Source organism: Caballeronia sp. SBC1 (assembly GCF_011493005.1).
GTDB lineage: Bacteria > Pseudomonadota > Gammaproteobacteria > Burkholderiales > Burkholderiaceae > Caballeronia.
The window spans coordinates 173,015-230,685 of sequence record NZ_CP049157.1 but is presented as its reverse complement, the minus strand read 5'-3'; the positions used below and the strand labels follow the sequence as shown (position 1 = coordinate 230,685).

The following is a 57,671-nucleotide window of genomic DNA, read 5'->3' as shown; positions in this document are numbered from 1 at the left end:
CGGGCGGTCTCGAATCTTGTCGCCGATATTTTCCGGTGACTTAGGGTGGGCGACGAGGGCGTGGCGCTCACTTGCGCTTGGCCTCGCGGCCTTCAAAGCATGCTGCGGCCGGTTCGTTGAGCACGAAGATTATCCGGTGCTTCGATTTCCATTCAACGAACACGGTTTTCGAATACGGCCAATGAATATCGGGGCATTCTATCTGCGATAATCCCGTCGGTTTCGCTTTGTTCAAAGAACTCGGAAATTCCATGAAATTCAATAATAAATGGCGGCACGGGGTAGTTCTATGGGCAAGCGCGGTGGCCTGCATGGCCGCTTGCGCCGCAACAACAGCATTGGCGGCAACGGCGTCGGCGGCGGCCGCGCAGGATTCGTCGTTAGCGTCGGGGAATGCGCTTGGCGACGCGAGCGCGCGGCGCGGGCTGCTGACCAACGGCGCGGCTGACGAACCGCAGGCGCCGGGTAATGGCACGGATGGCAGCAACGGCAGCATTACCGAGTTGCAGCAGATGATCCGCGACGGCAAGGTGGTGGAAATGCGCACGACCTATAACGGCAGCTATGGCGCGAGCATGTTGTTCTACCCGGACCAGATGACGTACTACATCGCGCTGTTCCAGCAAAAGAAGTTTTGGCGCGTGATCAAGACACAGACCGATACCCGTGCCGAAGCTGTGTATGCGGACTTCGCGAAGTCCACGGCCCAGCTTGCCGATTCGGAAATTCGCCGCGAGAAGCTGCAGGCTGAAAACGCTTTCGCGGATCGGCTGATTGCTTTGCAGCAGAACCGGGCGAACCGCTTGCAAGCGGATGTCGATGTGGCGCGCGCGCAGCAAAGCCAGGTTGCCGATCGTCAGGCACAACAGCAAGACGCTATTGTTACTTTGCGCGCCCAGCAGGACGCGGCTCAAGCTCAATTGCGCGCGCTGCAGACCAAGGTGCGGGATCTTCAGCGTCAGGCTGACGGGGATTTAATGCCGGCGTCGCAGTGACTTTCTTAAGAAGGGTTGGCGGCATCAACGCATCGCGCCGGCAACCCCGCGCAACAACACGCCAAACCCGTTCGCCAGCGCCCAAGCGAAAACCAACTACCCAGCTTCATAGCGTTTAAAACGCCTGTTTGACGGTTGCCCGGCTTACGGCCTTGCCGCCCACCATGCAGACGATCAAGGCGGCTAGCAAAAGAGCACATAACGCGAGCCGCAAACCCAGGAAACCTGCACCCAGCCCGATCAAGGGCGGTCCCACCAGAAAGCCGGCATAACCCGCCGTGGCGGCCATGGAAACACCGACAGCCGGCGTTGTGGTTGAACGGCCCGCAGCGCTAAAGATCACCGGCACGATGTTAGCCAGGCCGATTCCCACAAGCGCAAAGCCCACGCAAGCGGTGACCACGTTTGGATATCCCAGCACCAGCGCTAAGCCAAGCGCTGCAATAAGCCCTCCACTAGCGACCACCACGCTCGCGCCTAAGCGTCGAACCGATACATCGCCGATCACGCGGCACGCCGCCATCGCGAAGGCAAACGAGGAATAGCCGAGCGCTGCCGCGCTTGCTTGTGTGTTGAGTGCCGAGCGCAGGAACACCGCGCTCCAGTCCGCCACCGCGCCTTCGACCAGCATGCAGAGAAAGGCGAGGGCGGCGAGTTTCATGACGCCCGCGCTAGGCAGGGTAAAACCGCTAGCCGACGCCAATACCCTCGGTCCAATATCCCGCAGCGCCAGTACAGCGCTTGTCAAAATGAGCGCGCCGATCACGACGTCAGGCAGCAGCAATCCGCCCATCGTGCCGATACCGTTGGCCTGAAGCGCCGCGCCTCCCGCTGCGCCCAGCAGACCGCCCATGCTCCAGGCCGCATGAAACGACGACATGATCGGCGCCTGCCATTCGGCTTCGATGGCGCTGGCGTGTCCGTTCATCGATACATCCAGTGCACCGTTCGCCGCGCCTAACGCAAAGAGCACGACGCACAACACAGCGTAGTCCGGGGCCAGCGCGGGCAAGGGCAGCGCAATAACAAATGCAATGCCCAGGAATGCGGTGACGCGGCCGCTTCCGAAGCGCGGCGCGAGCCGGCCGGCAAGCGGCATGGCGACAATCGCGCCCAAAGCAAAACAGAACAGCGCGATTCCGAGCGATGCATTGCTTAGCGACAAAGCTTCCTTGATCCGGGGGACTTCGACAGCCCACGCGCCAATGCCCAGCCCGTTAGCGAGAAATACCGCCGTGGTGGCAATACGTTCAGCGACAGGTCTCATGATTTAGCCCCCGCGTGAGCCACGATCACGTTGCCGCAGATTTGTTCGAACTCGCCTAGCCGTTGCGCGGAGATATCCGCCTCCACGATCAGATGCTCGATGCCGGACGCCGCCACCACAAAAAAGGGCGCCGCTGTCATCAGCTTCTCGGACGTCATCGCGATGGCGACCTGACCGCTCGATTTGACCATCGCGCGTTTTAGCTCGGCTTCCTCCGCTTCGAATGCCCCCACGCCCTCGTCCGGGTCGATGGCGCAAGCGCCGAGGAAACACAGATCGGCCTTGATTTGCTGGACCTGCAACAGTGCAGTGGACCCGAGAGACCCCGCTCCTCGCGCGCTCATCCGGCCGCCGATCAGGATGACCTCGAAGCCGGGGCGATCGAGCAAACGCGAGCAGGCATCGGGGGAATTCGTCACGACCGTGAGACCCGCGTTGTCCGGAAGCGCCGCCGCGATAGCGACGTTGGTCGACCCGGCATCGAGCAGGATGATTTGCCGCGGCCGGACGATGGACGCTGCAGCAACGGCCAGCTGGGCCTTTCGATCAGCCGCTTCGCGCAGGCGTGTGGACCCGGCCGGTGCAGCGGGCGCGATCAGCAACGCGCCGCCGTACACACGCTTGCAATGACCGGCGTCCGCCAGATCGCGCAGATGACGGCGAATCGTGTGTTCGGAAGTGTTGAATTCGAGCGCGAGTTCGGCCGCCAGCACGCGACCGTGCGTTCGTAGCCTGTCAAGAATCAGCTTTGCACGTTCGTCGGGAAGCAACCCGTCTACGGCGTCACGCCGGGTTCTTTGCATGTCGTCGGTCTCTGTCTGGATTTGTTCGATCATCGTGAATCGATCATAAGTGAGCATAATGTAGCGTAAACGAGCGAACGCGGGCAAATTTTTTTGGGGGCCGTATTGGTTGGCTGACGTGCTTGAGCCTACTCCGCTCGAACAGGCTGACAGTTAAGGAAGGCTTCGTGTGCCATTACAATCGAGCACTTCGAACCGACAACCGTGATTTGCGCCATGAGACATCTCTTTGCACTGACATTCGTGGCGGTCATCGCGGCCGCAAGCATGACCGCGAAAGCCCAAACATCCGAGCGCAGCGATATACCCAAGGAGCAGTGCGCCATTGGATATGTCACCGGCGTCGGTGGATCGGCACAAAGCGTTCGTGAATACCTTGCGATCCCCGACAGGGACAAATATCGCTTCCTTGCGGACAACCCGATCCAATGCCGGGTTTCCGAAGAGGGCGCCGCGTCTGCGTGTACCGGCATCACCAGCCTTCGGCACGAAAAAGTCAGCGTGTACGACGATATCGACAGCGCGACAATGGCCGTGGTCGCGCGCGTGGAGCTCGACCGGGGGACCTACCCGGCGATCATTGTTGTGCTCAAGACGGATGTGCAATGCGAGCAGTGAATGCTGTCACTTATCTTTCACTTCGCTGTTACTTCGTTCGCAGCTTGCTGGTCGCGAACATCACCCCTGCCAGCACGACGATTCCGGTGAGAATGCCCGATAAGCGCATGAGCGCGGGTACCGGATCGGCCGACCAATGATGGTCCTGCACAAACACCATGATGAACGCGATCGTGAATTGCCGGCCGACGTAGCTCGCTCCTTCTAATCCGGTCTGCACGTGGCATCCTATCCACACGCCGATAGACAGCGCGAGCATGCACAGAATTGCTTGGCCGTGCATCAGGGGGAGTAGCGCCACACCCAGCGCGCCGGCCAGCAAGCAACCGGCCACACGGTGCACCATCTTTTCGAGGACCGGCTGCTGCGTTCCGCCTGCTGGCAAGCTTGCCGGCAATATCAGCACGGCGATCGCCGTGACCATTGCTTGCGCGAAACCAGGCAGATGCAAAACGTAGGTAAGGGCCGCAAGGATCGCGATTGCCAGTGCGCCCTGCAATCCCAGCAGCCTGCGAGTCGGGCGCGATGATTCCAGAGACGGCAACTCAATTGCAGGGGAAGGCGTCCCGAATTTGCCGGCTTCGCGGGCGCCCGCAGGCACCGATGGCGGCCACGTCTTCCTATACCACGTCGGCCCGAAGTGAAACACGCTCGCCACCAGCAGGCAAGCGAGCGTTCCAACGGCGACCTCGGCAACTCGCAGCGCGGCAAATAATGCGGTCGATTGGACTGACACGAGCCCATGCGCTTCGTACGTGACCATCAGTGCGGTCGCTCCGCCCAGAACCCAGGCGTAGCCTGCTCTGGACCCGTTGGCGTGATACACTGCAACGCTGCCGATTACCCCCAATGCGGGCACAAATAGCCACGGCCGGTCGCCAATCAAGGGGCCCGCCAGGGTTCCGAGCGCGGCGCCAATCAGCGTACCGATAATGCGGTGGGCGGCGCGCTGCACGGAGCCGGCGAAACTTGTTTGCATGACGGCGAAGCCGCTGATTGCTGCCCACCACGTGTTTGAAAGATGCAATGCGTTTGCGAGCGCGACCGAAAGTGCGACCGAGAGCATGGCTTGCGTCCCGAATGTCGCTCGCTCCCGGGAAGGCTTCCAGGCCGCCAGTTCCCGTCCAAGCGACAACATGGCGGCCCGGAAGATCTGGACAAGCGTGCCAGCGAGTGTCATCCATGCCTCCGCGGTGGCGTACGGGTAACGCGGGAGCATCGTCCAGCGGATCTGCCAGCCCGGCGTCCTCGCACGACAGTTTATTCCGTGAAGAGGTGAGCGGATGTGGAGCTGAGATGAAAGCACCGCTGACCGTCCGTTTTGGACTCCGCATGCAAGAGGCTGCTGCCGGCCACCGGTATCAGACGCCGATATGGGACGCCGAGGCGACATCTTCTTTCCGTTCAGACTTGTGAAATGCTCTCGGCGCGTTCCGAGCGGCCGAGGAAAAAACCTTGCGCGCTGGTACATCCGCAGGCTCGGACAAAGCTCAGTTGCTCATGCGTTTCGATGCCTTCCGCCGTGGTGGGAATGCCCAGCTCGCGGGCGAGCGCCACGATGCCGCGCACCACCGCCGCCGACTCCCGCCGATGAACGGATTCGCGCACAAACGAGCTGTCGATCTTCAGTGTGTCGAACGAAAAACGACATAGATTCGACAGCGTGGAAAAGCCCGTTCCGAAATCGTCGAGGGCGAGCCCGATACCCATCGCGCGAAGTTTTTCAACGTTGCGCCGGGTCGGGACATCGTCACTCATGAGCACGGTTTCCGTGACCTCGATGTTCAGGCGCGAAGGCGGCAACCGTGAATCCTGCAGGACCGCCGCAACCAGGTCCGCGAACGAATCTTCGCGCAGTTGCACAGGCGACACGTTCACCGCCACGACCACGGGCTCGCACCAGCGGGCGGCTTCGGCGCAAGAGCGCCGGAGCACCCATTCCCCTAGCGGCAGGATCAGGCCCGTTCGCTCTGCAATGGGGACGAAGGTCGAGGGCGGCAATTCGCCTCTCGTGGGATGCGTCCAGCGGACCAGTGCCTCCCGGGCCGTGATGACCCCGCTGGCCAGATTGACGATCGGTTGATATTCCATCCGCAAGCCGTTGCCAAATGATTGAAGCGCGCCTTCCAGGTCGCTTCGCAGCAGGCTCAGGCTGTCGTCGGAGGCGTGCGCCTTGGCATCGAATACGGCAAACGCGCTTTTACCGCTGCGCTTGACCGCGTACAACGCACGGTCGGCGCATATCAGGAGTTGCGGTCCCGTTTCCCCGTGCTCGGGATATTGCGAGATTCCGACACTGGCGCCAATGCGCACCAGCGCCTCGTTAAGTATGAATGGACGCGCAAGGGTTTTCACAATCTGATCCGCCAGCAGCCGAACCTCTTCGCTCATGGAGGCGTCGTTGGAAATGGCGACGAATTCATCGCCCGCCAGACGGCCGACAACATCCCCCTGGCGCAAGACCGCTCGCAAGCGCTTGGCGGATTCCTGAAGCACCAGGTCGCCGGCCGCGTGCCCGAGGCTGTCGTTGATTGCCTTGAAACCGTCAAGGTCGATTAGAAGCACAGCGAACGATCCGGGCCTGATAGCCGGCTCGGCATCGGTACGGTTCAGCAGGAGTTCGCTGATGCGGGCGCGGTTCGGCAGGCCCGTGAGGCTGTCGTGGCGGGCAAGGCGGTTGCTGGTTTCCTGAGCGAGCAGCAGCGCGACGGTGTCCTTGTTGCTGCGGATAGCCACGGTAAAAAAGCCGACAGCGCAAAACGGCGCCTGGAACAGCAGGACGATTTTTCCGGAGGCCGGAGACAGCGCGGCGCCGATACCGAGCAGCGTAAAGATGACGGAGATCTGGATCAGAACAAGCCGGGGGACGCCTGCGTTACGGCCGGCCAGCCCGCCCACCACACCCACGGCGCAAACGTTGCCCAGCAGGAAAAGTGTCTGGTCTCCGCTGATATTGCACAGGAGGGCGCCGAGTCCGAGAAGCGCGCTCCACAGGATGCTGGCAAGCAGGAACAGCGAGGTGGGCGTGGGCTCGTTGCGGGCGCTCCGCTTGCAACAGATGGCGATCAGCGACAGGCGCACGATCAGGAGTGCGATCACGGCGAACGTCCATAACGCGTAGCCGACGCTCGGATGAAGATAATAGGCGGTGGCGCAAACGCTGATCTCGCAAATCGACGCCATCGCGATCGATGCTGTTCTCGTGAACAGGTTTGACAGCAATATCTGTCGATTATCAGCGCTCAGGTCTTGAGCGGATCCTACTAGCCATTTGAAAAATGGCAACCTCGGTTCACTAAACGCCATGGCATGCGCAATATAGGTAGGTACTTGGTTATCGGCGCGATTGGCTTTTTTCTGACCTCAATTATCCCGGTAAATGTGTCCGTTGCTCGAATAAATATGATGTTACGCCGGCGTGACTCGGGCTATACCGGGAATACCAGTGGGCGGAAAAATGGCGGTTTTGTGACTGATACCCTTGCCAAGCAAAGGCTGGAAGCAAGTGAGGAGGGGGTAGCTGGAGGATGACCCGGTTCGCAAGGGCTAATCCTGCCTACGGAAAATAATACGGATTGACGTCTGTTTTGCGCCGCAGCATGACGAGCCAGGACACCGTGAGGACAGACCTTGGCTAAGCCGGTGAACTCGGATCGAGCATCATGCAAGAAAAGTTATCGCGTCTGTCTTGTGCAGAATCTGCAAGGAATGGAGCCGGATCTCGCTGCGCAAGAAGTGGCGGCAGGCTGTCGCCGGGCGAATAGCGGCTGAGTTGGCACTTGCCGATGCATTCCAGACGAGTTCCTATCAAGGTCGCCTATATCAGTCAGACGCGATGCACGGCCTAAGCAGCGCAGCGCGTAACTGCAATATCGCATTCACACAGTACTTTCAGGCGATGCCTCTCGAATCGCCTGAAAAATGATCGGTAATCCTTATAGAATTCCCGCGTAACCGGATTCGGAAGCGCCACATACACCCGGGCGCACCGCAAGCAAATGACCGTCGTGTTCGTTTGCGCCGCTTGCCGGACGAATCGATGTAACAAAGAGCGTGTCGAGTTCTCGGCCGCCAAACGTGCACATCGACGGTTTCGTGACCGGCAGCGCGATGCTCCGGTCCAGCCTGCCATCAGGCGTGAAACGCAGCAGCAGACCCGCGTCGTTTGCGCAGGTCCAATAGCAGCCGTCAGTGTCGACAGCCGCACCATCGGGGCGGCCCGCAAACTGATTCAGGTCGGCAAAGACGCGACGGTTATGCGGTTCGCCGGTATCGACGTCGTAGTCGAAAGCCCACACAAGCCTGCGCGCCGGATGTGAATCGGAGAGATACATTGTCGTGCCTTGCGGCGACCAGGCGAGTCCGTTTTGCACGATGAGCCCGCTAACAATCGGCGCTGACAGGATGCCGTCGGCGTTGTATCGGTACAGCGAGCCTGACGGGTTGGCGGCAGCCATTTCCTGCACCATCGTGCCGGCCCAGAAGCGGCCCTGACGATCACAGCGGCCGTCGTTGAAGCGCATGCCCGGCAGCGGAAAAACCGGCGCGGCGAGCTTGCGTACACTCGCCTCATGCGCAGTCGACAGCGTCACCGCGAAGAGCCCGGTCTCGCATCCGGCGAGCACGGTGCCGTGACGATCGAAGGTGATGCAGGCCACTTTTTCGGGCAGGCGCCACTCGGTGCGCTTGCCTGCGTCGCCTTCCAGGCGAGCGATCGTGCGGGCGGGGATATCGACCCAATACAACGCCTGCTCCTGTTCCCGCCAGACCGGGCTTTCGCCCACTTCGCAAGGTGCCTGACCGGCGGCTTCGAGGCGTTCGACCGCCAGTGTTTCAGGTTGTATGTTGTTCATGACGAAGATCTCAGTGGCCAGTGCAGCCAGCTTATTGGTGCTGGTAATTTCGCGCGAACGTGGTCACGCGAGACGTTCAACGCGGGTGTCGGGCCCTAATGGAGGGACGGCTTGCTGACAACGCGCAACATTCGCAGTGGAACGGGATGCTAGCAGTGCGGATGCATCGTATGTCAGATGACTGATCTCGCGCAATATGCGAAGCATTGGCGTTTACGCTAGTAATAACTTCTGCAGACTTTTGCTTTTGTGGATTGTCGGGATCTTATATGGGCAGAGGCCGCTGCTGTGGCTGGTTTGATAGGACAATTGTCAATTTAATGTTGAGTGACGTCAGACAATTGATTTGATGTGTTGAGGCTTTGAAACGGATATCGGCGGCAGATACAGCCTTGGATTGAGTTATCCAGGACGCCGGCCGAACCCGTTTGCGAAGCCTCTGTCGCCAAAGAAAAATTGTGCCGTGCTACCCAGACCGGAGACCTGAATAGACCTAGACGATGAAAGGAAACTCCGCCTCCGGCAGCGGATCGCCGGAAGCCAGCCGGTCAGCCAGTTCAGGATAGGGCGGAGACGTCTCGCCACCCCGGTCTACGTAGTGCGCGCCATCGCCGAGCCACCGGAACGAAACGACTCGCCGCGATTGCTGACCCCCTACGTTACCCGGCGCTCCATGCACCGTATGAAAATCAAACGCTATGGCATCGCCCGGTTCCAGATCCCAACCGAGGATCCGATAAGCATCGCGGTTCGCATCGATATCCGGCAATTCTTCGAGCCGATCCGACTTGTGGTCATACGCCACGCCGCTGAACTTGCGCGGCCGGAAAAGCTTCCCCCACTTGTGCGACCCGGCCACGAATTCGACGCATGTTTCGCGAGGCACCGGATCGAGTGGAATCCACAGGCTGACGGCTTGCTCGGCGCTGACACAGTAGTAGGGCTCGTCGTGATGCCAGGGCGTGAGCTTGGCTGCACCCGCTTCCTTCACCAGAACATGCTCGTGAAAGATGCGTGCACGCTGCGAGCCCATCAAGGCCTGGGCCACCGACGCAGCCGGACTGTGCTCGACGAAATCCCTGAACGGTTCAATGCGCTGCCAGTTGCAGTAGTCGCCGAAAAAGCGCCCGGTTGTTTTCTCAGGCGTGTAGTTCCTGAACGAGGGTCCCGGATGAGTGGCGTTGTATTCCACGCCTTCACGCAAGGGTTCGACCCAGTCTTTGAACACTCCGCGCAAGACGGCGGCGCCATCGAGCTCGAACGCTTCCCGTTCTGTGGCCAGCATGCTGCTCTCCTTTAACGATTGATCAAGCGGCGCCGCGCGTCTGGTCTCGTGCAAACGCGATTGCCGCTGACGAAGGAACCGAGCCGGCAAAGACAAACGCCGGCTCTCTCAAAGTCTTTAACTACCCGGCAACGCCGCTGCCGCGCTGCGTCCGCGAAGCCAGTTGATGCTGGTGAACAGTGCCACCGCGAACAGGATCAGCATGGTGGCCACGGCGAGAATGGATGGATCGATCGAATCGCGAATGCCGCTCCACATCTGCCGCGGCACAGTCCGCTGATCCGGGCCGCCGATAAAAAGAATCACGATGACTTCATCGAACGAGGTAGCAAACGCAAACACGCTGCCCGTCGCCACGGCCGGCGCGATCAACGGCAGCGTTACCCGTCGAAAGGCGATCCATGGGGTGGCCCCAAGTCCCGACGCCGCGCGAATCAGGCTCTGGTCAAACGAGAGCAGTGAGGCCGTCACGGTGATCACCACGAACGGCGTCCCAAGTGCCGCGTGCGCGAGCACCACGCCCACGTAGGAGTTGACGAGACCGAGCGGCGCGAAGACCAGATAGAACCCGGCGGCAACGACCACAATAGGGATAATCATCGGCGAGATGAGCAGCGGCATGATGACCGCGCGAAACGGAAAGTTCGCGCGGCTCAGGCCCAGCGCCGCGAGCGTGCCGAGGCAGGTGGCAAGCATCGTGGACGCGGCGCCAATGCCGATGCTGTTGAGGAACGCGCGTTGCCAGTCGCTGCTGCCAAGCGCTTTCGCATACCAGTGCAGCGAAAAGCCTTGCATGGGATAAGAAAAATACGAGCCGGTGTTGAACGACAAAGGCACGATGGCCAGGATGGGCGCAATCAGGAAGAACAGGATGAGCGCTGAATGCACGCGCAGCCACTTCGACGCAATGCGTTCCGAGAGCACGAGGTGGCGCTGGCTTTGCATGAGTCTTTCTCCCTAGCCGAAGCGCAGCCGGTCGATGCCGACGAGCCGGTTGAACACGAAATAAAACACGGCCGTGAAGATCACCAGATACGCCGACAATGCGCCAGCAAGCCCCCAGTTGAGTTGTTCATTAGTCTGCGCCGCGATCAACTGGCTGATCATTTCGTCACCGGCGCCGCCTAGCAATGCAGGCGTGATGTAGTAGCCCAGCGCAAGCACGAATACGAGGAAGCAACCTGCGCCCACACCCGGCAGGGTCTGAGGTACATAGATGCGGATGAACGCCGTGACCGGGTGCGCGCCAAGTGATTGCGCCGCGCGCATGTAGACCGGCGACACGCTCTTCATGACCGAATAGATGGCGAGGATCATGTAGGGCAGCAGGATATGCGTCATGCCGATCAGCACGCCGGTTCGATTGAACAAGAGCGGCAAGGGATGGCTGACGAGACCCATTCCCATCAGCAGGCTGTTGATGACCCCGCCCGGTTGCAACAGCACGTACCACGCGGTCGTGCGCACGAGCAGCGACGTCCAGAACGGCACGATCACCAGCAGCATCAGGCGATTGCTCTTGGCTGCCGGCAGGGTGGCAAGCAAATACGCGACCGGATAACCGAGCACGAGGCATAGCAGCGTGACCGACGCACTGATCCATACGGTGCGCGCAAACGCGTTGACGAATACCGAGCTGTCAGCGGGCAGGGCGGTGACGCCACCGTCAGGCGTGACGGTGGCGTCGACGGCGGCTAACAGATAGTCGGGCGTAGGTGACACGGCAGAGCGCTTCAGGATGCGCCAGATGTCATGGGTGCCCCAGCGCGGATCGAGTTCGATCAGCGCCGGCTTCCAGGCGAGTGGCGCCGTTTCGGGCAACTGGCGCGCGGTCCGCATCAGCAAGCTGCGAAACTCCGGCAGGTAGAAATTCAGCCGCCGCGCGACGGTTCCCAATTGCCCTTCCGCCGACGCACGTCGCATATCCGCTGCGAGGATGGCGAAGGTGTGCTCGTCGGGCAGACCTTCGCCGTTCCATGCCTTGAGCGCTTGCGAGAGCGCCGGTAGGTTCACCGGCACCTCGCGATTCTCGACACTCCGTGACAGCAGGATCGCGATGGGCGCAATGAAGGTGGCGAGCAGGAACAACAGCAGCGGCAGCGCAAGCAGGAGCGCCTGGGCCGAAGCCCGGCGGCGGGTCCTCGCGTACGCCGCGCGGCCGTCGGCCCCGGAGCCGGCGGATTCACGTTCAGCCGGTTCCCGCAGATTGCTGGTCACTGTCACGGTCACGGGTCGCCTTACTGTGTCAGCCAGACCTGGAAGCGCTTGTTGATCTGGTCGGCGTTATCCGCCCAGAAGCTCGCGTTGATCTGAAGTGCATGCTTGAAGTTCGCGGGGGCCGTCGGCAAGTCGTTCAGACGATCCTTCGCAATCAGGGGAATTGCGTCCTTGCGCGGCGGCGCGTAAGCAATGTACTTCGTCAGGTCTGCGTAGCTTTTTGCGCTCGAGGCGGAAACGATGAACTTCGCCGCGGCGTCGCCGTTCTTCGCGCCCATCGGAATGCCCCACCATTCGAAGTCATAGACCTGGCCGTCCCACACGGATTCGAACGGCTTGTGGTCCTTGTGCACCGCGTCGTCAATGCGGCCGTTATAGGCCTGCGTCATGACCACCGCGCCGTCGGAGAGCAATTGCGGCGGCTGCGCGCCGGCTTCCCACCAGACAATGCTCGGCTTGATCGTGTCGAGTTTCTTGAACGCCCGGTCGACGCCGGCTGGCGTGCCGAGCACCTTGTACACGTCGGCGGGCTTCACGCCGTCGGCGAGCAACGCCCATTCGAGCGTTACCTTCGGCGATTTGCGCAAGCCGCGTTTTCCGGGGTATTTCTTCAGGTCGAAGAAGTCGTTGATCGTGGTCGGCGGGGTTTTGAGCTTGGTCGTGTCGTAGGCGTACACGGTCGACCACACCATGGCGGCTACCGCACAATCCATGATCGAGCCGGGGATGAATTCGCTGGTGTTGCCCAGCGACTTGCGGTCGATCTTGCGAAGCAGGCCTTCGTCGCAACCGGTGATGGCGTCGTTGGATTCAAGGTCGATAAGATCCCATGTCGGGTTCTTGGCCTGTTCCATCGCGGACAGCTTGGCGAGGCCGCCATCGTACGATTCAGTCGAGAAGCCGATGCCGGTCGCAGCCGTGAACGGCTCGAAGAACGCTTTCTTGGCCGCGGCTTCATAAGCGCCGCCGAAGGTCACGACCGAGATGGTATCGGCTGCATGCGCGGTGGCGGCGAACAGGCTTGCCGCTGCGAGGGTGAGTCCGGCGATGCCCGTCAGACCGGTTCGAACGAGTGTTGCTTTCATGTCAGTGGACTCCTGCGGTGAAGGACGGAGCAGGGCCGCAATTAACAGTAACGGCCGTTGCGAGGATCTTGCAGTCGTCGTGGCGCCATGCCACGGCGGTTGCACTGCCGAGTGACGGAAGATCGTGGTGCTGCGTATTCGGGACTTTGACAATGAGGTTGTCGCCATGGCCAAGCTCCCCGAGTTTCAAGTGAACGCGGTGGTGATCGCCGCAATACACGAGTTCTTCCACGCGCGCGCTCACCACATTGGTGTCCACGGCGTTGTGCGCGGCTTCAGCGGACGCTATGTGCGCGCGCTCGGGGCGCAACGCGAGCATTGCTTCCTCGCCGTTCCTGAGACCCCGCCCGCAGCGGCCGCGAATGACCGCGCCGCCTGGCAGTTCCAGCGTCGCCCAGCTTGTGTCCTGTTCGAGCACCCGACCCGTCAGGCCGTTGTTCTCGCCAACAAAATTCGCCACGAACGCGTTGTGCGCGTTTTCATAAAGTTCAGTGGGGGTTGCCGCCTGCTGGATGCGTCCGTCAGAGAACACGGCTACGCGATCCGACATGGTCAGCGCCTCCGCCTGGTCGTGCGTCACATACACCACCGTCAATCCCAACTCGCGATGCAGCCGCATGATTTCGTATTGCATGGTTTCGCGCAGACGTTTGTCGAGCGCGCCCAAAGGTTCATCCATCAGCACCACGCTTGGTTCGAACACGAGCGCGCGGGCGAGGGCGACACGCTGTTGCTGTCCACCCGACAACTGCGACGGTCGGCGCGAAGCCAGTTGCGGCAACTCCACCATCTCCAGCGCCCGCTTCACGCGCGCCTTTTGTTCTGCTTTGCCAACGCTTCTCACTGACAACGGAAACGCAACGTTCTGTTCAATCGTCAGGTGCGGGAAGAGTGCGTAGTTCTGAAACACCATGCCAATGTCGCGCTGATGCGGCGGTTTATCGTCAAGACGTTTCCCATTCAGGCGGATCTCGCCCTGTGTCGCCGATTCAAACCCGGCGAGCATCATCAACGTGGTTGTCTTGCCTGACCCGGACGGTCCGAGCAGCGAGACGAACTCGCCTTTCGCCACCTCGAGATCGAGCCCTTCCACGACGTAATGAACGCCGTCATACGTCTTGCTCACACCCGCGAAGGAGATGAAGGAATGGGTTGACATCGTGTCGTGCTCTGGTGAGTGAGTTTGTCAGGCAAGCTGCTGTGCGAGGTAATGCGCGAAGTCGTAGTTCGGTCGTTCGAGATGACTGAGATGGCCGGGTTTTGCCAGCGGCGCCTGCACACCGCGGAACACAGCCTGCACCCCACGCCGGTCTTCCTCGTTGACCGCGTCCAGCAACTCCTTGAGCGACGCCATGTATTGGGCGGCTAACGGATCCGCGATGAACTCAGGCGCCAGCCCGCCGCCGAAGCGGATATGGACGCGGCTCGTGCCCAGCGGCTGCAGTACGAGGTACCAGAAGTACCCCGGCGTCAGCGTGACGAGATGAGTCGGGTAGATCGCGAGCAGCGCGGTCGTCTTGCGCCAATGCCCTTGAAGACGCTGGTTATCCGGATGCGCTTGACCGATGGGAAGCGACGCTTCCTTCGTGATCCAGTGGTAATTGAACGCAGCGCTGCCGGGTGGGCATTCCATCTCGTCAAGGCGCGAATGCGGCCCGACGGTTGCCCGGTGCAGCATGGGCAGGTGGTAACTCTCCATGAAGTTTTCGGCGAGGATTTTCCAGTTCGTATCCCAGACGTGCTCTTCGTAGAATGTTTCCTTGTAATCAGTCATGCCGTAGTCGGCGATCAGATCCGTGAGGGCGCCAAGCTGCTCCGCCACCGGCGGTGCATCCGGGTCGAGCGTCACATAGATCCAGCCTTGCCAGGCTTCGCATCGCACCGTGGGCAATCGGTAGTTTTCCTTACAAAATCTGCTTTGGCGCTCCATCATGGGGGCGCCGTGGAGCTGGCCGTCGAGCGTGTAGTTCCATGCGTGGTACGGACATACGATGCGGCGGGTGTTGCCGCGCCCTTCGAGCAGCACCGACATCCTGTGAAGGCACACGTTGGAAAATGCCTTCAATGCCAGATGCTCGTCACGTAACACGACAATCGGCTGACCGTCTATATCCGCTGTGAGATAGTCGCCCGCTTCAGTGAGCGTACTCGCACGGCCAACGCACAGCCACTCGCGACGGAAGATGCGTTCCTGTTCCAGCGCCAGGAAAGCAGGCGAGGTGTAGACGGCAGGCGGCATCGAGCGTGCGTCGCTGAACGGGCGTTCACAGTTGGCCTGCAACTGATGGACGATGTCCAGGCCAGCACCGGATGCTGTCGACGCTGGTATCGACGCTGCCGCCGAGGATGCCGTTGAAGAACCCATCGCGCCTCCCTGTCCCATTCATTGACGGTGGCAACCCTCTCAAGCCTGGCTACTGGTTGCTCGCTGCATGGACATCAATCTATCAAGTCAAATTACCAGCCAAAATATTGTTTTTGCATGTAGAACCAAGCTTTTTCCTATCTAGCGAGATTGTTTCAACGGCCGTGCTGGCGCTTGATTTCCGCCTCGCAGAACGCGGCGAAATGCTGGACGACCTGGCGGGGTTTCATGCTGCTGGACTGCGCGATGCCCAGGGTAGTGGCGTTCACCTCATCCTTGAACTGCTTGATCACGAAATCTTCGCCGTCCACTGTGCGGCTTGATTTGAGCGGGAAGTTGAGGATGCTGTAGCCCAGGCCGTTCGCCACCATGCCGCGTACGACTTCGGGCTGCGACGACTTGAATGCGGGGATTGGCCGCGCGCCGACCGCGTCGAAGAGTCCGGCGAAGTATTCGCGGCTGTGCGGCAGGTCGAGCATCACGTAAGGCTCGTCGCGCAGATCGGCCAGCGCGACGCTGCGCGCGCGTGCCAGCCTGTGGGTCCTGGGCAGGATCACGTAGGGCGGCAGCGTAAGCAGCGGCGTGAAGGCGATGTCGTCGGTCAAGTCGAGGTTGTAAGTGAGCGCGATATCCAGCGAACCGTCGTGCAGGCCACGCAGCAAATCCTCCTGATGCGCTTCGAGCGTGCGGAACGCAATGCCCGCATGGTTCGCGAGGAAGCGGCTCATCATTGCGGGCATGAGCGGCGGCGCGAGCGAGACAAGGCAGCCGAGCGTAATGGCGCCTGACATGCCGCCGTCCATTTCCTTGGCGGCTGTCTGCAGGTCTTCCGCGTTCTTTAGCAGGTCGCGTGCACGTCCGAGCATGTCCCGGCCCGCCTGCGTCAGGGATAACCCGCTTGCGTGATGGCGGATAAAAAGCTGGACGCCGAACGACACCTCCAGGTCCGCCAGCGCCGTGGAGATGGATGGCTGCGAGATATGCAGCAGCTTGGCTGCGGCGGTGAACGACAAGACTTCAGCCGTGACGACGAAGTACCTCAACTGACGCAGCGAATAGCGTAATTGCGCAGGTTCCATGATCCGCCCCGTGGTCTTTTCTAGCGCCTATTGTGCGTGGACATAAATAGGCTTGCATAGGCAAAAGCGATGATTTGCATTTTTGAAATATGTTTTTCGGATGCGGCGCCCGAGCGTAGATTTTGCGAAAGGCTAGCGGAAACGCGAGGGGGACGACATGCAACGAGACAGCGGTTTAACGGAATGCGCAACTGAAAGTGAAGACAAGGGAGCCGGCGAAGTAAGTGCCTTCGAAGTAAGTGCCTTACGCGCTGCGTTTCTGGATTCCATGGCGTCGAACTCCACCTCGGTTCACGTGGTGACGACTGGCACCGGCGACCAGCGCTTCGGCGTCACGGTCAGCGCCTGCAGTTCAGTATGTGCGGACCCGCCCACATTGCTCGTCTGTATCAACACACGCAGCCCGGCGAATGCGGCACTAGCAGAAAATGGTGTGTTCGCGGTGAACCTGCTGAACGTGGCGCAGCGCGGTATAGCGGACACGTTCGCCGGCCGCTCCGCAACGGCCAAGCCCTTCGATTTTTCCTGCTGCACGCATACGGCCGGCACGCTGGGCGTACCGCTTATCGACGGCGCCGTGGCTGCGCTCGAATGTCGCGTGGTGGCGCAGCAGGTTATTGGCACGCACACGGTGTTTTTCGGCGAAGTGACGGCCGTCACCCGTGCGCCGGTGACGCACATGCCCTTGCTCTACTGCAAGCGCGACTATGGCCAATTCCTGGCCTTTTAGACGATCTCGTTCCAGGCGATCCAGAACATGCCGGTGCTGCTGGCAGGACTCCTTTCCCGAACAACATTCCCAACGGACCGAGGCACAGTAAATGATCAGAACCGGCGAGCAGTATCGCGATTCCATTCGTGACGGACGGCAAGTCTGGATCAATGGCGAACGCGTGAACGACGTGACTACCCACCCCATGTTCAAGCCGATCGTCGATATCCGTGCGCGGATCTACGACATGGCGCACGAGAAAGCGACGCAGGGCGTGATGAGCTATGTGGATGAAAAGACCGGCGAGCGCAACGCGATCGGCCTGAAGCTGCCGTACACGCAGCAGGACTGGCACGACAAGCGGCTGGCGGTGGATACCGTGCTCGACGACGTGGGCGGAATCGCAACGCGGGTGGGTGATGAAACCATCGGTGAGATGTGGTCGCTGTATGACGGCAAGGATGTGCTCAACGAAGTGGACCCGCGTTTTGCGGAGAATATCGAGCGCCATATTCGTCGCACGCTGCACGAGGATCCGTTTCATGTATCCGCAAACACAGACCCGAAGGGCGATCGCTCGAAGCCGCCCCAGGAGCAGGACCCGGACATGCTGCTGCACGTGGTGAAGGAAACCGATGCCGGCATTGTGGTGCGTGGCGCCAAGTATGAGACGGCGGCCGCCTATGCGAACCAGGCGTTCGTCAAGCCGACTATCGCGAACTGGGGCGACGCGAAACTCTCCGACTACGCGGTCGGGTTTATCGTCAACATGTCTGCGCCGGGACTCAAGTTTATCTGCCGCACGGGCTTCGCGGGCCGGGCGAATCCGGAGGACTACCCGCTCTCTAACCGCTGCGATGAAATCGATACGCTGCTGATCTTCGACAACGTGCTGATCCCGTGGGAAGACGTGCTGTTCTACCAGCACACGAAGGCCGCCACGTTTATTCGCGCCACGCTGCATCGCTATAGCGCATTTGCATTCGTTCAGCGCAACCTGCGTCTGGCCGACCTGATGATTGGTACGGCGCTGTTCAACGCGCGTCAGACCGGGCTCGAAAAGCAGCAGGCCGTGCAGGAGAAATTGTCCACACTCGCGGTGTACAGGGAGACCATCAATGCGCATTTGACAGCGTCTATTGCATGCGGCGAGCGTAGTCCTGCGGGGCTGATGATGCCCAATCAGTCGCTGCTTTATACGGGCCGCGTGCAAGCGTGTTCGCGGCTTCACGAGATGATGCATCTTGCCCGCGAGTTGTGCGGCGGCCAGATTTGCGTCACGCCAGATGCGGCGTCGTTTGCGAATCCCGAGATCAGCGACTGGCTCGACAAGTACTACACCGTCAATGAAAACTGGGTCTCCGACGACCGCCGCAAGCTGCTTGCGTTCGCCCGTGATTTACTGAATTCCGACTACGCCGGACATCGGCTGACGTTCCAGTTATTTGCCCAATCGCCGCCGTTCGCGCATCTGGGCGCCGTGTTCCGCAACTTCGATTTCGACAGTACGCTTGGTTACGTGAAGAAGGCCGCGAACCTGTCAGACCGTGTTGTTCAATCCAGCGCAGAGCCGCGGCTCAAGCGCGTTGTGTGAGGTGACTATGAGCCATACCCGCATCCGCAAATTCAATACTCGCGAGACTTACCCCGAGCAGAAACTGGATAATGACTTGTGCCAGGCGGTGGTCGCGAACGGTACGGTGTACTTGCGCGGCCAGATTGGGCAGGATCTGGATACGCGCGAATCGGTGGGTGTAGGCGACGTTGCCGTCCAAACCGAAAAAGCCATGGCGAACATTGCAATGCTGCTGGAGGAAGCTGGCAGCAAGCTCGAGGATATCTGCAAGATCACGGTATATCTCGTCGATGTCCGTTATCGCGAGGCAGTCTATACGGTGGTGGGCAAGTGGTTGAAGGGCGTGTATCCGGTCTCTACCGGGCTCGTGATCTCGGCGCTCGCGCGGCCCGAGTGGTTGGTCGAGATCGACGTGATTGCCGTCATTCCAAATAGTTGAGCGGAGTCTTCTCATGACCTTTTCACTGGCAGGCCGATGCGAGCGTACAGGCACGGTCGGTGGCATTGTGTGCAGCTCGAGCATAGCGGTGCCTAGCCGCTGCTTGTGGGCCAGCCCGCACGGCGTGGTGTTGAGCCAGAACGTGACCGATCCGCGCCTTGGTGTGCTTGGCCTGCAATTACTGGCGCAGGGATTCGGTGCGCAGAGTACTTTGCGGCAGTTGCAGGATGCACGGCCCTACGCCGAGTGGCGCCAGCTTGCGGTACTCGACGCCGACGGTTCGCGAGACGCGGTTACCGGTGCGAAAGGGCTTGGCACCATCGCGACGAAGGCGGGGCGTGATTGCATAGCGGCGGGCAATCTGCTTGCGCACGATGGTATCCCGGCCGCCATGGCCGAAGCGTTCGAAGCGTCTCACGCGAGTTCGCTCGCCGAGCGCTTGATCGTGGCGCTTGAAGCGGGCGCGGCGGCAGGCGGTGAGGCGGGACCGGTGCATTCGGCGGGCTTTTGCGTTTACGGGCGGGACGTCTGGCCGCTTGCGGAATTGCGGGTGGACTGGTCCGATGAACCTATCGCCGATTTACGCGCGCTCTGGCAGCGCTATGAACCGCAGATGAACGACTATGCGACGCGCGCAAAACGCCCTGAACAGGCGCCGTCGTATGGGGTACCTGGAGACCTCTAGCTTTCGTTCGCACTCGGGGTCGGGAGGTTATGGCAGGTTGTTAGGTTCCGGGGTTAGCGGTTGGAGTCAATGCCGGGTTGCTGCTTTCGGTGTTAGTGGTCTGCGTGAGTCGGATTTTCTCTTTATCACTATTAGCCACTGTGCGTGGCGGCACGTCATTTCTTTGTCCAAAGCGACAAAGAAACGAAGCAAAGAAAACGCTTTCAGAACGAGGGCTCATAAGTGTCCACAGCGTGCAGGCGGGGCGCTTGTGGTACCCGAAAAGCACGGTGCTCGCCAGAACGGTGGATGTCTGAACCCCTCCTTCTCGCGAATCCTGACACGAACACGCTTCGCCCCCAACGCTCTCGGGCAAGCACCAGTTGCCAAGGAACCCGCACGGCCTCACGTATTTTGACTGCCTCCGTTTCTTGGTGCGTTAGCTTCTCGGTTTGCGCTGTTATTTTCGCGGGTTACGGCCTGACGCATCCTGCGGCGTTGTTTCTTAGTACTACAGCCGTAGATATAAGGAAACTGGCGGTACGCAGCCTCGGCGCCGGTAATGGCACTGCAGGGCGCGGTATTGATGCCTGCGACGCCATATCGACCATGACAACACGTACTCGATGGAGTGAGCGCCGCGCCATAGGAGGCGGCAAAGCAGTCGGCGGATCTCCTGCACACTGAGCGGTACCAAACCTTCAGGTGTTTTTTTTGTCGCGCACCCGCAGGGTGACAAGCACGGCATGGGCCAACAAGGCCAGTGTGATGTGGCGATACCAGCCCTGCCATCGGCGTACCTCATATTGATCGAGCCCGCATTCGCCTTTGGTTGCTTCGAAGCCGATTTCGATTTCCCACCTGCGGCCCGCTACGTTGACCAGGATTTGCCGCGTGGCTTTGCTGCGCGGGGCGTATACGACGTAATACGCATGCTCGCGTTGCTCGTCCAGGCTGCGCCGCACCAGCAGGTAATGCCCGAAGCGGCGCTCTTCTGTGTTGATCTGCAGACGCCACAGCGGGGTGAGCGCCCAGTCATACAGGCGCTCGCCTTTGGCGCCGGCACCTGCTGACAGGCGTCGCCACGCCCGTGCCGGCAGGGCTTCGGCGATCTGGTCGGCCCGTACGTAGTCGGGACCCTGCCACCATAGAGGTTCGTTCTTCGCGACGGCCAGCACGAAGGACTGGCCGCGCGACTCCAGCCAGAGCCTCAGTTGACGGTCGCCGCCATAGACTTCATCACCCGTGACCCAGCCGCACGGCACACCTGCATCCAGCGTACGTTCAAGCATACTGCGCGCGAGTTGCGGCTTCGTTGCAAACTCCACCGACTCGGGAATGCCCGCTGCCTCGCAGCGCACACGGTCATCGGTCCACGCCTTGGGCACATACAGTTCGCGGTCGATAAACGCGCTGCCGCCACAACCGGCATAGCAGAGGAACACGCCGATCTGGCTATTCTCGATGCGGCCTGCAGTGCCACTGTACTGGCGTTGCACCCCGGCCGAGTGGAGCCCCTTCTTGACGAAACCGGTCTCATCCACGATCAGCACCGCGTCACGTTCGCCCAGTTGTTCAACAACATACTCCCGCAGTACATCGCGCGCGGCATCCGCATCCCACTGTGCCCGCTCCAACAGGTGCTGCACGCCGTCGGGTGTCGATTCACCGATCCACTCGGCGAGTTGCCAGCCGTTCTTGCGCTCGACCGTGCCCAGCAGGCCCTTCAGGTACGCGAGTGACCGCTGTCGGGGCTCGGGGCGCCTGAACAGTTCTCCTAGTCGATGGTGCAGCGCCTCCAACTCGTGCTCCCACGTTCTTGCAGTCGAGTGCATAGCTTTATCTGGTAGTTATCCTAAATACTATTAGTATAGTAAAAAATCTACGGCTGTAGTATTAGAGACGGTTTCAAAAAGACATGAAGGGGCTGTTAACTTCATGGACATGCTGTTAACCTTGGTCGTCATGACAACGAGGTCAAGGGGATGGACAAGCCAATCATTGACGACGAATTGTGGAAACGAATCGAACCCTTACTGCCACAGCCGAAGCCTCGACGCGAGAAGTACCCGGGTCGCAAACCGGTACCCGATCGCGCAGCATTGAGCGGCATTTTGTTTGTGTTGCGCACCGGACTGCGTTGGCGCGATCTACCCGCCGAAATGGGTTGCGGCTCTGGGGTGACCTGTTGGCGCCGCTTGCGAGACTGGCAAGAAGCAGGCGTGTGGGATCGACTGCACGAACTGCTGCTTGCCGAGTTACGTGCAGTCGACCAAATCGACTTCTCACGCGTGATTCTCGATTCGTCTTCCGTGCGGGCTATCGGGGCGGGCCAAAAACTGGGCCGAACCCCGTAGATCGTGGGCGACCAGGCTCCAAGCACCATGTCGCTACCGACGCAAATGGGGTGCCACTCTCGATCATCTTGACCGGTGCCAATCGCAATGACATCACACAATTGTTGCCGCTCATTGACGCGATTCCACCCATCCGAGGCATTCGCGGTCGCCCTTTGAAAAAGCCTCAAGTCGTCTACGCCGATCGCGGATACGACTCCGACGTACACCGGCAGAAATTGCGCGATCGGGGTATCAAACCCGTTCTTGCGAAGCGCCGCTCCGAGCATGGCAGTGGCCTCGGAAAATATCGATGGGTAGTTGAACGGACTCATGCATGGTTCCATAATTTCCATCGTCTTCGAGTGCGCTATGAACGACTTGCCAAGATCCATGAAGCCTTCCTGAAGTTCGCCGCTTGCCTCATCTGTTGGAGCGCCCTCAAGCGATCTGTTCAGCCTTTTTGAAACCGCCTCTTAGGTGGGTTTGGCTGCGAGGCCCGACATGCATACAAATTCGGAGGGCGGTTTACGCGGATAGCGCGGGGTGTTCCTTGGGCAGGTTCAGTCACTGGTGGCGAAGCGTGTGGGTATCCGTGTTCGGAGAAAGAGGGGTTCACACATCCGTGGCTCTGGCGAGCACCGTGCTTTTGGGGCACCCATGAATAGAAACTGCACGCTGTGGACACTTAAGGGTAGCGTGGTGTGAAAGCGTTTTCTTTGCTTCGTTTCTTTGTCGCTTTGGACAAAGAAATGACGTGCCGCCACGCACAGTGGCTAATAGTGATAAAGAAAATAGCCAACATATAACCCGCGAAGGCCCTGAAAGCAGCAACCCGGCATTGACCCCGACCACTAACGCCGCAAGCACCAGCCCCCAGCCCCCAGCCCCCAGCCCCCAGCACAGACACCGCCCGAGTGCGAACGACCCCGCCCTGATTCTGCGCCTTGTCTGCGCACTGAAAGGCGTGGCTAATTCTTGTCTAAGCATGGTGGCATAGCCTTCAGTTAGAGGGCGGCTTTAGCACGGCTTTAACCCATTCCTACGATGCGTCTTCCTGTGCCAGACGAGTTCTTGGAGACCAGTCGAACGTCGTACAAACCATTGCGATTCTCAATTACGCAGACGTTAAGGGTCTTTAACCAGTTAGTACGCTTGATCCGTTAGGATTTACTGAGAAATTTTCCGTAATCCAGCGAGGAGAGCAATCCTTTGGCATCGAAGACGGAGCTAAAAAGGTTCAGGTCAAACCTGGCCGACGAACTCGACAGTGCAGCGCTTTACGAAACGCTGGCGAACGTCGAGCAAGATGGTTCGAAGAAGGCCATTTATGCGGAACTCGCTGCGTCCGAGTTCAAGCACGCGCAAGTGTGGCGCGAGAAACTTCGGGCGAACGGAGTCAAGGTACGGACGCATCAGTACAGCGCCAAGACCCGGGTCATGCGGGCGCTCGTACGGCTCTTCGGACCGGATTTTGTACTGCGCACGGTTGCAGCCGCCGAATACGCGGACCGGGACAAATACGCTGGGCAACCAGATGCTGCGCAGATGGCCGAGGAAGAGCATCGGCATGCGGACATGGTGCAAAGCGTGGCGAATCACAAACGCCCGCAAAGGTCGAAGGGCGCGGAGATCGCCGACGCGGAGTCGTGGCACAAGGGCGTCTCGTCGGGCAACGATCTACGGGCGGCTGTACTCGGCGCGAACGACGGGCTGGTATCGAATTTTTGTCTGATCATGGGAGTAGCAGGCGCGGGGACCAACAACAAGACAATCCTGCTGACAGCCTTCGCCGGTCTGATCGCGGGTGCATGTTCCATGGCGCTGGGTGAGTGGCTTTCCGTGACCAATGCGCGGGAACTCGCACGCACCCAGATCGCCAAGGAAGCGGACGAGCTTGAACACACGCCTGACGCTGAGCGGCACGAACTTGCGCTCATCTATCAGGCAAAAGGGCTGGATGGCGATGAAGCGAAGCGGGTTGCCGCGCAGATCATGCGTGACAAGGACAAGGCGCTCGACACGCTGACACGTGAAGAACTCGGGCTCGATCCTGCGGAATTGGGCGGGAATCCGTGGTCCGCAGCCGGTGTTTCGTTTTGTCTGTTCTCGATAGGGGCAATTTTTCCGGCGATGCCGTTCCTATGGAGCAGCGGACTCGCGGCAATCATCCAGTGCGTTGCGTTAAGCGCACTGGCGCTCGCGGCAATCGGCGTGTTCACGTCGCTTTTCAACGGACGCGGCGCGGCGTTTTCGGCAGTGCGGCAGATCGTTATCGGGTGTATTGCGGCGGCGTTCACGTTCTGCGTGGGGCACTTGCTCGGAGTGTCAATATCCTGAGGGTTGCATGGGTTTGATTGCGGTAAGCGGGTGTTCGAGCTACGGACTTTTCGCGGAGCAACGTGATGAGCGCTAGAGCGACGAAAGTGCGCCTGATGCCTGTTGCGGGCATGACGGCCTTTGCGCTTCTAGCGGGCTTTTACGCGTACGGAACGTCAATGGGTACGGTCGCTTCTTTCTACAACACGCTAGGCAATGTCGTCGGTGTTTCAGTTGGCCTAGCGTTACCGGCTCTGGAGGCCATTCGCGCGAGACGTGCCATGTACACGCTCAGGCTTGAGCGTTTGCGTGAGACGGTCACCGTAGTCAACATCAGCCGCCGACTCGCCGATCAGGCGAGCGTTGCGCTGTGCCATGGTGCATGCGACGGAAGCTATTTCCAGACGACCTACAACCGCTCGCAGATCGAACATGCAATTCGGCTAGTCGATCAGATCGAGCCGGTTTCATCGACCCGACGAGGTGACGATGCGGTTGTCGACACGCGGCGTGATCTGCGTACGTTCTTCTCGGCTCTCCACAGTGCCGCGTCTGATTTCCAGGATTTCCAGGCAGTACCGGAACGGGTGATCGCGAGTCTGAGAGCGTCGTATGGCAATGTGGCGCATGACATCGATTGCCTGGAAACCGAGTGCCGGCGATTGGAGGAAAAAATCGATTTCTGGCACGTTGCGCGCAAAGTTTGAGCGCCGATGTTCAAGACGCGCAGCAGGGCGGCAGAGTCCTAATGGTCAGCATATTGGTGTTCGGCGCGTCGTTCGACATCGGTCGTTAAGCCGTTGACACTCGGGGATCGGCGCTTGCGCGCCAGCGCAAGCTGCCACGCAAAAAGTCCCGGGACGAACACGAGGAGATCGCGCAAACGTCGTGCGCCCGCGAGTGCGAGACTCACGGATGGATCGAGGCCCAACGCGCCCCCGATCAGAACGAAGCCACCTTCCTGAATGCCGAGCGCGCCGGGTACGAAGAACGCGGCGCTGCTGAGCGCTTGAATCAGCGATTCGAGCACAACAGCCTCAGCGAAACTGACCGGCGAACCGAGAAAATAAAGCGCCAGCCAGATCTCGAGAGACGTGGCGAGACACTGCAGCGGTTGCCAGATGAACAGATAGCGCAAGACAACCCCGTGTCTTCTCCAGATCAGCTTGATTGACTGGTCGATGCGTAGCGAGGGACCGGCTAGTGCCGCAATCTGGCCGCTTGTCAGGCGATTGAACAAGCGGGTCATTCTTTCGAACAGGTTGACGTGCTGGATCAATGCGAATCCTGCGAGGAGCGGCGCGAGCAGGGCGAGCCCCCAGAGCACGTCTACGGCAAGCTGGCGTTCACCGGGTGTGGCGTGGCCCAGCAGGAACGCTATGCCCACGAGCGTGAACACGAGCTGGCTGATCAGAGTGAGCTGCATGTCGACGACCAGGCTCGCCGCGGCAGTCGATGCCCGCAACCCGGCGCAGGTCAGCAACCGGAACGAAACGATCTCGCCGCCGATCCGCGCGACCGGAAGCAAGCTGTTGACCGACTCGCGAATCCAGACGAGCCGTAGCATGGCGGGCAGACCCGGGCGTCCCGTTCCCGTGATGAGCGTTTGCCAGTCGCGGGCATTGGCCAGCATCGGCAGGACATGGACTGCGGCGGCCAGGACAAGGCCGGGGCCCGCTGTGCGCAACAGCGCGAACACCGAGCGGGGATCTTCGCGCCACACTAGCGCTAGTGCCACGATCAGTCCAAGCGCAGCGATCGCACGGCCAATATATTTAGTCATGCGATGCAAGCGAAATATGATGAACGGTGAGCACCACGAACACGCCGAGGACTCGTCGCAAACGAAGGCTGGCATTGCGCATCAACAGTCACTTTTCCCCAAGTGGATAGAGCAGGCCATCGCGGCCGACTTTGAACTGGAAACCTCGCCAGAGTACCCGGGTCGAGAAAAAGCTGCTGACAAAAATGGCGAAGCAGACGAGATCCCATATTGGTAGTAACCATAGGTCCCCCGAAGCCTGGCCAAGCGCGTGGTCCAGTTGCAGTTTCAGCGCGAGCCGCGTGAACAGTGCCGCGAGCATGAGCGGCCATGTCCACACGGCGGCGCCGGATAAAGCGATCGCGAACAAGGCAAACGCAAGCGGATGCGTAAGCGCCGAGCCGAGGTGGCCGGCCGGATCGATTGTCCTGATCGTACGGCTCCAGCGCAGTTCGTGGGAGATCAGTTGTGAGGCGCTGGTCTCAACGCACGCATGCGTCACAATGATAGGAGGAACAACGACCTGTTCCCCCAGTTGCCGCACTGCTTCTCCAATGGCGTGGTCCTCGGCAAGATGATGAGTGAACTGTGAGAAGCCGCCAATTTTTTCAAGCGTCGCCCGGCGCAAGGCGATGGTCTGTCCGAAACAGGGCCGTGCAAGCCGGAGCGCCATGCCGACCACGACGCTGGGAAGGAACTGGTAGTTGCTCGCCTTGGCGGACAGGCGGGGCCAGAACCCGGCATCCGGCAGTCCACGATAAAGACAGGTGACCAAGCCAACCCCCGGCTTTTGCAACTCGCCGACAATACCGCGCAGGTAGCCGGGGCCGACCCCCACGTCGCTATCGGCGAACACCAGGATGTCATGCTGGGCGTTGGGCAGCATGTTGAGGATATTGCTCATCTTGCGGTTCGGGCCATACAGCCGGGAATCGACCACGATCGCAATCTCAGCCTGAGGGTGCAACTGCCGCAAGCGTTCCACCACGTCGAGCGCGGGGTCCGTCTTGTCGTGGACGCCGAAGAGGTACTGTACGGGGCCAGGATAATCCTGCTTGCAGAATCCCGACAAGTTTTCGAGCAGCGCCTGCTCATTCCCATGCAGAGGCTTGATGATGGTCACACCGGGAAACGAAATGGGCTCCGCGCAGGGGCGCGCAAGAAAGCGCCTCGTCAACGCCGCGGCAGCCAGCATGTACAGGATCCCGAAGACCGCGCTTGCGCCGCACACATAAGCTGCCCATCCAAGTGTTACATGCGCCATATGCGGGCTGGCGGCGTGGATGGCGAACGCGACCAGCAGGCCAGCGCCCGCCAGCCACGCGGATCTCACATACAGCCTTCGAAGCAGCCTTCGAAGCCTTCTGTGTTTCGGATCTGACAGGCCGGAAAACTGACCGGGCACGTCGGGCACGCCCGGGGTCATGCCTCGTGAGCCCGGAGAAACTTGAAGAACTCCACGCCTTCGCGCAAGCGCCGCTTCATCATCTCCCAGCTCATCAGCATTTCGCGGACGATTTCCCAGATCTTCGACGGCCGGAAATAAAAGCGCTTATAAAACTCTTCGAGGCCGTGATAAATCTCTTCGCGCGACAGATGCGGATAGCCGATCGCCGAAAGCTGGACGCCCTTTGAACTGACGAGATTGATGACCTTGTTTTCCTGCAGCCAGCCGTTGTCGACCGCTTGCTTGTACAAGGTCGTGCCGGGATAGGGCGCGGCAAGCGACACCTGGATGGTGTGCGGATTAATATCCTTCGCGTATTCGATGGTCTTCTGGATCGTCTCGCGGGTTTCGCCCGGCAGGCCAAGGATGAAGGTGCCGTGAATCTTGATGTCGAGCTTGCGGCAATCTTCACTAAAGCGCCTCGCGATATCGGTACGCAAGCCTTTCTTGATGTTAAGCAGGATCTGGTCGTCGCCCGACTCATAGCCGACCAGCAGCAAACGCAGGCCGTTCTCCTTCATGATCTTGAGCGTGGTGTAAGGCACGTTCGCTTTAGCATTGCAGGACCACGTGACGCCAAGCTTGCCGAGTCCGCGTGCGATCTCTTCCACGCGCGGCTTGAAGTCGGTGAAGGTGTCGTCGTCGAACATGATCTCCTTGACTTCAGGCATGTTGTCGCGAATCCACTTCACTTCCTCGAGCACGTTTTCCACGGTACGGGTGCGGTAACGATGTCCGCCGACCGTCTGCGGCCAGAGACAGAAGGTGCACTTCGACCTGCAGCCGCGCCCGGTGTAGATCGATACATACGGATGTTTCAAGTAACCAATAAAGTAGTTCTCGATCTTCAGGTCGCGCTTGTAAATGGGCGCGACAAACGGCAACTCGTCCATGTTCTCGAGAATCGGACGAGCCTCGTTGTGCATGATCCCGCCGTCGGCCAAGCGGTAGCTCAAGCCCGGAATCGACGCAAGCGGCAGACCATGCGCAATATCACGGCAAGTGAAGTCGAATTCCTCGCGGCACACGAAATCGATTGCTTCACTAGCCACGAGCGAATCGTGCGGGTCGACCGCGACCTTCGCGCCCACCATGCCCACGAGTACCGCCGGCTTTCTTTGCTTTAACTGCTCGGCGAACAGCGTGTCGGTCGGAAACGACGGCGTGCTCGTATGAATGACGACGAGGTCGTATTGTTCTGCGATGTCGAGCGATGCTTGCACCGAGAGGCCATCGGCGGGCGCATCGAGCAAACGGCTTCCTTCAATCAGCGCGGCCGGTTGCGCGAGCCATGTCGGGTACCAGAACGACCGGACTTCACGCTTTGCCTGATATCGCGAACCCGCTCCGCCGTCAAAACCGTCGTAAGAAGGGGCTTGGAGGAACAGTGTTTTCATGGGTACTCCGGAAAGGCGCGATGTGGGTAAATACAGGGACTGATTGGACGGAACGAACGTTACGGCCGTGTGATGAAAGGCTTATCCATTTCGAATGGAGCGGACGTTTCGCGATGGGTGTTGAATTCAGGTCTTGAGAGAAGTGGGGCGACAGTTTTCTTAATGGGAATGAAAGTTAGTCGATAGGTTGTAGTGATTTTTATCTGGTCGTGCTCCTGGTGAAAGGCGCACAAAGCCACTCGCGCATGCGAACATGTCGGCGGCGTGACAGAAGGGGAAAATGTTGATCGCAAGTATGTAAAAAATGTCGTGGTGCGGACCGTGGAAGTAAAATAGACCGCCATACTTAGCTGATAGTTAGGCAACCTGAACCTTTTGTAATCTTGGTTGTAACCTTGGCTGTAATCTCGTTTAACGGAAGGCACTCGCATGCGCATCCTGGTGGTAGAGGACGACGAGCTGATCGGTACTGCGATCGCTCGCGCACTACACGATGCGGCTTATGTCGCGGACTGGGTCATGGACGCACCCTCGGCAATGGGTGCGTTGCTCGGCCGCGAACATGACGCCGTGCTGCTCGACCTGAACCTGCCTCAAGGAGATGGCCTGAGCATCCTGCGCGACCTCCGCAAACGTGACGCGGATACGCCCGTCCTCATCATGACCGCGCGCGACGGCGTGGATGACCGTATCGAAGGATTGGACAGCGGGGCGGACGATTACCTGGTCAAGCCGTTCAATCTGAACGAAATGCTGGCGCGGCTGCGCGCGGCAACACGCAAGCTCGGCCACCACCCGGACGCCACGCTTTCAAGCGGCAAGCTGTCGCTCGATCCCCGCACGCTGGTCGCGGTATATAACGACGTCGAGTGCCGTTTGTCGGGTCGTGAGTTCGCGGTGCTGAGGGCGTTGCTCTCGCGTCCCGGCATCATTCTGTCGAGGAGCGAACTCGAGAACCGGGTCTACGGCTGGAACGAGCAGGTCGACAGCAATGCCGTCGAATACCTGATCCATGCAATTCGAAAGAAGATCGGGCATAGCGCGATTCGCAACATACGAGGTGTGGGATGGATGGTCGACAGGGACGAAAGCCACGCTCGCTGACAAGACAACTGACGTGGTCGATCATCGGCATCATTGTGGCGTTCGCATTGATGGGTGGCGCGCTGTCATTTGCTGGTGGGTACCGGGAAGCGAGCCGGCTGCAGGACAGCCATTTGCATGACATCGGCGTATTGATCAACAGCGGCAAGCTGATGCTCGCCGCCCCCACGGTGACGTGGCCCGACGCGCATGGCAACGGTATGTCGATGATCATTTCACGCGTGAGTCCCGGTGCATCCGGGACCAGCATCGAGGTGCCTTTACCGCGGCTCGATACCCTCGCTGAGGGGTTCCAGAATGTCGACTTCGAAGGCAGGCGCTGGCGCGTCAATGTGCAGACGTTGCAAGGCGGCGACCGCCTCCTGGTGGCCGAGCGCTCGACCATCCGGGACGAGATCGCTCATGACGGTTCGCTGCGAACGCTGCTGCCCATGCTCGCGCTGACGCCGCTTCTGCTGATTGTGATCGCGCTGATCACTCGCGGTGCGTTAGCGCCCGTGCGCCGCCTTGCAGCAATCGTGGACGGGCAAGACGAGGTCACGCTCGACGCGTTGTCGGAGTTCGGAATCCCGAAGGAGTTGCTGCCCTTCATCCGCTCGATCAATCGCCTGATCAGCAGGCTCAAGGACGCAATGGCGCAGCAGCGGCGGTTTATCGCCGACGCTGCGCACGAGCTGCGCTCGCCGCTGGCCGCGCTGACGTTGCAGGCCGAGAGTCTCACGGCGGCCACCGACCCGGAGGACGAACGAGCGCGGCTGGCGGCCTTGCAGGCTGCCGTGCATCGCACTGCGAGACTGGTCGAACAACTGCTCGCGTTGGCCCGTTCGCAGCATGCAGCCGCGCCTGCGCATTCCCTCGTGTCGCTTCACCGGCTTGCCACAGATGCGATCCAGGACGCGGTCAACGTAGCCAATGCGAAAAACGTGGATCTCGGACTCAAGCACGTGGACGACATCCAGGTCGACGTGGACGCGTCGGCTGTCACCATTGCACTGCGCAACCTGGTAGACAATGCGGTGAGGTATGTGCCCGAAGGCGGCAAGGTTGACGTTGCCGTGGTGAATCGCGAAGGCTATCTTGTCTGCAGCGTCAAGGACTCGGGACACGGTGTTCCCGATGACCAGCTTGTCCGTGTGACCGAGCGGTTTTATCGCGTGCCGGGGACTGTGTCCAGCGGAAGCGGGCTCGGTCTTTCAATCGTTTCCGAGATTGCTCGCCGCAACGGCGGACGCCTTGAATTGCAGAACGCCAGCGATGGTTTTCATGCGATTTATTATCATTTGCTTTAGCGCGCGATGACGCGTGGGTTGCAAGGATCGGGCGTCTCCTAAGTCTGCGCTAAGGCATCCGTTTTATTAACAGGTAGTCCGGGTTCCGTTCGCTCTTGCGGGCCGCAACGTGGACAAACCACGTGAACGGTCACCGCCCAACAAAACATCCTCTTTAGCCCCTCCTCGATGCAAACAAGCGAAACCCTCGCCTTCAGTGCGCCCGCCAGGCTTTTTCACTGGCTTACTGTGTTGTTGCTGGTCGTGCAGTACGTTATCGGCTGGCTGATGCCAAATGTTCATCACGACACGCAGCCGGTCGGTTTGATCGGGCTCCATTTGTCTTTCGGCGCAACGATCGTGTTGCTGGTACTGATGCGGCTCGCATGGCGTGTCAGTCACAAGCCGCCCGCTGAATCGAGCGTCCTGCCGCCGTCAATGAGATTGGCCGCCAAGCTTACCCACGGGTTGCTTTACGTGTTGCTGATCGCGCTGCCGTTGATGGGATGGGCGAACGCTTCGGCACGTGGTTGGGCCGTGTCGCTGTTCCATGTAGTGCCGCTGCCTGCGCTTGCTGCCACAGGTTCAGCGCTTGGGCATGCGCTTGGCGACGTCCATAAGCTCACCGCGTGGGTCCTGCTGGTTCTCATTGGACTGCACGTGCTGGCTGTGTTGTTCCACCAGTTCGTCATCCGTGATGGCACGCTGGGCAGGATGCTGCCCGGCGTGCGCAAGATGCGCTGAGAGATCTGGTTCATCAAAACGAGGCTGCTCTCCCGCAGCCTTGAAGGCGCCTGCCGCGATCTAGCTGATCTTCCTCGCGACTTCCTTGGCCAGCAATCTTTGCGCTTGCCGATCGCCGCCGCCCGCTTCTTTCGCCGTGGTCGCGGCTGATTCAGTTGCTTCCGCCAGTGCAGCGCGTCCCGCATTGCTAATGCTGACCGTTGACGACGCCTGCGGAGCTGCCGCGCTCGCTGCGGGGGGCTTGCTGGCTGGGCTGGCTACGGTCGTTGCGGGTGCAGACGCCGTTGAAGCTGCGGCAGTTGCCGGCGGCGACGCGGGCTGGGTGAGTGGGTTGACGTTCATTTAGCTGTTCTCCTGGATAGGTAAGTTGCGGTAATGCATACGGTCTATCGGCGGTTTTGGCTTCGTATTGAGCGGTATATTTTTTTATTACTGGATTCACTTAAGCAAGCCTTAAGCAAATATTGAAGCCGATGTGCTATTACGATCAAGGTATGGTGATTAGGATCGCGAATCGATTGATGGGTAAAAAATTATCGACTGATAGTTGGCTTAAGCAAGCCTTAAGCATTGGTTTGTTACGCCTGCCGAACCCGTTGGAGACCGGCTGTTGCAGCAGGCTATCAAGGTTGTCGAGGGTCTCGCGGGGTGTTGCGGGGTTATCGCGGGGTTATCGTGTCACCCAGCCGCGCCGGATCAGCGGTCCGAACAACGGCCTATACGCAAGCATCGCGGCCCGAACGACCGGGACTGCGAACCAGCGGCCCGTGAGTGCACAAACCCACGCGCTGATTCCCGACACGAGCGCCGCGCCCGCTATATCGAAGGGGAAATGGACGCCGATATAGATCCGCGCCCATGCCATTGGCAGGCCAAGAAGCGCGAGAACCGATCCCGCGCGACGTGCTTCGGGGTGCATCAGCAGGCTGAATGCGACCGCCCACAAGAACGTCAGATGGTCGCTGGGAAACGATGAATCCGCTCCGTGCAAAATCAGCGTATGACCAAGGCCAATCATGAAAGGCCGCGGATGTGGCCACATCACGCCAATGATCTGCGCGGCCAGTAAGGCAAGCAGCGCTGACGCGCTTGCCTCGATCAGTCGCGGCCGCTCGAGGTCATTGCCGCGCAGCCAGCGCGCGACGAGCGTGGCGGGTACGAGCCAGATAGCGTATTCGCCGAACAGCATGGCCAATGCCACGACGACAGAGTCTGGCTGAGCCGATGCGTTGATCAACAAAAAGAGAGTGTGGTTCAGTGCTTCCATAGCCGGCGATAAATGGGTGGATGTTCGGCGAGCTTATCGTCGCAGGCTTAGCGGACGCTTATGGAGGCGGGAATAAAGGTTTAGTTTCGTCGCAGGAAATGCGTGGCGACGAATCGCCTACCCATTAGCGAACCCGAGCGAACCCGAGCGAACCCGAGCGAACCCGAACTGAGCCTCGCGGCACGGTTCGATCACGCAGATAACAAGCTTGTAATCGCTGCGTCAGGGTGCGGTGATCGCTCGTTGCACAAAATGAAGTCCCGCTCTCCGCCGTTTTGCGGCGATGAGTCGATGTGTCGATGTGTCGATCGATGAGTCAAGGGCTTCAATCATGGTGACTGGAGCCACATTTATAGAGGTCTGCTTATCATGAAAAAGCTTATATGTGCATTGCTGACTGCCGTTTTGATTATTCCGGCCGTATCGTTCGCGCAAACCAGCAATGGTCCCGGTACGCGTGCCGAAGTACGCGCTGAACTTGTTCAGTTAGAGCGCGCGGGCTACCAGCCCGAAGCCAAGCAAATTCATTATCCCGATGAGATACAGGCCGCAGAACAACGCGTGCAAGCGAGCAATAACGCGTATGCATCGGAGAGCGGTGCACACGGAAGCAGTGCGGTGGCAGCGGCTACGGCTACCGCGTCACCGCGCACTGATGCTGCGAACTAGGGCTGGGTGAACAGGGCTGGACCATCGGCCAAGAGGGGCGCGGGTCGCATCGATCCACTCGATGCGGCCTTCTCGTTGCAGCTTCAGAAGAACACCCTTGCAACAACGCGGCTAGTTGTACCCAAGTATTGCAACGGCGGTAATGTCGGCACGATCGGAGACGTTGCAGGCTAGCACGGTCATGGGCGCCTGGAGCATCGACACATAGGACGAGCATTGTTTTTCAGTTTTGGGTACTCCCTTGGATACCTTGCTACGGCTTCCTGCAAGCGACGAGGTCACGGCATTGAGATGATTGAACGTCTTCATGTTGAACACCACTTCGTTTAGTTATCGGCGAAAACAACGGCGTACCCCGGTAGACATATGCGCAATGGCGCAATCCCGAGACTAAACACCGGACAGCCGCAGTTCGTGTTCTTCCAGTAGGCGCCAACTGCCAGGTTCAGGACATTGGTAGTGTTACCAATGCGGGCGCGCAAACCTGCTCCGGCTGGGCCAGCGTGGCTCTGAGTGTCGTTAAGCGTATGTTTAGGGCAACAGTATTGAAGGCACGCAAGGGCGAGCGCAGGTGGTCCGCGTTTGATACGGCACGTAGCGAACGCTAGAGGTTTAACCGGAATCCGATTACGGTCAAAGTTTGCACAACATCACCACCTAAGATCCGTTGATGTCAGCGACTTGTGCCTCGCAAGTCGGATACGTTACAAGAATGACCACGTGAACAGCGATGCGGTATCACGCGCGATGCATACGTGGCGTGCTGCTTTCCGAAGGTGTTGCCGTTCTGCAAAGCAAGGCGCGAGGTGCGAGATGGAAAGGAAACTCGCGTTGCGTCGAATCGCCCCGCGTGATCTCAAGACCGGATTCGCCCCGGCGTAGCGGCTTTTATTCTGTCAGCGGACGGTTCGACGTCGCTTCAGGATCTTCGCCGAATCCTGCAGTCTCCCTCTCGCCCTCGTCCACTCCGCTTTCACCCTGTGCGGCATCTTCGAGACCTAGTTGCCGCCGTGCTTTCTCCCAATACTCGTCTGCGCGTCCATCGGGACTACCGTCTTGTTCCCAAAGATGGAACGCCAGCGTGCGAATCTGCTCTTCCGACATTTGGACGTCCATAGTCTGCCCCGTAAAAAGTGAGTTTCCGATCCGAAAAACGCCAGTCAACGCAAAGCGCGACCGCGCCAAGCTCGCTTGAGCTTAACGACGTTGGCAGCAATTTTCGTGACACCGGAAGACTTAAGCTGCGGCGCGGGTGATGGCGGGGATTGTCGGGGAGGGTTGAAATACGTGGCGAACGGCGACGCGGCGGTACAAGCCGCAATTAAGGTATGAGGAATGAATCGCTAGAGGGCGCTGGCGATCTGCGGGCAGGCTCCCCGAAATTGGCCGCATGAGCGCGGACCCGTTGCGCACAAATAGGTGATGAAAGACCATATCAATACGGCCGCTGTTCACAAGCGGCCGCTATCACCCGCCTTGGCCACGCCGGGCGGCGCATCGCCCGGGTACTTCAAGTACTAAAAAATCACATATACCTTGCGCATGGCTTCTTCCACTTCCCACAGCCCTTCGGTGTTCGCTTCGAAAAATAGCGTGTCGCCGCTGGTGAAGTGAATGGTGTCTTCGCCGTCCGGTGTAAAGCGACCGCGTCCGGCGAGGAAATGCATCACTTCCGCCTGCTTCACCGAGCGCCGATACGTTCCCTCCGTACATTCGAAAATACCGGTATCAATCGCTTCGCTGCCTTTGATCACGCGCTGCACGCCCGAGACTTTGAGCGGCGTCGTGCCGGGCAAACCGGCGGTGCCCCAATCCTCGAGATTTTGCAGGCTCACGCTCTGCTTGATTTGCTGAACCTTCATGTGGACCTTATTAATTCGTTGTTCGTGACGTCAAGCCGCGGTATTGCGTTCTACTGTTCGCTCGATCTTGCCCAGGCGAACGACGGTCACGCCCGGGCGCAACTGCCGCAGCGACGGCATCACCAGCATGCAGTTGTCGTAAGGCGTGTAGATCGGCTCTCCGTTCGACCAGCCGATCACGCTACCCGCTTGGGGGAAAATTTCCAGACCGGTGTAAGGCGCGGCAAAGCGAAAATCCATGCTCTTTGCCACGACCGGTTGCGTCACCCGCACAACGTGCATGGTCTGCGGCAAGGGTGCGAGCCAATCGCCGGGCAAGTCTGCACTGTCGACCACGCCGGATAGCAGCAGGAAGCGCGCCGTGGTATCGCGGGCGACGGTGACAGCGCTGCGCTCCCAATGCTGTCCGCATTCGATCAGCAACGCGTTCTTCGGGCTGCCGGCATCGCCGAAACCTTCGTAGTCGCGCATGCGGCGGCCTTCGGGATGACCTTCATCGCAGATCACCGTGGCCGGCGTGCCGAGTTGCAACGACAAGTCGATACCCTTGTCTAGCGGACCTGCAACAATCAGCGGCTTGCTGCGTTCGTGCATTGAATGGAGGTCTAGCAAGGCATCCACGGTATCGATGACCGGACGCATTTCGCGAGCCCTTGCAAGCTCGCTTGAAGTACGCGATGTGTCGTCGAGTACCTTGCTGGTCCACACGCGGTTGAAGTCCTGATCGACGAAACGCGCGGCATCGGGATTCGACGGATCGAAGCTCGCATATGCCGCGACGTTCGCGAACGAGAGCGTCAGGCGGCCGCGCCGTGGCCGCAATTTCAAGCGCAGCAACGCATCCACCACAATCGCGCCGCACACCTCATTGCCGTGCGTCAACGCGTTGATCATCACGTGCGGTCCCGGCACACCGGAGTCGAACGTGTGCACGTAGGGAATGCCTGACCCGGACTCCGCATGCACCGAGATATCGGGGAACGTAACCTCGATCGGATAGTGTTCGGCCGGCGTGCTCATGCGAGATTCCCCTGGCAGAGATACTTGATGGAGAGATAGTCATCGAGGCCGTACTTCGATCCTTCGCGGCCATAACCCGATTCTTTCACGCCGCCGAAGGGCGCTGCTTCGCTCGACAGTGCGCCTTCGTTGATGCCCACAATGCCAGCCTGCAGCGCTCGCGACACACGGTCGATGCGGCGCACATCCTGGCTATAGAAATACGAAGCGAGACCAAACGGCGTGTTGTTGGCGGCTTCAATGGCCTCGGCTTCATCGTCGAAACGGAACAGCGGTACGACCGGTCCGAAGGTTTCTTCGCCACACAGGAGCATGTCGTGATTGGCATCGGCGAGCACGGTCGGCGCGTAGTAATTCGGGCCGAGTTCAGGAAGGCGTTTACCTCCGGCGAGCACGCGCGCACCATGCGCAAGGGCGTCTTCTACGTGGCGGGCGATCTTGTCGAGCGCGCGGATGTTGATCATCGGACCGATCTGCGCGTCGGGGTCGGTAGCCGGTGCGACCTTCAATTCGGCAACGCGGCGGCTCAGCATCTCGGCGAATTTATCGTACACGCCCGCTTGTACGTACACGCGGTTCGGGCACACGCAGGTCTGTCCGCCATTGCGGAACTTGGAGGCGAGAAGGCCCGTGACGGCGGCGTCGAGATCGGCGTCATCGAAGACAATGAACGGTGCATTGCCACCCAGTTCCAACGATAACTTCTTGAGCGTCCCCGCCGATTCACGCGCCAGATACTTGCCTACGGGTGTGGAGCCAGTGAACGTGATCTTGCGTACGCGTGAGTCTTCAAGCCAGTCCGCAACGGTCGCGATCGCGTGATCCCGCGAGGCCGTGATGAGGTTCAGCACGCCCGCCGGCACACCGGCTTCGTGGGCGAGCAAGACCAATGCCGACGCAGTCAGCGGCGTGTCCTCAGCGGGCTTGGCGACCACCGTGCAGCCGGCCGCGAGCGCCGGTGCGATCTTGCGCGCGATCATCGCGAGCGGGAAATTCCACGGCGTGATGGCGGCGACAATGCCAATGGGTTCCTTCACCGCCGTCATGCGCTTGCCGCGTTGCTGCTGCGGAATGATGTCGCCGTAGATGCGCGTGGCTTCGTCGGCGAACCAGGCGACATACGACGCGCCATACGCCACTTCGCCCCGGCCTTCGGCTAGCGGCTTGCCTTGTTCCAGCGAGATCAGTGCGCCGAGCGCGTCCTGATTCGCCATGATCAGCGCGTTCCATTTATGCAGGATCGTCGCGCGTTCTTTCGGCAGCAAGTCGCGCCATGCGGGCAGCGCGCGAGCGGCTGCGTCCGTGGCGGCGCGGGCGTCGGCGGGGCTGCTGTCGGCGACTTGCGTGATGACCGTGCCGGTGGCCGGATCGGTGACGGCGAAGCGCGCGCCGTCAGCGGCCGCGCGCCATTGACCATCGATGAAATTATCCGACCGGATCAACTCCTTCAGTTCGAACTGGCGTGTCATAAGTCCATGCTCCTGATTAAAGCCAACTAACTTAAGCTAATTAATTTAACCGCAATGCTTCAAGCCGCTGCTTCAAGCCAGCCGCGCGGCAATTGCCTGGCCGACTTCCGTCGTGCTTGCTTTGCCGCCGAGGTCGCCGGTATGCGGGCCTTCCTTGAGCGTTGCTTCGATAGCAGCGAGGATCGCGTCATGCGCATCGCGTTCCGGGCCTTTGAAGTCGCCAAGGAACTCGAGCATCATGGCCGCCGACCAGATCATGGCGACCGGGTTGGCGATGTTCTTGCCCGCGATATCCGGCGCCGATCCATGCACGGGCTCGAACAGTGACGGGAATTTGCGCTCGGGGTTCAGGTTGCCTGAAGGCGCGAGGCCGATGGTGCCCGTGCACGCCGGGCCGAGGTCGGAGAGGATGTCGCCGAAAAGGTTGGTTGCCACGACCACGTCGAAACGGTCCGGGTTGAGGACGAAGCGGGCGCACAAAATATCGATGTGCTGCTTGTCCCACTTCACGTCCGGGAAAAGCGCGGCGACTTCCGCGGCGCGCTGGTCCCACCACGGCATGCTGATGGCAATGCCGTTGCTTTTCGTGGCGACGGTGATCTTTTTCTTCTCGCGGCGCTGGGCGAGATCGAATGCGAATTTCAGCACGCGTTCGCTGCCGTGGCGCGTGAACACGGATTCCTGCAGGACGAACTCGCGGTCCGTGCCTTCGAACATCACGCCGCCCACCGATGAATATTCGCCTTCGGTGTTTTCCCGCACGATCCAGAAGTCGATGTCACCGGCCTTGCGGTTCGCGAGCGGCGACGGTACGCCTTCGAACAAACGGGCAGGGCGCAGGTTGATGTACTGGTCGAACTCGCGGCGGAATTTAAGGAGCGAGCCCCACAACGAAATGTGATCGGGGACGGTGTCGGGCCAGCCGACCGCGCCGAAGAGGATGGCGTTGCAGTCCTGCAATTGCGCTTTCCAGTCGTCGGGCATCATCTGGCCATGCTTCAGGTAGTACTCGCAGCTTGCCCATTCAATGTGCTTGTATTCGATGGAAATGCCGAAGCGCTTGGTGGCGGCGTCGAGGACGCGGATGGCTTCGGGCATTACTTCCGTGCCGATACCATCGCCGGGAATGATTGCGATCTTGTAGGTCTTGGTCATGTTCGGAATCCTGTTAAGGGTTTATCGCATAAGGGTTTGCACCCGGGCTGGAACCAGCCTGTGGCTATTATTTTATTCCGCTCTGGAAGGCTTAAAATCAGCGTTTTGGTTAAGCCACTGTGCACGAAGCGTGAATAATGAATATCCCGTCTTCCCCGAATCTCGATGATCTCCGCGTCTTCTGCACGGTCGCCCGTAAGTCCAGCTTCAGCGCGGCGGCGGAGGTCCTGTCGGTCTCGGCCGCGTACGTCAGCAAGCGCGTGAGTGTCCTCGAAACCGATCTCGGCACGCGCCTGCTGCATCGCTCCACGCGCCGCGTCGCCATTACCGAGGCAGGCGAACGTGTGTACACGTGGGCTGAAAAAATTCTCGATGACGTCGATCACCTGGTGGAAGACGTGTCCACCACGCGACGCATTCCGCGCGGCACGCTGCGCATTTCCAGCAGCTTCGGTTTCGGACGGCATATTGTGGCGCCCGCGCTGGCGCGTCTCTCCGATCAACATCCGCAACTGAGTGTGCGCCTGGATCTGTTCGACCGGCTGGTAGACGTGGCGGGAGAAGGTTTTGATCTGGATATCCGCATTGGCGACGAGATCGCGGCGCATTTGATTGCCAAGCGGCTGGCGTCGAATCATCGCGTGCTGTGCGCGTCGCCGGGCTATGTCGAGCGTCATGGCGCGCCTAAGCAACTGGCCGATCTCGCGAGCCATGCGTGCCTGGCGATCAAGGAACGCGATCATCCGTTCGGTTTGTGGCGCTTGCATGTGCGTGGCGAACCGGTTTCGATCAAGGTGACCGGGCCGTTGTCGACGAATCACGGCGAGGTCGCGGTGCAATGGGCGCTGGCCGGGCGCGGGATCGTGCTGCGCTCGCTGTGGGACGTTCGTCCCTTGCTTGAGAGCGGCCAGTTGGTGCAGGTGCTGCCTGACGTTACGCAGCCCGCCAACGTCTGGGCGGTGTACCCGGCGCGGCTGGCGGCTTCCGCAAAAGTGCGGGTCTGCGTAGACTTTCTCGCCGACGAGTTCGCGCAATGGAACCTGCCGGCGCCCTAAGATTCCCTAACTGTGATTCTGTGAAAACAGGCTTTCGAGCGGGTAGTGGTTCTTCACGAACGGCGACTTGATGATGATGAAGCTGAAGTACTTCTCAATGCCAATATCGCGTTCGAGCAAGCCTTCAATAATGCTTTGGTAGTGACTGACGCTGCGCGTGACGAACTTCAGCAGGTAGTCGTATCCGCCGCTTGCCAGATGGCACTCCACGATTTCATCCACGTCCTTGATCGCCGCGACGAACTTGATGAAGTCCTCGCGGCGATGATCGGCAAGCGTGACCTCGGTAAAGACAATCTGTACGTCGCCGAGCTTTTCCAACTGGATCTGCGCGCCATAACCGACGATATACCCCGCCTTTTCCAGCCGCTTCACGCGGATCAGGCACGGGCTCGGCGAGAGCCCGACCGCGTCGGCCAGCTCGACATTCGTGATGCGGCCTTTCTTCTGCAATTGCGAAAGGATGCGCAGATCTATGCGGTCAAGCTTGCCTTCGCTGCTCATCGTCAGGGTGTCTCTCCGGTTGCGTGGGATCGTCAGAACAGTGGTGTCTCAACAGTGTCATTCGATCTTATCACGCAGCTACGTGGGCTTTCACCTCGCCTTTGGCTGCGCCGTCAGCCTTCTTCGGCTTCAGCGCGGCGCGGACTTCGGGTTCGGCGAGCACGTCGTCGAGCGTCTTCTCAAGGCGCTCGAACATCAGGTCGAACTCTGCTTCCGTGTAGCTGAGGGCGGGTGCAAAACCCAGGATGTTGTCGCCAAAAGCGCGGAACACCAGACGGTTCCGGTAAGCAGCGGCCGTGATCCGGTCGGACAAATTAAGCGCTGTGTCGAAGCCTTGTCTGGTTTCTTTATCGGAGACGAGTTCAAGCGCGCCCAGCAATCCGCGATGACGTGAATCGCCGACCAGCGGATGCGCGAGCAGCGCGTCGAGGCCGCGTGCGAAACGCTCGGCGTGACGAATGCCGTTCGCGAGCAGACCGCCTTCGTGATAAAGGCGCAGCACTTCGAGGCCGATGGCCGCGCTGACCGGGTGCGCCGAATACGTATGACCGTGACCGACAATCGCGGCAGCGTCGCCGTTCGCGATGCCCTGGTACACAGCGTCCGACATCAGGACAGCGCCCATGGGCGCGTAGCCGGCCGTCAAGCCCTTGGCGACCGTCATCAGGTCCGGCTCGACGTCTTCGGCCTGGCAGGCGAACAGCGGGCCGGTACGGCCGAAACCGGTGATGACTTCATCGGCGACGAACAGGATGTCGAGCTTGCGGCAGGTTTCGCGCATGGCTTTCAGCCAGCCGAACGGCGGCACGATCACGCCGCCCGAGCCTTGAATGGGTTCGCAGAAGAACGCCGCGACGTTATCAGCCCCGAGTGCCGCGACCTTCGTTTCCAGTGCGGCGACGGACGCGGCGATGAGGGCGGCATCGTCGGCGAAATTGTTGCGATACGCATACGGCGATGGAATGTGATGCTGGTTCGGCAGCGGCACGTCAAAGTTTCGATGGAACGCCGGCAATGCCGTCAGTCCCGCGCCGACCGCCGATGAGCCGTGATAACCGCGTTCGAGCGCGATGATGTGTTTCTTCGACGAGCGGCCGGTTGCGTTGAAGTAGTGCGTGATGAAACGCAGTGCGGAGTCGACCGCGTCCGATCCGCCCAGCGTGAAGTACACGTGCTGGAGCGAGGCCGGCGACAACTCGACCAGTTTCTCGGCCAGTTCAATCGCGGGTGCGTTGCCGAAGTGGAAATAGCTGGTGGCGTAGGGCAGGCGGGCCATTTGTTCTGCTGCCACCTTCACGATGCTTTGTTGGCCGTAACCTACGTTGACGCACCAGAGGCCGGAGAAGGCATCGAGGAGTTCGTTGCCTTCGGCGTCGCGCAGGAAGGCGCCGCTGGCGGACTCGAGTACGGTGACACCGCGGGCTTCGTGGGCGCGGTAGTTAATGACCGGATGAATCAGATGCTTACGGTCGGCTTCAATGAGCGATTGGATCGACATGGGGATTTTTCTCGTCGCGGAAAGGGGCTGATGACCGTTCCATACTAGAGAAGGAGGGTGGAACCCGAGGCCTTAAACAATTCGTGAAATAGCGCGGACGCCGCGTTTTGTAGCGTGCCCGCAGCATTTTCTGCCGCGAGCGCGGAAAAACGATGCTTCGCCATGATTCGCCGCAACGAGGGGAAAATTCAGTAGCCGCGGCTGCGATCGATCTGTCCGATCATCGGCAAACCTTCGCGATGGCGTCGCAGATTTTCAAGCACCACTTCCACGGCGCTGTCCGGCCGTGTTTCGCTGGCGATATGCGGCGTGATCCGAACACGCGGGTGCGTCCATAGCGGATGCGTTTGCGGCAGGGGTTCGGGGTCCGTGACGTCGAGGATGGCGTTTTGCAGTTGGCCGCTCGCGAGCGCACCGAGCAGGTCGTCCTGATTCAGATGCGGACCGCGGCCGGTTTGAATCAGCGACGCGCCGCGTGGCAGCTTGTTGAATAGAGCGGTGTTCAGCATGCCGCGGGTGGCATCCGTGAGGGGGAGCAGGCAGATCAGGATGTCGGTGCGGGCGAGGAAGGCGTCAAGCGTGCTGGCGCCAGCGTAGCATTCGACGCCTTCAATTTCCCGCCCTGAGCGGCTCCAGCCTGCGCAGGCGAAGCCGAATAGTTTCAGCCGTTCCAGCACGGCGGTGCCGAGTACGCCGAGGCCGAGTACGCCGATGCGCCGTGATGACGCCGCGCGTACCGGCAGGGGGTTCCATGTTTTCTGTTGTTGCTGCAGTCCGTAGTCGACGACGTCGCGGTGAATGGTGAGCACGGCGTGAGTGACGTATTCGACCATTCCTTCAACGATGCCAGGTTCGATCATGCGTACTACCGGGATGTGTTCGGGCACGCCGGAGAGGTCGAATTGATCGACGCCCGCGCCGACCGAGAAGATGACTTCGAGGTTCGGTAGCGTGCGGGCGCGGTCTTCGGGTGGTTCCCACGCGGCGAGGTACTGGACCTTCTCGGGATCGCCGGTTTCTGGCCACACATGGAACGGGATGTCAGGGGCTTTTTGGGCGAAGAGCCGTGCCCATTGGGCTCCGCGTTCGGGACTGCCTTTATAGAGAAACGTCATTTCGCTCGCGCCGGTGGACGGGGGTTGGGGGCACTGATTTTGGGGTTAGCGGTGAGGGTCAATGCCGGGTTGCCAGGTTGCTGAGTTAGCGGTCGGGGTCAGTGCCGGGTTGCCAGGTTTCTGCGTTAGCGGTCTGAGTCAGTGCCGGGTTGCTGCTTTCGGCCTTAGCGGTCCGCGAGAGTCGGATATTCTCTTTATCACTATTAGCCACTGTGCGTGGCGGCACGTCATTTCTTTGTCCAAAGCGACAAAGAAACGAAGCAAAGAAAGCGCTTTCAAACCACGCTACCCTAAGTGTCCACAGCGTGCAGTTTCTATTCATAGGTGCCCCAAAAGCACGGTGCTCGCCAGAGCGACGGATGTGTGAAACCCTCCTTCTCCGAACACAGATACCCACACGCTTCGCCACCAGTGACTGAACCTGCCCAAGGAACACCCCGCGCTATCCGCGTAAAACCACCCGCCGAACTTGTACACACGACGAACCACGCAGCCAACCCACCACAAAACCAAGCTGCAGAATGCATGAGGCCATACCCACGAAGGAAACCGTGCAGGCCGGGCAATCAACCCACCAAAACCGAAGCTGCAAATGGGTCCGGCCGTGTGGCCCACTAAGATAGCAGCGCACACCGCTCGGCCAACGCACCAACAATGAAACAAATGAAGCTGTAAATACGCGTCAGGCCTCGCTGGTTCAGTGGCGATTCGTGCTTGCCCGAGAGCGTTGGGGGCGAAGCGTGTTCGTGTCAGGATTCGCGAGAAGGAGGGTTTCACACATCCGTCGCTCTGGCGAGCACCGTGCTTTTGGGGCACCTATGAATAGAAACTGCACGCTGTGGACACTTAGGGTAGCGTGGTTTGAAAGCGCTTTCTTTGCTTCGTTTCTTTGTCGCTTTGGACAAAGAAATGACGTGCCGCCACGCACAGTGGCTAACAGTGATAAAGAAAACATCCAACATATAACCCGCGTTGGCCCTGAAAGCAGCAACCCGGCACTGACCCCGACCACTAACCCTGAAAACACCACCCCGACCACTAACCCCAGAACCTGTGCAACTCCGCCCCCCCAAACCCCAAGTGCGAACGGCGTTACATCATGGCCTGGTTAATAATCCCAAACTGCTTAATGTCCGCATCAGCGGGAGGAAAAGGCGCTTCCGGACCCTTCGGCCCATTCAGTACCATCTTCACCACCGTATCCACCCGCGGCAATCCCAACCCGTCCAACCACTGGGTCAACCCGCTATCCCCGGGGGTATCGATACGAACAAACACGCCCTCGTTCAACGCCAGCCAATGACTGATCAACGCCTTCGCGCGGCTCGAATCCGGCGCATCCGGCGCGACCACCGGCCCAATCGCAAAGCCACGCCCAAAACGCCTGAACAAAGCGAATCCAAGCAACTCGCCGTCATGATCCAGCGCAATGCCATCCGCATTCTCAAGCAAGGCGGGCAATACCTCACCCCGATCCAGCCCGCACGCCCGCGAAGCCAGCTCGATCAACTGAGGCGTATCGTTGGCCCCCAGCGGCCGTAACCGCTCACCTGGCGGCAACGACACCAAAGGCGGCTGGAACGCCGCTCCCTGATGCTGGTCAAGCGTGCCAGCAGCCCGGAAACCCAACTTCTCATACAGTGGCTGTCCAGCAGCCGTCGCGTGCAAAAACGTAACGCGCCCGCTCAGTTGCTCAAGCACGAGCTCCATCAGCCGCTTGCCAATCCCCCGGCCCTGCCATGCCGGCGACACAATCACCATGCCCAACGACGCGCGCTCAGTCCCGTAAGTCCAGTACAACGCCGTGCCGATCACCCCCTCCGTTGCCTCGGCGACAAACCCCGCGCCCGCCTGCGCCACGAAACGCCAGTCGTCCGCCCGATGAGGCCACTTCAGTTCAACGGTCAACGCATGCGCCGCAGCAATATCGTCACCGGTAAAGGCTCTATAGGTAACTTGTTCGGTAATTCGTTCGTTGACTTGCTCGGACACGCCGACCTCCCTCAATGGCTTCCACTTCAGCCGCTCAGCAACCCGTCATAAGGGCTCTCAAATCAAGCTCAGGTTTCACGCCGCCACTCTCGCATCCCACAACTAACGTGGCTAGGACGATCTTTTCATGAAAGGACGCTGAACCCGCGCCGCACGAACTTCGATGCAAAACGACATGTCAGCGCCCTCATAACGCGTGTGATCTGCTGAGCGGCTGTTTTTGTCGACGACAAATGTTGCACGGCTAGCCCTACGATTTCATCAGGTCGCGCAGCATTCGCGGCCGCTACTGGTACTGCTACTCAAAGGACCTTCATATGGATAGCTTCGATCCCGCCGCCGTCACCGTGCGCAGCGGCCATTTCATTGGCGGCGAATATGTTGATGAAGGCGCGCGCCGCATCGAGGTCGCGCGCCCGTCGGACGGCGTGGTATATGCATCGGTGCCGATCGCGGACGCAGACATGATCGACCGCGCGGTCGAGAACGCATGGCAGGCATTCCGCACCAGCGGCTGGCGAACCATGCCGCCGCGCGACCGCGCCCGGATCCTGCGCCGTTTTGCCGATCTCATCGCCGCCGATGTCGACACGCTTGGGCCCCTGGAAGCGCTCGGTTCGACCCGACCGATCCGCGATGCAACCGCGTGGGATGTCCCTTTCACCGCTGAAGGCATCCGCTTCTACGCGGAGTTCGCGGACAAGATTGGCGGCGACGTAGCTGCCACGGATCACGATCACCTGGGCATGACGATCGCCGAACCGTACGGCGTGATCGGCGCTATCGCTCCGTGGAATTTCCCGCTGGTGATGGCGTCATGGAAGATCGCGCCGGCGCTCGCGGCAGGCAATGCCGTGGTGCTGAAACCCTCCGAAATGACGCCGTTCTCGGTGTTGCGGCTCGCCGAACTCGCTATCCGCGCGGGCATCCCCGCGGGTATTTTCAACGTCGTGCAAGGAGACGGCCGCACGACCGGCGACGCGCTGGTGCGGCATCCGAAAATCTCCAAGGTCACGTTCACCGGGTCCACGCGCACCGGCGCCGCCATCATGGCCGCATGCGCCGAAACGGGGACCAAGCCGGTCACGCTGGAACTGGGCGGCAAAAGCCCGCAAATCGTTTTCGCCGATGCACCGCGCCTGGACGCTGTGGCGCGCCGTATTGCCGGGGCGATTTCGGGTAACGCGGGCCAGGTGTGCATCGCGGGTTCGCGGCTGCTGGTCGAGCGTTCGCTCGCGGAGCAGCTGGCTGAACGCATTCAGGCTGTTTTCAGCGAACTGAAAGCTGGCGCGACCTGGACGCCCGGCACAACGCTGTCGCCAATCATCTCCGAACCGCAGGCGGCGCGCATCGAAGCCATCGTCGGGCGCACGCTTGCCGGTGGCGCCACCCTGCGCTGTGGCGGTTTGCGGGCCGACGGCGGTGGTCCGGGTTCGTTCTATGCGCCAACGCTACTGAGCGGCGTGACCCAGCAATCGGAAGCGGTTCGGGAAGAAGTATTCGGGCCGGTGCTGACCATGCAGACCTTCGATACCGAAGAAGAAGCGCTCGCGCTCGCGCAGCACCCCGACTATGGCCTTGCTGCCGGCGTGCACACGGCGGACCTGGGCCGTGCGCTGCGGCTCGTCCGCGGTCTGGAAGCAGGCACCGTGTGGGTCAACCGCTACGGCAGGACGTCCGACTTCATGATCCCGACGGGCGGCTACAAACGCTCGGGCATCGGCAAGGACCTGGGCCGGCAGGCGTACGAAGCGAACCTTCGCTTCAAGAGCGTGCTGATCGATTTGCGCGAGTAAACCCGGGCTTCCCGACCTGTTGCAAGCGCAGTAAAGGAAGGGCAAACCCTGAGGCCGCAAACGCGCCGAAAAGGTGCAGCGAAGGGACCCGGGCCCTAACCGCAGACTGTGCTGCCGATGCCCTGAAAAACGCATGTTTTTGTGTTTTTGGATTGCGCGAATCAGGGACATCTTTGTTTTTGCGCTGATTAAATCTCTTACAGGAATGCGCTTTCCTGTTTTCGCCACTGAACCCCTCGGGGGTTCATACCAACGATAGGACTATCACCATGATCGAATTCGAACCGAAGTACATCACCTTCGATTGCTACGGCACCCTGACCAAATTCCGCCTCGCCGACATGACGCGCGAAATGTACGGCGACGTGCTGAGCGGCCCGGACATGGACAAGCTGATTGCCTTCTTCTCGGGTTATCGGCGCGATGAAGTGCTCGGCGCATGGAAGCCGTATCGCGACGTGATCGTGAATGCGTTCAAACGGGCGTGCAAACGCATGAACGTTGAGTTCGATGAAGCCAAGGCAGAAAGGTTCTATACCGCCGTGCCGACCTGGGGTCCGCATCCGGACGTGCCGGAAGGCCTCTCGCGCCTGGCGAAGAAGTACAAGCTGGTGATCTTGTCGAACGCATCGAACAACCAGATCCAGAGCAATGTGGACAAGCTCGGCGCGCCGTTTCATGCCGTCTTCACGGCCGAGCAGGCGCAGTCGTACAAGCCGCGCATGCAAGGCTTCGAGTACATGTTCGACCAGCTGAACTGCAACCCGGAAGACGTGCTGCACGTGTCGTCGAGCCTGCGCTACGACCTGATGACCGCACACGACATGGGCGTGAAGCACAAGGCGTTCGTCAAGCGTGGCCACGAACCGTCCACGCCGTACTACGAGTACACCGAAGTCGACGACATCCCGCATCTCGCCACGCTGCTCGGGTTGTAAACAGCTGTTGTAGGCAGTTGTCGTCAGCAGTTCCAGTTCCAACGCTTTCGCATCAGGGATTCATCGTATGAAGCTCGACTCCTACTGGCTCGACACCGCGCCGCCGCTGCTTTCAACGAGCGATGGCCCGGTCGACGGTCGTGTCGATGTGGCTGTGGTCGGAGCGGGCTTCACGGGCTTGTCGGCAGCGTTGGCGTTGGGCAAACGCGGCGCGTCGGTGGCGGTGCTGGACGCGGGGCGAATCGGCGGCGGTGCGTCGGGGCGCAACGGCGGACAGGTCAATACCGGCGTCGCGCAGGATTTCACTGCTCTGGTCCAGCAGCTTGGGGCGGAGAAGGCGCGCGCTTGTTATCGCGCGTATTCGGCTGCGGTCGATACCGTCGAACGCCTGATCCGCGAAGAGCAGATCGACTGCGATTACCTTGCAACGGGCAAGCTTAAGCTCGCGTCCAAGCCACATCATTTTGCGCATCTGGAGAAGACGGCGGAGGTGATCCGGCGTGAAGTCGATGCCGATATCGAGATCATCGGCCGCGACCGGATCTCGACCGAGATTCAGTCGGACAGCTTTTTCGGCGGTCTGCTGCAGCGGCATGGCGGCCAGATGCACATGGGCAAATTCACCGTCGGTCTCGCGGACGCCGCCGCGCGCCACGGTGCGAAGCTCTACGAGAACGCGCCCGTGACGTCGATAGAAAAAGTCGCTGATCGAGGTTATCGGATCGTGTCGGCGCGTGGTGAAGTCCGCGCGAAGCAGGTGTTGATCGCGACCGGACCGTCGCGGCAAGGGCCGTTCGGCTGGTACCGGCGACGCCTTGCACCGGTGGGATCTTTCATCGTGGTGACGGAGCCTTTACCTCCGGAACTGGTGCACCAAGTCTTTCCGAATCTCCGCGCGTACACGACGTCGCGCCTGATGCACAACTATTTCCGTATCACGCCCGATTCGCGTTTGCTGTACGGCGGCCGGGCACGCTTCACGGCGTCCGAGCTGCCTTCGGACGCGAAGAGCGGACGCATCCTGCAGGACGGCCTGGCGAAGATGTTCCCGGCGCTGGCGCAAGCACGTATCGACTATTGCTGGGGTGGTCTTGTCGATATCACCGCGGACCGGCTGCCGCGTGCGGGCCAGCATGAAGGCATCTATTTTTCGATGGGTTACAGCGGCCACGGTACGCAGATGTCGACGCACATGGGGCAGGTCATGGCCGATGTCATGGATGGCCGCGAGAACGCGAACCCGTGGCGTGAATTCGAGTGGCCCGCGATTCCCGGCCACACGGGCAAGCCCTGGTTCCTGCCGCTAGTCGGCACGTACTACCGCATCAAGGACGTGTTTTATTGATTTGCACCAAAGCTGAAATAGACCAAAAACCCAACCCCAGCCACCCTCGCGGAGAAGTCTCAATGAAACAAGAAAATCTGCAACACGCCGATGCCCCAGCCGGGACTGAAGTGACCGAACTCGAGCGCCTGACGCGCCGGGGCGCGTCACGGCGCGAGGTGTTGCGTGCGCTGGCCGCAGCCGGCATGGCCTCCCTCACCGGGGCAGGGTTGCTCACCGCGAGCGGCGCTGCGTTCGCGCAGGAGAAGCCGAAGCAGGGCGGCAAGATCCGCGTGGCAACCCAGTCCGCATCCGCCGCGGATACGCTCGACCCGGCAAAGGGCGCGCTCGGCACGGACTATGTGCGCGCAAACATGTTCTACAACGGCCTGACCGAATTCGATTCACACCTGGGCGCAAAGATGGCGCTGGCGGAATCGCTGGAATCCAAAGATGCAACCGTGTGGATCGTGAAGCTGCGCAGCGGCGTGCAATTCCACGACGGCAAATCGCTCGCGCCCGCCGACGTGGTCTATTCGCTGATGCGTCACAAGGATCCGGCGACGGCATCGAAGGCCAAGACGATTGCCGATCAGTTCAAGGAAGTGAAAGCCACGGGCCCGAACGAGATCACGATCACGCTGGAAGGCGCGAATGCCGACTTGCCGGTGATCCTGGCGGACTCGCACTTCCTGATCATCAAGGACGGCACGACCGACTTCAAGACGGCTATTGGCACTGGTCCGTTCAAGGTCAAGGATTTCTCGCCGGGCGTGCGCACCGTCGGCGTAAAGAACGAAAAGTACTGGAAGCCGGGCATGCCGCACCTGGACGAGATCGAGCTGATTGGCATTGGCGACGAATCCGCCCGCGTGAATGCGCTGCTCTCCGGCGACGTGCAACTGATCAACGCGATCAGCCCGCGCTCGACCGGCCGCATCAAGGGCACGCCGGGTTTCACGGTGCTGGAGACGAAGACGGGCCAGTACACCGACCTGATTGTTCGCGACGAAGGCGGGATTACTGGCAACGATGATTTTCGTCGGGGTATGTTCTATCTCATGGACCGCGAGCAGATTCGCCGCGCCGTGTTCCAGGGTTTCGGCACGATCGCCAACGACCAGCCGATCGATCCGACCAACAAGTACTACATGCCCGGTATTCCCCAACGTCCCTTCGATCCGGAGAAGGCCAAGTTCCACTTCCAGAAGGCGAAAGTGGGCAACACGCCCGTGCAGATTTTTGCATCGCCCGCGGCTGACGGCTCGGTTGAAATGGCGGTGTTGCTGCAGCAGGCCGCGCCCGCTGCGGGCCTGAACCTGCAGGTCACGCGTGTGCCGGCCGACGGCTACTGGTCGAACCACTGGATGAAACATCCGCTGGGCTTCGGCAATGTAAATGCCCGCCCAAGCGCCGACGTGCTGTTCACGCAGTTCTTCAAGTCGGACGCGCCGTGGAACGAAGCGAACTGGAAGAGCCCGAAGTTCGACCAGATGCTGTTAGCGGCGCGCGGCGAACCGGACGACGCCAAGCGCAAGCAGATCTACGGCGACATGCAGGTGCTGGTGCATGACACCGGTGGTATTGGCATTCCGATGTTCCAGAGCTCGATTGACGGTCACACGACCAAGCTCAAGGGCCTGGGTTCGATCCCGCTGGCCGGCCTGATGGGCTTCATGTTCGCAGAGCACGTCTGGCTGGAAAGCTGAAGCGGGTCCCAGTGGCCCTGTAGATCAGGTAGCAAAGCACGCCGCCCGCGCGCGGCGTGCCGTTTCAACCCCGGAGGCGGATTATGAAAGCACACGCGTCACGACTTATCGCTGCTCGCCTGGGCCTCGCACTGCTCACGCTGCTGATTGTGTCGGCAGTGGTGTTTGGCATCACGGGGCTGCTCCCCGGCGACGCCGCGCAGCAGGCGCTCGGGCAGGCAGCCACACCCGAAGCGGTGACAGCGTTACGGCACCAGTTCGGGCTCGACCAGCCGGCCTTGCAGCGCTACTTGGAGTGGCTCTACCTGGTCGTCACCGGTAACTTCGGCACATCGCTGTCTAATAGCTTGCCGGTCAGTCAGTTGATTGCCACGCGCTTGCCGAACTCCCTCGTGCTGGCCGGATTGACGGCGCTGGTGTCCGTTCCGGTCGCGCTTTTCATCGGTATCTCGTCGGCCATGTTTCGCGGCTCGCTGCTCGACCGCGTGCTCAACGTGCTGACGTTATCTACCGTCGCCGTGCCGGAGTTCCTGATTGCGACCATCGCCGTGCTGGTGTTCGCCGTCAAGCTGCGTTGGCTGCCCGCGTTGTCGTACTTGTCCGAGGTGTCGTCGTTCGGCGGATTGTTGCGGATCTACGCCATGCCCGTCATGACGCTGTGCTGCGTCCTCGTTGCCCAGATGGCGCGCATGACCCGCGCCGCCGTGCTCGATCAGCTCAATGCATCGTATGTAGAGATGGCGATCCTGAAAGGCGCTTCACCCATGCGCGTGGTCTTGCGCCACGTGCTGCCGAACACCATTGGCCCGATCGCGAATGCGGTGGCGCTGAGCTTGTCGTATTTGTTCGGCGGCGTGGTGATTGTTGAATCGATCTTCAATTATCCGGGCCTCGCCAGCCTCATGGTCGACGCCGTCACGAACCGCGACATGCCGCTCGTGCAGGGCTGCGTCATGGTGTTCTGCGCGGCTTACCTGCTGCTTGTGCTGATTGCCGATCTGGCTCAAATCCTATCCAACCCGAGGCTGCGTCAACGATGAACCGACCCGCCAACTCCTCCATTCACCATCCCGGTACTGAGCTCTACGACATGGGCCTCGATGAAATCGTCAATGACCTCGCCGTCCCGGAGCCTGAGCTCGCAGGGCCAAAACCGGGCGTGCTGAAGCGGCTGCACCGGCGCTTCTCCGTGCTTGGCCTGATCGGCCTCGTGCTGGTCGTATTCTGGCTGACAATCGCGGTCATCGGCCCGTGGATTGCGCCGTATAAAAGCGGTGCGCTTTCGTCCGTGGATGTATTCGCCGGGTCGAGCCATGCGTTCCTGCTGGGCACGGACTATCTCGGCCGCGACATGCTCAGCCGGATTCTCTACGGCACCCGCTATACGGTCGGGCTGGCATTGGCCGCGGCGTTGATGGCGAGCCTGATCGGCACGTTCTTCGGCCTGGTCGCCGCTGTGTCCGGCCGCTGGGTCGATGAAATCCTGAGCCGCCTGTTCGACGCGTTGATCTCCATTCCAAGCAAGGTGCTTGCGCTGGTCGTGATCGCTGCGTTTGGCTCGTCCATCCCCATGCTGATGGGTGTCGCCGCGCTCGCCTACATTCCCGGTGCGTTCCGCATCTCGCGCTCGCTCGCGGTCAACCTGATGACGCTCGAATACGTGCAGGTCGCGCGGGCTCGCGGCGAACGGCTGTTCTACATCGCGCGCGTGGAAGTGCTGCCCAACATGATCCATCCGATGCTCGCTGACTTCGGCCTGCGCTTCGTGTTCATCGTGTTGCTGCTTAGCGGCCTGAGCTTTCTGGGCCTCGGTGTGCAGCCGCCCAATGCCGACTGGGGCTCGCTCGTGCGCGAGAACATCGGCGGACTGTCTGAAGGGGCGCCCGCCGTCATGATGCCGGCTATCGCGATCGCGACGCTGACTATCGGCGTGAATCTGCTGATCGATAACTTGCGCCGCCGTGGCGGCCGCGGGCAAGGAGCTGCGCAATGACTGCCCACACAATCGACATGATTCAAGTGAAGGGCCTGCGAGTGGTGGCAGGCGCCGCCCCCGATCCGGTGACCGAGATCGTCAAGGGCGTCGACTTTTCGGTGAAGAAAGGCGAAGTGCTGGCGTTGATCGGCGAGTCGGGTTCGGGCAAGACGACCATCGCGCTGGCGCTGCTGGGATATGCGCGGCAAGGGTGTTCCATCAGCGGCGGGTCGGTGCGGATCGGCGAGACGGAAGTGCTTGAACTCACTCAGCAGGGCCGGCGGGCGCTGCGTGCCCGGACCGTGGCTTATGTAGCGCAGAGTGCATCTTCCGGGTTCAATCCGGCGCGCACGATCATTGATCAGGTGACGGAACCTGCGCTGCTGCATCACCTGATGACGAAAGATGCGGCACGTCGCAAAGCGATCGAGTTGTTTCGTGCGCTTGCGTTGCCGGAGCCGGAAACGATCGGCGAGCGTTACCCGCACCAGGTCTCGGGTGGACAGTTGCAGCGTCTGATGGCGGCCATGGCGCTGATCACCGATCCGGCGGTGGTGGTGTTCGACGAGCCGACAACGGCGCTCGATGTGACCACGCAAATTGAAGTGCTTGCGGCGTTCAAGAAGGTGATTCGTGAGTTGGGTACCACGGCGATTTACGTGTCGCATGATCTCGCGGTGGTGGCGCAAATGGCGGACCGGATCGTCGTGCTGAACGGCGGCTTGGTGAAAGAGGACGGTCTGGTCGCGCAAGTGCTCGATGCGCCCGTCGACGCGTACACGCAGCAGTTGCTGGCTGCCACGCGACGGCCGGAACCAGTGTTGTCCGTGCAGACGGCGGCGCAGAAACTCGCGCCGCCCTTGCTCGAAATCCGCGGGCTGGCGGCGGGGTATGGCCGCATCGATCGTTACGGTGCGCCGGCCGTGCGGGTGCTCGACGACATCAGTCTCTTGATTCCACGCGGCAGCACGCTGGGGGTGATCGGCGAATCAGGCTCGGGCAAGACGACGCTGGCGCGTGTGGTGGCGGGTCTGGTCGACCGGGCGCGCGGTGAGGTTTTCTTCGATGGCAAGCCGCTGCCGGCTCAACTATCGAAACGTACTCCTGAGCAATACCGGCAGATCCAGATTGTGTTCCAGAACGCCGATACGGCGTTGAACCCGAGCCATACCATTGCCGATATCCTCAGCAGGCCGCTCGCTTTTTATCATCATCTGCGTGGGGCGGCGGCGCGCAAGCGGACGCTGGAATTACTCGATCTCGTCAAACTGCCGGCATCGATTGCAGAGCGCGCGCCGGGCGGTTTGTCGGGCGGCCAGAAGCAGCGTGTCAACCTGGCGCGTGCGCTCGCGGCCGATCCCGCGCTGATCCTCTGCGACGAAGTGACGTCCGCGCTGGACACCGTGGTCGGTGCGGCGATTCTTGACCTGCTTGCAGAATTGCGGCGTGAGCTGGGTGTGTCGTACATGTTCATCAGCCACGACATTTCAACGGTGCGTTCGATCTGCGACGAAGTGATCGTGCTGTACGCGGGACATCGCGTGGAGGCGGGTGAGCGCGAAGTGCTCGCGGCGCCGCCGTATCACCCGTACACGGGTTTGCTGGTCGACTCCGTGCCCGCGCTGAAACCCGGCTGGCTCGACGCACGCCGCCTGATTGGCAGCGCCGCGTTGCCGCAGATGGGCGAGAGCGCTGACATAGCCGAGCTGTGCAGCTTCAGGGCGCGTTGTCCGGTTCGTATAGACGGTAAATGCAACGCCACGCCGCCGGCTGTGAAGAAACTGCCTTCGGGCGCGGAAATTCTTTGCCACCATTCAACGGCCGAACTCAGCCGGCTGCAGACCATAGAGGCGGTTGAAGCATGAGCGGACGGTTCGTGCGGCTGGCGGAAACGGAGCGCAAGACGTTTGCAATAACCGTCGATGGCGTGACGCGGCAGGCAGCCGTTGGCGACACGCTGATGGTCGCGTTGCTGACTGGCATGAGGACCTTGCGGGACTCCGAATTCGGCGATGGCAGGCGCGCGGGTTTCTGCCTGATGGGCGCATGCCAGGATTGCTGGGTCTGGACCGCTGATGGCGAGCGGCTGCGTGCGTGTACGACGCCAGCGGTAGCGGGCATGTCGATTGTCACGCAACTGGCTACAGCCGGGGAGGGCGTATGGCCGCGCGGGTAATCGTGATCGGCACGGGGCCGGCGGGCGTGCGGGCGGCTGAGGCGCTGGTGGAAGCGGGTCTGCGGCCTACGGTAATAGATGAAGGGCGGCGAGACGGCGGGCAGATTTATCGACGGCAGCCGGAAGGTTTCACGCGCTCTTACGACACGCTCTATGGCACCGAGAGCCCGCGTGCGGCGGCGCTGCATCAAAGCTTCGACGCGCTCAAGAGCCGTATCGACTACTTGCCTGAAACGCTGGTCTGGAACATTTCGGCGAACGCCGTGCATCTTGTCAGTGGAACGTCCTACCGTACACTCGAATTCGATGCGCTGATCATTTGCAGCGGCGCAACGGACCGGCTGATGCCGGTCAAAGGCTGGCATTACGCCGGCACTTATAGTCTGGGCGGCGCGCAAGTCGCGCTGAAGTCGCAGGGGTGCTCGATCGGTTCGCGAGTCGTGCTGATGGGCACCGGGCCACTGCTTTATCTTGTTGCTGCGCAGTATGTGAAAGCGGGTGCGGTGGTGTCCGCCGTCTTCGATACCTCCACGCTTTTGCAACGACTCCGCGCGTTGCCGAAGCTGCTCGCCATTCCCGCTGCGCTTAGAAAAGGCATCGCTTTGATGGGAGTGCTAAGGAAAGCGCGCGTGAGGGTGTATCGCGGCGTGCGGCCGCTGGAAATAAGCGGTTCGCCTGAGCACGGCGTGAGCCATGTTGAAGTCGCGCTGCAAAGCGGCGTGCCCTTCAAGGTGGCTTGCGATGCAGTCGCGCTGGGTTACCACTTGCGTCCGGAGACGCAACTCGCCGATCTCGCCGGCTGCGAATTTTCCTTCGATGAAGCCGCGCAGCAATGGCTCCCCGCCAGCGATGAAGACGGCCGCAGCAGTGTCAAAGGGACCTATCTGGCGGGCGACGGTGCGCGTATCCGTGGTGCCGATGCCGCCGAAAGATCAGGCCGCCTGGCCGCACTAGCCGCAATGCAAGACAGCGGTTTGAAGGTCGAAGGCCAAGCTGCCTTGCGCGAACAACTGCGGGTCTTCAGCCGCTTCGCGGCCGGCCTGCGTGAGGCGTTTCCATGGCCGGCCCGATTCGCGGGCATGCTGCCGGACGAGACTATTGTGTGCCGTTGCGAAGCCATTACCGCAGGCGAACTACGCCGTGTGGTACGCGAAACCGGTGCGAAGGAAGCGAATCGCGCCAAGGCGTTTTCACGCGTGGGCATGGGCCGGTGCCAGGGACGCTTTTGCGCTCACGCCGGGGCGGAAGTGATCGCGGCGGCGGCATCCGTGCCGCTGGCTTCCGTTGGACGGCTGCGTGGGCAGGCACCCGTGAAGCCGTTGCCGGTGGCGTTGGTCGAGGAAGAGGGGGCAATCGAATGACCATGTCACAACAAGCCGATCATCGAGGCGATCGCCGAGCCGATGTGATCGTGATCGGCGGCGGCATCATGGGCACGACCACTGCGTTCTTCCTGCGCCGCCGCAACCCCGCTTGTTCCGTGATCCTGCTCGAGCGCGGCCTGACCGGCCAGCAAGCGAGCGGGGTCAACTTCGGCGGTATCCGCAGGCAAGGCCGTGCGCTGCCGCAACTCGCGATGGCGAACCGCGCGCTCAACACGTGGCAGCGTTCGAAGGAACTGCTGGGCGAGGACATCGAATTCCTGCCGTCGAGCCACACGCGGGTCTGTTATCACGCGCACGATGCGGATACCTTCGACCGCTATGCCGCCGATGCCCGCGCCTATGGCCTCGATCTGGAAGTGCTGCACGGCCGGGCTATGTTCGATCGTTTCCCTTTTCTCGGCCGCGAAGTGCTGGCCGCTTCCATCTC

51 protein-coding genes and 1 pseudogene (2 of these 52 running past the window's edge) are annotated in these 57,671 nt (G+C 60.6%); 25 read left to right on the top strand and 27 right to left on the bottom strand.

The window, feature by feature from the left end; translation table 11 throughout:
* Positions 1-39, top strand: partial view of a LysR family transcriptional regulator gene (locus SBC1_RS18940; protein ID WP_165099400.1) — the 3' end only. It extends 834 nt beyond the left edge of the window; the window shows 39 of its 873 coding nt (coding positions 835-873); the start codon falls outside the window, past its left edge; its stop codon occupies positions 37-39.
* A gap of 212 nt (positions 40-251) precedes the next feature.
* Positions 252-995 carry a DUF2968 domain-containing protein gene (locus SBC1_RS18935; protein WP_241202160.1) on the top strand — a complete coding sequence of 248 codons (744 nt, stop codon included), beginning with the start codon at positions 252-254 and terminating at the stop codon, positions 993-995.
* A gap of 115 nt (positions 996-1,110) precedes the next feature.
* On the opposite strand, the gene SBC1_RS18930 is transcribed toward SBC1_RS18935, so the two are convergent.
* The gene (locus SBC1_RS18930) at positions 1,111-2,262 is read right to left on the bottom strand and encodes an MFS transporter (RefSeq protein ID WP_165099403.1); all 1,152 of its coding nucleotides are present in this window, start codon (positions 2,260-2,262) and stop codon (positions 1,111-1,113) included.
* Entirely contained in the window at positions 2,259-3,098 is an 840-nt protein-coding gene (locus SBC1_RS18925; RefSeq protein ID WP_241202161.1) for a DeoR/GlpR family DNA-binding transcription regulator, read from the bottom strand. The genes SBC1_RS18930 and SBC1_RS18925 overlap by 4 nt, the downstream gene beginning before the upstream one ends.
* A 183-nt stretch (positions 3,099-3,281) precedes the next feature.
* Here SBC1_RS18925 and SBC1_RS18920 point away from each other — a divergent pair, with 183 nt between their 5' ends.
* Positions 3,282-3,683, top strand: a complete 402-nt coding sequence (locus tag SBC1_RS18920; RefSeq protein ID WP_165099406.1) for a hypothetical protein — start codon at positions 3,282-3,284, stop codon at positions 3,681-3,683.
* 28 nt (positions 3,684-3,711) lie between these two features.
* Here the strand turns inward: SBC1_RS18920 and SBC1_RS18915 are convergent, their stop codons facing one another.
* The 10 genes from SBC1_RS18915 to SBC1_RS18870 form a co-directional block, all read right to left on the bottom strand.
* On the bottom strand, positions 3,712-4,863 hold the full coding sequence (locus SBC1_RS18915; protein ID WP_165099409.1) for an FUSC family protein: 1,152 nt from the start codon (positions 4,861-4,863) through the stop codon (positions 3,712-3,714).
* A gap of 224 nt (positions 4,864-5,087) precedes the next feature.
* Entirely contained in the window at positions 5,088-6,989 is a 1,902-nt protein-coding gene (locus tag SBC1_RS18910; RefSeq protein WP_165099420.1) for a bifunctional diguanylate cyclase/phosphodiesterase, read from the bottom strand.
* A 629-nt stretch (positions 6,990-7,618) separates the two neighbouring features.
* Positions 7,619-8,536, bottom strand: a complete 918-nt coding sequence (locus tag SBC1_RS18905) for an SMP-30/gluconolactonase/LRE family protein (RefSeq protein ID WP_165099423.1) — start codon at positions 8,534-8,536, stop codon at positions 7,619-7,621.
* Between the two features lie 493 nt (positions 8,537-9,029).
* The gene (locus SBC1_RS18900) at positions 9,030-9,821 is read right to left on the bottom strand and encodes a phytanoyl-CoA dioxygenase family protein (RefSeq protein WP_165099442.1); all 792 of its coding nucleotides are present in this window, start codon (positions 9,819-9,821) and stop codon (positions 9,030-9,032) included.
* A 117-nt stretch (positions 9,822-9,938) separates the two neighbouring features.
* Positions 9,939-10,766, bottom strand: coding sequence for an ABC transporter permease (locus SBC1_RS18895; RefSeq protein WP_165988973.1), 828 nt, complete (start codon positions 10,764-10,766; stop codon positions 9,939-9,941).
* 12 nt (positions 10,767-10,778) lie between these two features.
* The gene (locus SBC1_RS18890) at positions 10,779-12,026 is read right to left on the bottom strand and encodes an ABC transporter permease (protein ID WP_241202278.1); all 1,248 of its coding nucleotides are present in this window, start codon (positions 12,024-12,026) and stop codon (positions 10,779-10,781) included.
* Between the two features lie 32 nt (positions 12,027-12,058).
* Positions 12,059-13,123, bottom strand: a complete 1,065-nt coding sequence (locus tag SBC1_RS18885) for an ABC transporter substrate-binding protein (protein ID WP_165099448.1) — start codon at positions 13,121-13,123, stop codon at positions 12,059-12,061.
* 1 nt (position 13,124) lies between these two features.
* A complete protein-coding gene (locus SBC1_RS18880; protein ID WP_165099451.1) occupies positions 13,125-14,282 on the bottom strand; it encodes an ABC transporter ATP-binding protein in 1,158 nt (385 codons plus the stop codon).
* 27 nt (positions 14,283-14,309) lie between these two features.
* Positions 14,310-15,488 carry an SRPBCC family protein gene (locus SBC1_RS18875; protein ID WP_165099458.1) on the bottom strand — a complete coding sequence of 393 codons (1,179 nt, stop codon included), beginning with the start codon at positions 15,486-15,488 and terminating at the stop codon, positions 14,310-14,312.
* A gap of 155 nt (positions 15,489-15,643) precedes the next feature.
* On the bottom strand, positions 15,644-16,567 hold the full coding sequence (locus tag SBC1_RS18870) for a LysR family transcriptional regulator (RefSeq protein ID WP_165099461.1): 924 nt from the start codon (positions 16,565-16,567) through the stop codon (positions 15,644-15,646).
* Between the two features lie 157 nt (positions 16,568-16,724).
* Here SBC1_RS18870 and SBC1_RS18865 point away from each other — a divergent pair, with 157 nt between their 5' ends.
* The 4 genes from SBC1_RS18865 (at position 16,725) to SBC1_RS18850 (ending at position 19,979) form a co-directional block, all read left to right on the top strand.
* Entirely contained in the window at positions 16,725-17,297 is a 573-nt protein-coding gene (locus tag SBC1_RS18865) for a flavin reductase family protein (protein ID WP_165099465.1), read from the top strand.
* A gap of 91 nt (positions 17,298-17,388) precedes the next feature.
* A complete protein-coding gene (locus tag SBC1_RS18860) occupies positions 17,389-18,873 on the top strand; it encodes a 4-hydroxyphenylacetate 3-hydroxylase family protein (RefSeq protein ID WP_165099472.1) in 1,485 nt (494 codons plus the stop codon).
* 7 nt (positions 18,874-18,880) lie between these two features.
* The gene (locus SBC1_RS18855) at positions 18,881-19,294 is read left to right on the top strand and encodes a RidA family protein (RefSeq protein ID WP_165099475.1); all 414 of its coding nucleotides are present in this window, start codon (positions 18,881-18,883) and stop codon (positions 19,292-19,294) included.
* Positions 19,295-19,307: 13 nt separating this feature from the next.
* Complete coding sequence (locus tag SBC1_RS18850) at positions 19,308-19,979, top strand: DUF1028 domain-containing protein (protein WP_165099478.1); 672 nt, start codon at positions 19,308-19,310, stop codon at positions 19,977-19,979.
* A gap of 490 nt (positions 19,980-20,469) precedes the next feature.
* On the opposite strand, the pseudogene SBC1_RS18845 reads toward SBC1_RS18850, so the two are convergent.
* Positions 20,470-21,793 (bottom strand): annotated as a pseudogene (locus SBC1_RS18845) (IS701 family transposase).
* 150 nt (positions 21,794-21,943) lie between these two features.
* Here SBC1_RS18845 and SBC1_RS18840 point away from each other — a divergent pair.
* The 3 genes from SBC1_RS18840 to SBC1_RS18830 all read left to right on the top strand — a co-directional run bounded on the left by SBC1_RS18840 (position 21,944) and on the right by SBC1_RS18830 (position 25,320).
* Positions 21,944-22,761 (top strand): IS5 family transposase gene (locus tag SBC1_RS18840; protein ID WP_243830307.1). Its coding sequence is split into 2 segments (ribosomal slippage): positions 21,944-22,292 and positions 22,292-22,761, totalling 819 coding nucleotides; the frame shifts between segments, so codons are not numbered across the junction.
* A 745-nt stretch (positions 22,762-23,506) separates the two neighbouring features.
* Positions 23,507-24,634 (top strand): VIT1/CCC1 transporter family protein, encoded by a 1,128-nt coding sequence (locus SBC1_RS18835; RefSeq protein WP_165099487.1) that lies wholly within the window; start codon positions 23,507-23,509, stop codon positions 24,632-24,634.
* Positions 24,635-24,699: 65 nt separating this feature from the next.
* Complete coding sequence (locus SBC1_RS18830; RefSeq protein WP_165099490.1) at positions 24,700-25,320, top strand: hypothetical protein; 621 nt, start codon at positions 24,700-24,702, stop codon at positions 25,318-25,320.
* 38 nt (positions 25,321-25,358) lie between these two features.
* Here the strand turns inward: SBC1_RS18830 and SBC1_RS18825 are convergent, their stop codons facing one another.
* From SBC1_RS18825 to hpnJ, 3 genes are all read right to left on the bottom strand, one after another.
* A complete protein-coding gene (locus SBC1_RS18825; protein WP_165099497.1) occupies positions 25,359-26,396 on the bottom strand; it encodes a lysylphosphatidylglycerol synthase domain-containing protein in 1,038 nt (345 codons plus the stop codon).
* A gap of 88 nt (positions 26,397-26,484) precedes the next feature.
* Positions 26,485-27,639: a bacteriohopanetetrol glucosamine biosynthesis glycosyltransferase HpnI gene (gene hpnI / locus SBC1_RS18820; protein WP_165101519.1), complete on the bottom strand. Its 1,155-nt coding sequence runs from the start codon at positions 27,637-27,639 to the stop codon at positions 26,485-26,487.
* A 158-nt stretch (positions 27,640-27,797) separates the two neighbouring features.
* Positions 27,798-29,219 (bottom strand): hopanoid biosynthesis associated radical SAM protein HpnJ, encoded by a 1,422-nt coding sequence (hpnJ, locus tag SBC1_RS18815; RefSeq protein WP_165099508.1) that lies wholly within the window; start codon positions 29,217-29,219, stop codon positions 27,798-27,800.
* 429 nt (positions 29,220-29,648) lie between these two features.
* Between hpnJ and SBC1_RS18810 the strand changes: the two genes are divergently transcribed.
* The 3 genes from SBC1_RS18810 to SBC1_RS18800 all read left to right on the top strand — a co-directional run bounded on the left by SBC1_RS18810 (position 29,649) and on the right by SBC1_RS18800 (position 32,335).
* Positions 29,649-30,323 carry a response regulator transcription factor gene (locus tag SBC1_RS18810; protein ID WP_165099511.1) on the top strand — a complete coding sequence of 225 codons (675 nt, stop codon included), beginning with the start codon at positions 29,649-29,651 and terminating at the stop codon, positions 30,321-30,323.
* Complete coding sequence (locus SBC1_RS18805; protein ID WP_165099514.1) at positions 30,287-31,612, top strand: ATP-binding protein; 1,326 nt, start codon at positions 30,287-30,289, stop codon at positions 31,610-31,612. The genes SBC1_RS18810 and SBC1_RS18805 overlap by 37 nt, the downstream gene beginning before the upstream one ends.
* A gap of 168 nt (positions 31,613-31,780) precedes the next feature.
* Entirely contained in the window at positions 31,781-32,335 is a 555-nt protein-coding gene (locus tag SBC1_RS18800) for a cytochrome b (protein WP_165099519.1), read from the top strand.
* Between the two features lie 60 nt (positions 32,336-32,395).
* Here SBC1_RS18800 and SBC1_RS18795 read toward each other — a convergent pair whose 3' ends face one another.
* Entirely contained in the window at positions 32,396-32,677 is a 282-nt protein-coding gene (locus SBC1_RS18795) for a hypothetical protein (RefSeq protein ID WP_165099522.1), read from the bottom strand.
* A 328-nt stretch (positions 32,678-33,005) separates the two neighbouring features.
* Positions 33,006-33,602 (bottom strand): undecaprenyl-diphosphatase, encoded by a 597-nt coding sequence (locus SBC1_RS18790; RefSeq protein ID WP_165099529.1) that lies wholly within the window; start codon positions 33,600-33,602, stop codon positions 33,006-33,008.
* Between the two features lie 369 nt (positions 33,603-33,971).
* On the opposite strand from SBC1_RS18790, the gene SBC1_RS18785 reads away from it, so the two are divergent.
* On the top strand, positions 33,972-34,271 hold the full coding sequence (locus SBC1_RS18785; protein ID WP_165099532.1) for a DUF4148 domain-containing protein: 300 nt from the start codon (positions 33,972-33,974) through the stop codon (positions 34,269-34,271).
* A gap of 888 nt (positions 34,272-35,159) precedes the next feature.
* Here the strand turns inward: SBC1_RS18785 and SBC1_RS18780 are convergent.
* From SBC1_RS18780 to SBC1_RS18760, 5 genes are all read right to left on the bottom strand, one after another.
* Positions 35,160-35,387, bottom strand: a complete 228-nt coding sequence (locus SBC1_RS18780; protein ID WP_165988971.1) for a DUF2934 domain-containing protein — start codon at positions 35,385-35,387, stop codon at positions 35,160-35,162.
* Between the two features lie 401 nt (positions 35,388-35,788).
* On the bottom strand, positions 35,789-36,133 hold the full coding sequence (locus SBC1_RS18775; RefSeq protein ID WP_165099535.1) for a cupin domain-containing protein: 345 nt from the start codon (positions 36,131-36,133) through the stop codon (positions 35,789-35,791).
* Positions 36,134-36,163: 30 nt separating this feature from the next.
* On the bottom strand, positions 36,164-37,153 hold the full coding sequence (locus tag SBC1_RS18770; RefSeq protein WP_165099538.1) for a succinylglutamate desuccinylase/aspartoacylase family protein: 990 nt from the start codon (positions 37,151-37,153) through the stop codon (positions 36,164-36,166).
* Positions 37,150-38,622 carry an NAD-dependent succinate-semialdehyde dehydrogenase gene (locus tag SBC1_RS18765; RefSeq protein ID WP_165099541.1) on the bottom strand — a complete coding sequence of 491 codons (1,473 nt, stop codon included), beginning with the start codon at positions 38,620-38,622 and terminating at the stop codon, positions 37,150-37,152. Before SBC1_RS18765 ends, SBC1_RS18770 begins: the two co-directional genes overlap by 4 nt.
* Positions 38,623-38,694: 72 nt before the next feature.
* The gene (locus tag SBC1_RS18760; protein ID WP_165099566.1) at positions 38,695-39,777 is read right to left on the bottom strand and encodes a tartrate dehydrogenase; all 1,083 of its coding nucleotides are present in this window, start codon (positions 39,775-39,777) and stop codon (positions 38,695-38,697) included.
* 143 nt (positions 39,778-39,920) lie between these two features.
* On the opposite strand from SBC1_RS18760, the gene SBC1_RS18755 reads away from it, so the two are divergent.
* On the top strand, positions 39,921-40,832 hold the full coding sequence (locus SBC1_RS18755; protein WP_165101527.1) for a LysR substrate-binding domain-containing protein: 912 nt from the start codon (positions 39,921-39,923) through the stop codon (positions 40,830-40,832).
* A 6-nt stretch (positions 40,833-40,838) separates the two neighbouring features.
* Here the strand turns inward: SBC1_RS18755 and SBC1_RS18750 are convergent, their stop codons facing one another.
* From SBC1_RS18750 to SBC1_RS18735, 4 genes are all read right to left on the bottom strand, one after another.
* Entirely contained in the window at positions 40,839-41,336 is a 498-nt protein-coding gene (locus SBC1_RS18750) for an Lrp/AsnC family transcriptional regulator (protein ID WP_062089182.1), read from the bottom strand.
* Between the two features lie 70 nt (positions 41,337-41,406).
* A complete protein-coding gene (locus tag SBC1_RS18745) occupies positions 41,407-42,834 on the bottom strand; it encodes an aspartate aminotransferase family protein (protein ID WP_165099569.1) in 1,428 nt (475 codons plus the stop codon).
* 188 nt (positions 42,835-43,022) lie between these two features.
* Positions 43,023-43,949, bottom strand: coding sequence for a glyoxylate/hydroxypyruvate reductase A (locus tag SBC1_RS18740; RefSeq protein WP_165099578.1), 927 nt, complete (start codon positions 43,947-43,949; stop codon positions 43,023-43,025).
* Positions 43,950-45,041: 1,092 nt separating this feature from the next.
* Positions 45,042-45,941: a GNAT family N-acetyltransferase gene (locus SBC1_RS18735; protein WP_370469642.1), complete on the bottom strand. Its 900-nt coding sequence runs from the start codon at positions 45,939-45,941 to the stop codon at positions 45,042-45,044.
* A 317-nt stretch (positions 45,942-46,258) separates the two neighbouring features.
* On the opposite strand from SBC1_RS18735, the gene SBC1_RS18730 reads away from it, so the two are divergent.
* The 10 genes from SBC1_RS18730 to SBC1_RS18685 all read left to right on the top strand — a co-directional run.
* A complete protein-coding gene (locus SBC1_RS18730; protein ID WP_165099581.1) occupies positions 46,259-47,737 on the top strand; it encodes an aldehyde dehydrogenase in 1,479 nt (492 codons plus the stop codon).
* Positions 47,738-48,006: 269 nt separating this feature from the next.
* The gene (locus tag SBC1_RS18725; protein ID WP_165099588.1) at positions 48,007-48,675 is read left to right on the top strand and encodes a haloacid dehalogenase type II; all 669 of its coding nucleotides are present in this window, start codon (positions 48,007-48,009) and stop codon (positions 48,673-48,675) included.
* A gap of 67 nt (positions 48,676-48,742) precedes the next feature.
* Positions 48,743-50,020, top strand: a complete 1,278-nt coding sequence (locus SBC1_RS18720; protein ID WP_165099591.1) for an FAD-binding oxidoreductase — start codon at positions 48,743-48,745, stop codon at positions 50,018-50,020.
* A 62-nt stretch (positions 50,021-50,082) separates the two neighbouring features.
* Positions 50,083-51,708 carry an ABC transporter substrate-binding protein gene (locus SBC1_RS18715; protein WP_165099594.1) on the top strand — a complete coding sequence of 542 codons (1,626 nt, stop codon included), beginning with the start codon at positions 50,083-50,085 and terminating at the stop codon, positions 51,706-51,708.
* Between the two features lie 83 nt (positions 51,709-51,791).
* The gene (locus SBC1_RS18710) at positions 51,792-52,748 is read left to right on the top strand and encodes an ABC transporter permease (RefSeq protein ID WP_165988969.1); all 957 of its coding nucleotides are present in this window, start codon (positions 51,792-51,794) and stop codon (positions 52,746-52,748) included.
* Complete coding sequence (locus SBC1_RS18705; RefSeq protein ID WP_206366080.1) at positions 52,745-53,701, top strand: ABC transporter permease; 957 nt, start codon at positions 52,745-52,747, stop codon at positions 53,699-53,701. The genes SBC1_RS18710 and SBC1_RS18705 overlap by 4 nt, the downstream gene beginning before the upstream one ends.
* Positions 53,698-55,548, top strand: coding sequence for an ABC transporter ATP-binding protein (locus tag SBC1_RS18700; RefSeq protein ID WP_165099602.1), 1,851 nt, complete (start codon positions 53,698-53,700; stop codon positions 55,546-55,548). Before SBC1_RS18705 ends, SBC1_RS18700 begins: the two co-directional genes overlap by 4 nt.
* Positions 55,545-55,859, top strand: a complete 315-nt coding sequence (locus SBC1_RS18695; RefSeq protein WP_165099605.1) for a (2Fe-2S)-binding protein — start codon at positions 55,545-55,547, stop codon at positions 55,857-55,859. The genes SBC1_RS18700 and SBC1_RS18695 overlap by 4 nt, the downstream gene beginning before the upstream one ends.
* Positions 55,844-57,220, top strand: coding sequence for an NAD(P)/FAD-dependent oxidoreductase (locus tag SBC1_RS18690; protein WP_165099647.1), 1,377 nt, complete (start codon positions 55,844-55,846; stop codon positions 57,218-57,220). Before SBC1_RS18695 ends, SBC1_RS18690 begins: the two co-directional genes overlap by 16 nt.
* Positions 57,217-57,671, top strand: partial view of an FAD-binding oxidoreductase gene (locus SBC1_RS18685; RefSeq protein WP_243830306.1) — the 5' portion only. The gene runs 748 nt beyond the window's last position; the window shows 455 of its 1,203 coding nt (coding positions 1-455); its start codon is at positions 57,217-57,219; its stop codon lies off the right edge, out of view. Before SBC1_RS18690 ends, SBC1_RS18685 begins: the two co-directional genes overlap by 4 nt.

Bases quoted from the DNA above. Each gene is read 5' to 3' on its own strand.
- SBC1_RS18790 (WP_165099529.1), bottom strand. From the start codon at position 33,602: ATGGAAGCACTGAACCACACTCTCTTTTTGTTGATCAACGCATCGGCT.
- SBC1_RS18870 (WP_165099461.1), bottom strand. From the start codon at position 16,567: ATGGAACCTGCGCAATTACGCTATTCGCTGCGTCAGTTGAGGTACTTC.
- SBC1_RS18795 (WP_165099522.1), bottom strand. From the start codon at position 32,677: ATGAACGTCAACCCACTCACCCAGCCCGCGTCGCCGCCGGCAACTGCC.
- SBC1_RS18925 (WP_241202161.1), bottom strand. From the start codon at position 3,098: ATGATCGAACAAATCCAGACAGAGACCGACGACATGCAAAGAACCCGG.
- SBC1_RS18770 (WP_165099538.1), bottom strand. From the start codon at position 37,153: ATGAGCACGCCGGCCGAACACTATCCGATCGAGGTTACGTTCCCCGAT.
- SBC1_RS18930 (WP_165099403.1), bottom strand. From the start codon at position 2,262: ATGAGACCTGTCGCTGAACGTATTGCCACCACGGCGGTATTTCTCGCT.
- SBC1_RS18745 (WP_165099569.1), bottom strand. From the start codon at position 42,834: ATGTCGATCCAATCGCTCATTGAAGCCGACCGTAAGCATCTGATTCAT.
- SBC1_RS18905 (WP_165099423.1), bottom strand. From the start codon at position 8,536: ATGAACAACATACAACCTGAAACACTGGCGGTCGAACGCCTCGAAGCC.
- SBC1_RS18750 (WP_062089182.1), bottom strand. From the start codon at position 41,336: ATGAGCAGCGAAGGCAAGCTTGACCGCATAGATCTGCGCATCCTTTCG.
- SBC1_RS18740 (WP_165099578.1), bottom strand. From the start codon at position 43,949: ATGACGTTTCTCTATAAAGGCAGTCCCGAACGCGGAGCCCAATGGGCA.
- SBC1_RS18935 (WP_241202160.1), top strand. From the start codon at position 252: ATGAAATTCAATAATAAATGGCGGCACGGGGTAGTTCTATGGGCAAGC.
- SBC1_RS18810 (WP_165099511.1), top strand. From the start codon at position 29,649: ATGCGCATCCTGGTGGTAGAGGACGACGAGCTGATCGGTACTGCGATC.
- SBC1_RS18780 (WP_165988971.1), bottom strand. From the start codon at position 35,387: ATGGACGTCCAAATGTCGGAAGAGCAGATTCGCACGCTGGCGTTCCAT.
- SBC1_RS18825 (WP_165099497.1), bottom strand. From the start codon at position 26,396: ATGACTAAATATATTGGCCGTGCGATCGCTGCGCTTGGACTGATCGTG.
- SBC1_RS18805 (WP_165099514.1), top strand. From the start codon at position 30,287: ATGGATGGTCGACAGGGACGAAAGCCACGCTCGCTGACAAGACAACTG.
- SBC1_RS18830 (WP_165099490.1), top strand. From the start codon at position 24,700: ATGAGCGCTAGAGCGACGAAAGTGCGCCTGATGCCTGTTGCGGGCATG.
- SBC1_RS18775 (WP_165099535.1), bottom strand. From the start codon at position 36,133: ATGAAGGTTCAGCAAATCAAGCAGAGCGTGAGCCTGCAAAATCTCGAG.
- SBC1_RS18720 (WP_165099591.1), top strand. From the start codon at position 48,743: ATGAAGCTCGACTCCTACTGGCTCGACACCGCGCCGCCGCTGCTTTCA.
- hpnI (WP_165101519.1), bottom strand. From the start codon at position 27,639: ATGGCGCATGTAACACTTGGATGGGCAGCTTATGTGTGCGGCGCAAGC.
- SBC1_RS18690 (WP_165099647.1), top strand. From the start codon at position 55,844: ATGGCCGCGCGGGTAATCGTGATCGGCACGGGGCCGGCGGGCGTGCGG.
- SBC1_RS18730 (WP_165099581.1), top strand. From the start codon at position 46,259: ATGGATAGCTTCGATCCCGCCGCCGTCACCGTGCGCAGCGGCCATTTC.
- SBC1_RS18710 (WP_165988969.1), top strand. From the start codon at position 51,792: ATGAAAGCACACGCGTCACGACTTATCGCTGCTCGCCTGGGCCTCGCA.
- SBC1_RS18715 (WP_165099594.1), top strand. From the start codon at position 50,083: ATGAAACAAGAAAATCTGCAACACGCCGATGCCCCAGCCGGGACTGAA.
- SBC1_RS18860 (WP_165099472.1), top strand. From the start codon at position 17,389: ATGATCAGAACCGGCGAGCAGTATCGCGATTCCATTCGTGACGGACGG.
- SBC1_RS18875 (WP_165099458.1), bottom strand. From the start codon at position 15,488: ATGGGTTCTTCAACGGCATCCTCGGCGGCAGCGTCGATACCAGCGTCG.
- SBC1_RS18705 (WP_206366080.1), top strand. From the start codon at position 52,745: ATGAACCGACCCGCCAACTCCTCCATTCACCATCCCGGTACTGAGCTC.
- SBC1_RS18895 (WP_165988973.1), bottom strand. From the start codon at position 10,766: ATGCAAAGCCAGCGCCACCTCGTGCTCTCGGAACGCATTGCGTCGAAG.
- SBC1_RS18725 (WP_165099588.1), top strand. From the start codon at position 48,007: ATGATCGAATTCGAACCGAAGTACATCACCTTCGATTGCTACGGCACC.
- SBC1_RS18850 (WP_165099478.1), top strand. From the start codon at position 19,308: ATGACCTTTTCACTGGCAGGCCGATGCGAGCGTACAGGCACGGTCGGT.
- SBC1_RS18700 (WP_165099602.1), top strand. From the start codon at position 53,698: ATGACTGCCCACACAATCGACATGATTCAAGTGAAGGGCCTGCGAGTG.
- SBC1_RS18915 (WP_165099409.1), bottom strand. From the start codon at position 4,863: ATGACACTCGCTGGCACGCTTGTCCAGATCTTCCGGGCCGCCATGTTG.
- SBC1_RS18880 (WP_165099451.1), bottom strand. From the start codon at position 14,282: ATGTCAACCCATTCCTTCATCTCCTTCGCGGGTGTGAGCAAGACGTAT.
- SBC1_RS18865 (WP_165099465.1), top strand. From the start codon at position 16,725: ATGCAACGAGACAGCGGTTTAACGGAATGCGCAACTGAAAGTGAAGAC.
- SBC1_RS18855 (WP_165099475.1), top strand. From the start codon at position 18,881: ATGAGCCATACCCGCATCCGCAAATTCAATACTCGCGAGACTTACCCC.
- SBC1_RS18695 (WP_165099605.1), top strand. From the start codon at position 55,545: ATGAGCGGACGGTTCGTGCGGCTGGCGGAAACGGAGCGCAAGACGTTT.
- hpnJ (WP_165099508.1), bottom strand. From the start codon at position 29,219: ATGAAAACACTGTTCCTCCAAGCCCCTTCTTACGACGGTTTTGACGGC.
- SBC1_RS18785 (WP_165099532.1), top strand. From the start codon at position 33,972: ATGAAAAAGCTTATATGTGCATTGCTGACTGCCGTTTTGATTATTCCG.
- SBC1_RS18760 (WP_165099566.1), bottom strand. From the start codon at position 39,777: ATGACCAAGACCTACAAGATCGCAATCATTCCCGGCGATGGTATCGGC.
- SBC1_RS18885 (WP_165099448.1), bottom strand. From the start codon at position 13,123: ATGAAAGCAACACTCGTTCGAACCGGTCTGACGGGCATCGCCGGACTC.
- SBC1_RS18765 (WP_165099541.1), bottom strand. From the start codon at position 38,622: ATGACACGCCAGTTCGAACTGAAGGAGTTGATCCGGTCGGATAATTTC.
- SBC1_RS18920 (WP_165099406.1), top strand. From the start codon at position 3,282: ATGAGACATCTCTTTGCACTGACATTCGTGGCGGTCATCGCGGCCGCA.
- SBC1_RS18900 (WP_165099442.1), bottom strand. From the start codon at position 9,821: ATGCTGGCCACAGAACGGGAAGCGTTCGAGCTCGATGGCGCCGCCGTC.
- SBC1_RS18800 (WP_165099519.1), top strand. From the start codon at position 31,781: ATGCAAACAAGCGAAACCCTCGCCTTCAGTGCGCCCGCCAGGCTTTTT.
- SBC1_RS18910 (WP_165099420.1), bottom strand. From the start codon at position 6,989: ATGGCGTTTAGTGAACCGAGGTTGCCATTTTTCAAATGGCTAGTAGGA.